Source organism: Shinella sp. (assembly GCF_049651085.1).
Taxonomy (GTDB): domain Bacteria; phylum Pseudomonadota; class Alphaproteobacteria; order Rhizobiales; family Rhizobiaceae; genus Shinella.
Window position 1 is genome coordinate 57,672 of sequence record NZ_JBASBL010000014.1, and the last position, 55,745, is coordinate 113,416.

General features: G+C 64.4%; 56 protein-coding genes and 1 tRNA gene (1 of these 57 only partly in view). 29 read left to right on the forward strand and 28 right to left on the reverse strand.

Annotated elements, in window-relative coordinates; translation table 11 throughout:
- Nucleotides 1–366 precede the first annotated feature (366 nt).
- The 9 genes from WA950_RS08230 to WA950_RS08270 all read right to left on the reverse strand — a co-directional run bounded on the left by WA950_RS08230 (nt 367) and on the right by WA950_RS08270 (nt 8,636).
- Nucleotides 367–1,074: an AAA family ATPase gene (locus WA950_RS08230; protein WP_424551219.1), complete on the reverse strand. Its 708-nt coding sequence runs from the start codon at nt 1,072–1,074 to the stop codon at nt 367–369.
- Between the two features lie 160 nt (nt 1,075–1,234).
- A complete protein-coding gene (locus WA950_RS08235) occupies nt 1,235–2,323 on the reverse strand; it encodes a protein-glutamate methylesterase/protein-glutamine glutaminase (protein ID WP_424551220.1) in 1,089 nt (362 codons plus the stop codon).
- Nucleotides 2,323–3,174 (reverse strand): CheR family methyltransferase, encoded by an 852-nt coding sequence (locus tag WA950_RS08240; RefSeq protein ID WP_424551221.1) that lies wholly within the window; start codon nt 3,172–3,174, stop codon nt 2,323–2,325. Before WA950_RS08240 ends, WA950_RS08235 begins: the two co-directional genes overlap by 1 nt.
- Nucleotides 3,175–3,189: 15 nt before the next feature.
- On the reverse strand, nt 3,190–3,684 hold the full coding sequence (locus WA950_RS08245) for a chemotaxis protein CheW (protein WP_424551222.1): 495 nt from the start codon (nt 3,682–3,684) through the stop codon (nt 3,190–3,192).
- A gap of 127 nt (nt 3,685–3,811) precedes the next feature.
- Entirely contained in the window at nt 3,812–5,503 is a 1,692-nt protein-coding gene (locus WA950_RS08250; protein ID WP_424551223.1) for a methyl-accepting chemotaxis protein, read from the reverse strand.
- 46 nt (nt 5,504–5,549) lie between these two features.
- Nucleotides 5,550–6,041, reverse strand: a complete 492-nt coding sequence (locus WA950_RS08255; protein WP_424551224.1) for a chemotaxis protein CheW — start codon at nt 6,039–6,041, stop codon at nt 5,550–5,552.
- Nucleotides 6,038–8,041, reverse strand: a complete 2,004-nt coding sequence (locus WA950_RS08260; RefSeq protein ID WP_424551225.1) for a chemotaxis protein CheA — start codon at nt 8,039–8,041, stop codon at nt 6,038–6,040. Before WA950_RS08260 ends, WA950_RS08255 begins: the two co-directional genes overlap by 4 nt.
- Nucleotides 8,038–8,406, reverse strand: coding sequence for a response regulator (locus tag WA950_RS08265; RefSeq protein ID WP_424551226.1), 369 nt, complete (start codon nt 8,404–8,406; stop codon nt 8,038–8,040). Before WA950_RS08265 ends, WA950_RS08260 begins: the two co-directional genes overlap by 4 nt.
- Complete coding sequence (locus WA950_RS08270; RefSeq protein WP_424551227.1) at nt 8,406–8,636, reverse strand: hypothetical protein; 231 nt, start codon at nt 8,634–8,636, stop codon at nt 8,406–8,408. Before WA950_RS08270 ends, WA950_RS08265 begins: the two co-directional genes overlap by 1 nt.
- 461 nt (nt 8,637–9,097) lie before the next feature.
- Here WA950_RS08270 and WA950_RS08275 point away from each other — a divergent pair, with 461 nt between their 5' ends.
- From WA950_RS08275 to modC, 4 genes are all read left to right on the forward strand, one after another.
- Nucleotides 9,098–10,825 carry a chemotaxis protein gene (locus tag WA950_RS08275; RefSeq protein ID WP_424551228.1) on the forward strand — a complete coding sequence of 576 codons (1,728 nt, stop codon included), beginning with the start codon at nt 9,098–9,100 and terminating at the stop codon, nt 10,823–10,825.
- A gap of 171 nt (nt 10,826–10,996) precedes the next feature.
- Nucleotides 10,997–11,770: a molybdate ABC transporter substrate-binding protein gene (gene modA / locus WA950_RS08280; protein WP_424551229.1), complete on the forward strand. Its 774-nt coding sequence runs from the start codon at nt 10,997–10,999 to the stop codon at nt 11,768–11,770.
- A gap of 164 nt (nt 11,771–11,934) precedes the next feature.
- Entirely contained in the window at nt 11,935–12,636 is a 702-nt protein-coding gene (gene modB, locus WA950_RS08285; protein WP_424551230.1) for a molybdate ABC transporter permease subunit, read from the forward strand.
- Entirely contained in the window at nt 12,633–13,706 is a 1,074-nt protein-coding gene (modC, locus tag WA950_RS08290) for a molybdenum ABC transporter ATP-binding protein (RefSeq protein WP_424551231.1), read from the forward strand. The genes modB and modC overlap by 4 nt, the downstream gene beginning before the upstream one ends.
- Nucleotides 13,707–13,749: 43 nt before the next feature.
- Here modC and WA950_RS08295 read toward each other — a convergent pair whose 3' ends face one another.
- Together WA950_RS08295 and WA950_RS08300 are read right to left on the reverse strand one after the other, a co-directional pair.
- Nucleotides 13,750–14,109 (reverse strand): winged helix-turn-helix domain-containing protein, encoded by a 360-nt coding sequence (locus WA950_RS08295; RefSeq protein WP_424551232.1) that lies wholly within the window; start codon nt 14,107–14,109, stop codon nt 13,750–13,752.
- Nucleotides 14,110–14,168: 59 nt separating this feature from the next.
- The gene (locus tag WA950_RS08300) at nt 14,169–15,506 is read right to left on the reverse strand and encodes an aspartate aminotransferase family protein (protein ID WP_424551233.1); all 1,338 of its coding nucleotides are present in this window, start codon (nt 15,504–15,506) and stop codon (nt 14,169–14,171) included.
- 243 nt (nt 15,507–15,749) lie between these two features.
- On the opposite strand from WA950_RS08300, the gene WA950_RS08305 reads away from it, so the two are divergent.
- Nucleotides 15,750–16,298: a cupin domain-containing protein gene (locus WA950_RS08305; RefSeq protein WP_424551234.1), complete on the forward strand. Its 549-nt coding sequence runs from the start codon at nt 15,750–15,752 to the stop codon at nt 16,296–16,298.
- A 52-nt stretch (nt 16,299–16,350) separates the two neighbouring features.
- On the opposite strand, the gene WA950_RS08310 is transcribed toward WA950_RS08305, so the two are convergent.
- On the reverse strand, nt 16,351–16,533 hold the full coding sequence (locus WA950_RS08310) for a YegP family protein (protein WP_424551235.1): 183 nt from the start codon (nt 16,531–16,533) through the stop codon (nt 16,351–16,353).
- 216 nt (nt 16,534–16,749) lie between these two features.
- Here WA950_RS08310 and WA950_RS08315 point away from each other — a divergent pair, with 216 nt between their 5' ends.
- Entirely contained in the window at nt 16,750–17,703 is a 954-nt protein-coding gene (locus WA950_RS08315) for a DUF1403 family protein (RefSeq protein ID WP_424551236.1), read from the forward strand.
- Nucleotides 17,704–17,705: 2 nt separating this feature from the next.
- Nucleotides 17,706–18,413: an SMC-Scp complex subunit ScpB gene (gene scpB, locus WA950_RS08320; protein ID WP_424551237.1), complete on the forward strand. Its 708-nt coding sequence runs from the start codon at nt 17,706–17,708 to the stop codon at nt 18,411–18,413.
- A 146-nt stretch (nt 18,414–18,559) separates the two neighbouring features.
- Here the strand turns inward: scpB and WA950_RS08325 are convergent.
- Nucleotides 18,560–18,633 (reverse strand) — tRNA-Gln (locus tag WA950_RS08325).
- A gap of 249 nt (nt 18,634–18,882) precedes the next feature.
- Here WA950_RS08325 and WA950_RS08330 point away from each other — a divergent pair.
- Genes WA950_RS08330 through WA950_RS08340 form a run of 3 tightly spaced genes read left to right on the forward strand, consistent with a single transcriptional unit; the run spans nt 18,883 to nt 21,538 of the window.
- Complete coding sequence (locus tag WA950_RS08330; RefSeq protein WP_424551238.1) at nt 18,883–20,430, forward strand: Ppx/GppA phosphatase family protein; 1,548 nt, start codon at nt 18,883–18,885, stop codon at nt 20,428–20,430.
- Nucleotides 20,427–21,155, forward strand: a complete 729-nt coding sequence (locus WA950_RS08335) for an RlmE family RNA methyltransferase (protein WP_424551239.1) — start codon at nt 20,427–20,429, stop codon at nt 21,153–21,155. Before WA950_RS08330 ends, WA950_RS08335 begins: the two co-directional genes overlap by 4 nt.
- The gene (locus WA950_RS08340) at nt 21,155–21,538 is read left to right on the forward strand and encodes a VOC family protein (RefSeq protein WP_424551240.1); all 384 of its coding nucleotides are present in this window, start codon (nt 21,155–21,157) and stop codon (nt 21,536–21,538) included. Before WA950_RS08335 ends, WA950_RS08340 begins: the two co-directional genes overlap by 1 nt.
- Before the next feature lie 5 nt (nt 21,539–21,543).
- On the opposite strand, the gene WA950_RS08345 is transcribed toward WA950_RS08340, so the two are convergent.
- Entirely contained in the window at nt 21,544–22,953 is a 1,410-nt protein-coding gene (locus tag WA950_RS08345) for a DHA2 family efflux MFS transporter permease subunit (protein WP_424551241.1), read from the reverse strand.
- Between the two features lie 207 nt (nt 22,954–23,160).
- Between WA950_RS08345 and WA950_RS08350 the strand changes: the two genes are divergently transcribed.
- The 6 genes from WA950_RS08350 to WA950_RS08375 all read left to right on the forward strand — a co-directional run bounded on the left by WA950_RS08350 (nt 23,161) and on the right by WA950_RS08375 (nt 28,357).
- Nucleotides 23,161–24,156, forward strand: coding sequence for an MBL fold metallo-hydrolase (locus WA950_RS08350; RefSeq protein ID WP_424551242.1), 996 nt, complete (start codon nt 23,161–23,163; stop codon nt 24,154–24,156).
- A gap of 182 nt (nt 24,157–24,338) precedes the next feature.
- Nucleotides 24,339–25,835: an IMP dehydrogenase gene (gene guaB / locus WA950_RS08355; protein ID WP_424551243.1), complete on the forward strand. Its 1,497-nt coding sequence runs from the start codon at nt 24,339–24,341 to the stop codon at nt 25,833–25,835.
- A gap of 136 nt (nt 25,836–25,971) precedes the next feature.
- The gene (locus tag WA950_RS08360; protein WP_424551244.1) at nt 25,972–26,331 is read left to right on the forward strand and encodes a hypothetical protein; all 360 of its coding nucleotides are present in this window, start codon (nt 25,972–25,974) and stop codon (nt 26,329–26,331) included.
- A gap of 115 nt (nt 26,332–26,446) precedes the next feature.
- Nucleotides 26,447–26,866, forward strand: coding sequence for an MAPEG family protein (locus WA950_RS08365; RefSeq protein WP_424551245.1), 420 nt, complete (start codon nt 26,447–26,449; stop codon nt 26,864–26,866).
- 80 nt (nt 26,867–26,946) lie between these two features.
- Nucleotides 26,947–27,822, forward strand: a complete 876-nt coding sequence (locus tag WA950_RS08370; RefSeq protein ID WP_424551246.1) for a dienelactone hydrolase family protein — start codon at nt 26,947–26,949, stop codon at nt 27,820–27,822.
- A 178-nt stretch (nt 27,823–28,000) separates the two neighbouring features.
- A complete protein-coding gene (locus WA950_RS08375; RefSeq protein WP_424551247.1) occupies nt 28,001–28,357 on the forward strand; it encodes a hypothetical protein in 357 nt (118 codons plus the stop codon).
- Between the two features lie 53 nt (nt 28,358–28,410).
- Here WA950_RS08375 and WA950_RS08380 read toward each other — a convergent pair whose 3' ends face one another.
- Together WA950_RS08380 and WA950_RS08385 are read right to left on the reverse strand one after the other, a co-directional pair.
- Nucleotides 28,411–28,968, reverse strand: a complete 558-nt coding sequence (locus WA950_RS08380; protein ID WP_424551248.1) for a GNAT family N-acetyltransferase — start codon at nt 28,966–28,968, stop codon at nt 28,411–28,413.
- A gap of 11 nt (nt 28,969–28,979) precedes the next feature.
- A complete protein-coding gene (locus tag WA950_RS08385) occupies nt 28,980–29,933 on the reverse strand; it encodes a LysR substrate-binding domain-containing protein (protein ID WP_424551249.1) in 954 nt (317 codons plus the stop codon).
- A gap of 275 nt (nt 29,934–30,208) precedes the next feature.
- Between WA950_RS08385 and WA950_RS08390 the strand changes: the two genes are divergently transcribed.
- Both WA950_RS08390 and WA950_RS08395 read left to right on the forward strand, forming a co-directional pair.
- On the forward strand, nt 30,209–30,505 hold the full coding sequence (locus tag WA950_RS08390) for a DUF1127 domain-containing protein (protein WP_424551250.1): 297 nt from the start codon (nt 30,209–30,211) through the stop codon (nt 30,503–30,505).
- Between the two features lie 267 nt (nt 30,506–30,772).
- Nucleotides 30,773–33,022 carry a methyl-accepting chemotaxis protein gene (locus WA950_RS08395; RefSeq protein WP_424551251.1) on the forward strand — a complete coding sequence of 750 codons (2,250 nt, stop codon included), beginning with the start codon at nt 30,773–30,775 and terminating at the stop codon, nt 33,020–33,022.
- Between the two features lie 3 nt (nt 33,023–33,025).
- On the opposite strand, the gene WA950_RS08400 is transcribed toward WA950_RS08395, so the two are convergent.
- The 6 genes from WA950_RS08400 to WA950_RS08425 form a co-directional block, all read right to left on the reverse strand.
- A complete protein-coding gene (locus WA950_RS08400) occupies nt 33,026–33,868 on the reverse strand; it encodes a DUF937 domain-containing protein (protein ID WP_424551252.1) in 843 nt (280 codons plus the stop codon).
- 96 nt (nt 33,869–33,964) lie between these two features.
- A complete protein-coding gene (locus tag WA950_RS08405) occupies nt 33,965–35,338 on the reverse strand; it encodes a glutamate--cysteine ligase (RefSeq protein WP_424551253.1) in 1,374 nt (457 codons plus the stop codon).
- A 139-nt stretch (nt 35,339–35,477) separates the two neighbouring features.
- Nucleotides 35,478–36,215 (reverse strand): 16S rRNA (uracil(1498)-N(3))-methyltransferase, encoded by a 738-nt coding sequence (locus WA950_RS08410; RefSeq protein ID WP_424551254.1) that lies wholly within the window; start codon nt 36,213–36,215, stop codon nt 35,478–35,480.
- Nucleotides 36,216–36,224: 9 nt separating this feature from the next.
- The gene (locus WA950_RS08415) at nt 36,225–37,727 is read right to left on the reverse strand and encodes an inorganic phosphate transporter (protein ID WP_424551255.1); all 1,503 of its coding nucleotides are present in this window, start codon (nt 37,725–37,727) and stop codon (nt 36,225–36,227) included.
- Nucleotides 37,728–37,798: 71 nt separating this feature from the next.
- Nucleotides 37,799–38,311 (reverse strand): NUDIX hydrolase, encoded by a 513-nt coding sequence (locus WA950_RS08420; RefSeq protein WP_424551311.1) that lies wholly within the window; start codon nt 38,309–38,311, stop codon nt 37,799–37,801.
- 81 nt (nt 38,312–38,392) lie between these two features.
- Nucleotides 38,393–39,187: a FadR/GntR family transcriptional regulator gene (locus tag WA950_RS08425; protein WP_424551256.1), complete on the reverse strand. Its 795-nt coding sequence runs from the start codon at nt 39,185–39,187 to the stop codon at nt 38,393–38,395.
- A gap of 141 nt (nt 39,188–39,328) precedes the next feature.
- Here WA950_RS08425 and WA950_RS08430 point away from each other — a divergent pair, with 141 nt between their 5' ends.
- Nucleotides 39,329–40,606 carry a DUF3422 family protein gene (locus tag WA950_RS08430; protein WP_424551257.1) on the forward strand — a complete coding sequence of 426 codons (1,278 nt, stop codon included), beginning with the start codon at nt 39,329–39,331 and terminating at the stop codon, nt 40,604–40,606.
- A 64-nt stretch (nt 40,607–40,670) separates the two neighbouring features.
- On the opposite strand, the gene WA950_RS08435 is transcribed toward WA950_RS08430, so the two are convergent.
- Both WA950_RS08435 and WA950_RS08440 read right to left on the reverse strand, forming a co-directional pair.
- Complete coding sequence (locus WA950_RS08435) at nt 40,671–41,180, reverse strand: hypothetical protein (RefSeq protein WP_424551258.1); 510 nt, start codon at nt 41,178–41,180, stop codon at nt 40,671–40,673.
- Nucleotides 41,181–41,242: 62 nt separating this feature from the next.
- Entirely contained in the window at nt 41,243–42,139 is an 897-nt protein-coding gene (locus WA950_RS08440) for a LysR family transcriptional regulator (RefSeq protein WP_424551259.1), read from the reverse strand.
- A gap of 104 nt (nt 42,140–42,243) precedes the next feature.
- Here WA950_RS08440 and WA950_RS08445 point away from each other — a divergent pair, with 104 nt between their 5' ends.
- The 3 genes from WA950_RS08445 (at nt 42,244) to glcF (ending at nt 46,359) form a co-directional block, all read left to right on the forward strand.
- The gene (locus WA950_RS08445; protein WP_424551312.1) at nt 42,244–43,680 is read left to right on the forward strand and encodes an FAD-linked oxidase C-terminal domain-containing protein; all 1,437 of its coding nucleotides are present in this window, start codon (nt 42,244–42,246) and stop codon (nt 43,678–43,680) included.
- Nucleotides 43,677–44,888: an FAD-binding protein gene (locus tag WA950_RS08450; protein ID WP_424551260.1), complete on the forward strand. Its 1,212-nt coding sequence runs from the start codon at nt 43,677–43,679 to the stop codon at nt 44,886–44,888. The genes WA950_RS08445 and WA950_RS08450 overlap by 4 nt, the downstream gene beginning before the upstream one ends.
- Nucleotides 44,889–45,057: 169 nt before the next feature.
- A complete protein-coding gene (gene glcF, locus WA950_RS08455) occupies nt 45,058–46,359 on the forward strand; it encodes a glycolate oxidase subunit GlcF (protein WP_424551261.1) in 1,302 nt (433 codons plus the stop codon).
- Nucleotides 46,360–46,510: 151 nt separating this feature from the next.
- Here glcF and WA950_RS08460 read toward each other — a convergent pair whose 3' ends face one another.
- Nucleotides 46,511–47,221, reverse strand: coding sequence for a L,D-transpeptidase (locus WA950_RS08460; RefSeq protein WP_424551262.1), 711 nt, complete (start codon nt 47,219–47,221; stop codon nt 46,511–46,513).
- 199 nt (nt 47,222–47,420) lie between these two features.
- The gene (locus WA950_RS08465; protein ID WP_424551263.1) at nt 47,421–48,161 is read right to left on the reverse strand and encodes a L,D-transpeptidase; all 741 of its coding nucleotides are present in this window, start codon (nt 48,159–48,161) and stop codon (nt 47,421–47,423) included.
- Nucleotides 48,162–48,381: 220 nt separating this feature from the next.
- On the opposite strand from WA950_RS08465, the gene WA950_RS08470 reads away from it, so the two are divergent.
- Nucleotides 48,382–49,011, forward strand: coding sequence for a DNA-3-methyladenine glycosylase I (locus tag WA950_RS08470; protein ID WP_424551264.1), 630 nt, complete (start codon nt 48,382–48,384; stop codon nt 49,009–49,011).
- A 148-nt stretch (nt 49,012–49,159) separates the two neighbouring features.
- Complete coding sequence (locus WA950_RS08475) at nt 49,160–49,375, forward strand: hypothetical protein (protein WP_424551265.1); 216 nt, start codon at nt 49,160–49,162, stop codon at nt 49,373–49,375.
- A 41-nt stretch (nt 49,376–49,416) separates the two neighbouring features.
- Here WA950_RS08475 and copM read toward each other — a convergent pair whose 3' ends face one another.
- Both copM and WA950_RS08485 read right to left on the reverse strand, forming a co-directional pair.
- Complete coding sequence (copM, locus tag WA950_RS08480) at nt 49,417–49,797, reverse strand: CopM family metallochaperone (protein ID WP_424551266.1); 381 nt, start codon at nt 49,795–49,797, stop codon at nt 49,417–49,419.
- A 67-nt stretch (nt 49,798–49,864) separates the two neighbouring features.
- Nucleotides 49,865–50,185: a hypothetical protein gene (locus WA950_RS08485; protein WP_424551267.1), complete on the reverse strand. Its 321-nt coding sequence runs from the start codon at nt 50,183–50,185 to the stop codon at nt 49,865–49,867.
- Between the two features lie 179 nt (nt 50,186–50,364).
- Here WA950_RS08485 and hisS point away from each other — a divergent pair, with 179 nt between their 5' ends.
- The 5 genes from hisS to WA950_RS08510 all read left to right on the forward strand — a co-directional run.
- Nucleotides 50,365–51,879, forward strand: coding sequence for a histidine--tRNA ligase (gene hisS, locus WA950_RS08490; RefSeq protein WP_424551268.1), 1,515 nt, complete (start codon nt 50,365–50,367; stop codon nt 51,877–51,879).
- Nucleotide 51,880: 1 nt separating this feature from the next.
- A complete protein-coding gene (locus WA950_RS08495; protein ID WP_424551269.1) occupies nt 51,881–53,014 on the forward strand; it encodes an ATP phosphoribosyltransferase regulatory subunit in 1,134 nt (377 codons plus the stop codon).
- Nucleotides 53,011–53,706 (forward strand): ATP phosphoribosyltransferase, encoded by a 696-nt coding sequence (gene hisG / locus WA950_RS08500; protein WP_424551270.1) that lies wholly within the window; start codon nt 53,011–53,013, stop codon nt 53,704–53,706. The genes WA950_RS08495 and hisG overlap by 4 nt, the downstream gene beginning before the upstream one ends.
- A gap of 93 nt (nt 53,707–53,799) precedes the next feature.
- Nucleotides 53,800–54,507: a glutathione binding-like protein gene (locus tag WA950_RS08505; RefSeq protein WP_424551271.1), complete on the forward strand. Its 708-nt coding sequence runs from the start codon at nt 53,800–53,802 to the stop codon at nt 54,505–54,507.
- 95 nt (nt 54,508–54,602) lie between these two features.
- Nucleotides 54,603–55,745, forward strand: partial view of an NAD(P)/FAD-dependent oxidoreductase gene (locus tag WA950_RS08510; protein WP_424551272.1) — the 5' portion only. It continues 75 nt past the right edge of the window; the window shows 1,143 of its 1,218 coding nt (coding positions 1–1,143); it begins with the start codon at nt 54,603–54,605; its stop codon lies off the right edge, out of view.

A 55,745-nucleotide genomic window follows, 5' to 3' on the forward strand; every position in this document is an offset into this window, starting at 1 on the left:
TAGAACATGCTTCCTGATGGAAACGGCAGGGTTGAGATATGTGACAAGCGCATAGCGCATAGCTGCATTGCAAAACGATGCCTATGAAATAACCAGGAATCGTATATAGTCATATTTATCGAAGCAACGTACCTCCTCCCACGAAGCTTCGATGTTTGCAGAAGGCCCACTCCTCCTCCCAGGGCCGACTGCTGGAATGACGACACTCCTCCTCCCAGTCGTCATTCGGTTCTATCGGAAAGCCTGCCGCACCTCCTCCCGCGGCAGGCTTTTCCATTTCTGGACCTCTCTTTTCCATTGAGAAGCCGAGCCTCGGCAGCCCTTCCTCCGCGTGACGGAAGAGAAGTGGGCGGCAACCTCAAGCCTTCAGGCGACGTTCCGGAGGCTCGGCGCGCCGGCGTAACGGGTGGCCGGAATTTGCTTCAGCACTTCGAGCGCCAGCGCGCGCGCATTTTCCTGCGCCTTGTCGAGATTGCTGACGCGCCTTGCATCCATCGAATAGAGCGTGCCGCCGCAGCCGAACATGTCGCGGAACGCGGCGCGTTCGGTGATCGGCGTTTCCAGCAGGTGCACGCGGCGGGCGGCAAGCAGGTCCTTCACCGCATGCATCGCACGCGTCGTTACCATGGAGTTGACGCGGGTGAGCACGACGGAATGGCGGATGCGGATATCCGCCTTGTCCTCGAGATATTGAAGCAGTTCGATGACATTTGCGCCGCCTTGCGCGTCCATGGCCGAGCCCTGGACGGGGATAAGCACGTAGTCGGCATAGCCGACGGCCTTTGCGAGCAGGGAACTGCGCGAGCCCGGCAGGTCGATCAGCACGAAATCGGCGCGCGCCCTCTCCTCGGTGACCTGCCGGTCGATCGTGCTCATGGTGACATAGGGCACGACGGTCAGGCGGTTGCCCATGACCCCTTGAGAATTTTCGTGCCAGCGGGTGATCCAGTGCTGGGGGTCGGCATCGAGCACCGAGACGCGGAAGCCGAGGCGGGCAAGTTCCGTCGCAAGCAGCAGCACGGCGGTGGTCTTGCCGGCCCCGCCCTTGGTGTTGGCGAAGGTGATGACGGGCATGGGGTTCCCCGAACGGTTCGTGAGCCGGTCATCGCTCGCCAGACACCTTGCATGGTGCTTCTCCATTCTCGCCAATCATGGTTAGCGATAGGTAAAAACGTGAGAAAATTCCGGCGAAATTTTTGCTTATAATTACATAAAAACAAAATGATAGGAGGTTTCAGCGGCGACGGTCGGCGGCGAGGATCTCGCGGGCGATCTGGTCGAGCGGCAGGATCCTGTCGACGCCGCCATGGGCGATCGCCTCTTTCGGCATGCCGAAGACGATGGAGGTCGCTTCGTCCTGCGCGACGGTATAGGCGCCAGCCTGATGCATCTCGTTCATTCCGCGCGCGCCATCGTCGCCCATGCCGGTCAGGATGACGCCCATTGCGTTTCCGCCCGCCGCACGGGCGGCGGAACGGAAGAGCACATCGACGGACGGCCGGTGCCGCGAGACGAGGGGGCCCTGGCGCACCGTGACATGATAGCGCGCACCCTGTCGCTCCAGCATCATATGCTTGTCGCCGGGCGCGATCAGCACATGACCGCGCAGCACCGGATCGCCCTGCACGGCCTCCTTGACTTCCATTTCGCAAAGGGTGTTCAGCCGCTGCGCGAAGGCGGCGGTGAATTTATCCGGCATATGCTGGACGATGACGATGCCGGGAGAATTGGCCGGCAACTGTTCGAGCAGCACGCGCAGCGCCTCGGTCCCGCCGGTCGAAGCCCCGATACACACGACCATTTCCGTGGTCTTGGCCATGGCGCGGCCGTCGGGCGGCGGCAGTACGGCGTCGGCGGTGAGCTTTGCCGTCGGCATGCCTGGTGCGATCTCGCGCCGGTTTCTGCCGAGCCGGGCGACGGCGGCGCCCTTCACCGCCTCGCGGATACGGGTGCCGGATTCGGCCAGATGGTCAGCCGCGCCGATCTTCGGCTTCAGGATGACATCGACCGCACCGGCCTCCAGCGCCTGCATCAGCGTTTGCGAGCCTTCCTCGGTCAGCGAAGAGCACATGACGACGGGGATAGGCCGCTGCGCCATTATCTTGCGCAGGAAGGTGATGCCGTCCATGCGCGGCATTTCCACATCCAGCGTGATGACATCCGGCAACTCCTCCTGGATTTTCTTCGCCGCCATGAAAGGGTCTGACGCGGCCCCCATCACCTCGATATCCGGGTCCTGCTCCAGCACATGGGTCAGCGCCTGACGTACGCTCGCCGAATCGTCGATGATGAGAACGCGGATTTTCCTGGTCGGTAGGGGCATCAGATCTTCTTGAAAATCGTGTTGGCGACCTGGTGCACCGGCAGGCTGACGCCGGCGACCGTTTCGGAATGGCCAATATAGAGAAAGCCTCCGGGCACGAGGCAATCGCACAGCTGCGACAGCACTTTCGCCTGCGTCTGCTTGTCGAAATAGATCAGCACGTTGCGGCAGAAGATCATGTGCATCGGCTCGCCCACCTTGTAGGGGCTGTCCATGAGGTTCATGCGGGCAAAGCCGACGGTCGAGCGCAGGTGCGGATGGATGCGCACGTCGCCGTGCGAGGGATCGCGCGCGGTCATGACGTAACGGCGCTGCATCTCCGCCGGCACGGGCTGGACCATCTCGCGCGGGTAGATACCGCGATGTGCGGCCTGCAGCACGGTGGTCGAAAGGTCGGTTGCGAGAATGCGATAGTCTATGCCGTGCGTGGTTTCGACAAAATCCTGCAATAGCATTGCCAGCGTGTAGGGCTCGGCACCTGTCGAACAGGCTGAACTCCACACGCGCAGGCGTCTATGTCCGGCGGCGACCATCTCCGGCAGCGCGGTACGCACCATATAGTCGAAATGCTTCGGCTCCCGGAAGAAGTCCGTCTTGTTCGTCGTCACGGCATCGATAAGGAAGATCGCTTCCTTGTCCATTCCGCCACGCTTGAAGAGATAGTCGCAATAGTCGTTCAGATTCGAGACGCCAGTCGCCCGAAGCCGCCGCCGCAGGCGGCCCTCCAGCATCGTCTGTTTCGAGATCGGCATCTTGATGCCGCTGTAATCGTAGATATAGCGCGACAGTGCATCGAAATTCCGGCTGCTCAAGCCTTCGTCTGCTGTCTGCGCCCTCAATGCTGCTCCCACGCCGCTCTCCTGAAATTATGCGGTGGCGGCGAGGCGATTGGCCGTGCCCATCATCGCCACTTCCGTGCTTGAGAAGAGGCGCGCAAGATCGACGATCACGACGAAGCCGCCGTTCCGCCGAACGACGCCGGCAATGTAGTCGGACGGCCAGCGCACGCCGATGTCCGGCGCTCCCTCGATCTCATCGTCGCGAAAGGGGATGACCTCGTAGACGCGGTCCGCGACAAGGCCAAGGGTGATGGCCTTTTCTCCGATCGGAACATCGAGAACCAGGGCGCGCGTGTGCGGCGTCCTTTCGGTCTTCGTCATGCCGAGACGAAGGCGCAGGTCGATGACCGGAACGCCCTGGCCGCGCACGTCGCGAAGCCCGAGCAGGTATTCCGGTCCGTGGGGGATCTTGAAAGCCTCCTCATGGTCAAGGATTTCCCGGACCACGGAGACGGGGACCGCGAAGACCTCGTTTTCAAGAGAGAAGGTGACATATTGGGATTCGGAAGAGGTGCCGGTCATGATCAAGCGCTTTCCCTGAAGTCTGCGTCGTCGGCGCCCGCGCCGCCCTTCAGCTTCTGGAGGGCAAGGCAGCGGATCGATTTTTCGGCGCACCCTGCTGCGGGTGCGCCATCCTCGTTGCCGCAAGTCAGGCCGTCTGGCGGAAGTTCGCGTCGTCGGCATCGGGCGCGCCCATCGACAGGTCGAGGGCAAAGCCGTTGCCTTGGGTGGCCTTGGCTGCAGGAGCCGGACGATAGGCCGGTGACGCGGGACGCTTGGCGGCGGGGGCGGCCATCTTCGCTGCGGTTGCGCGCAGCTTCTCGGCGTGGCCTGCGTCCTTGCGGGAGGCGTTGTCGACGCGGAAGAAGGCGATGGATGCCTGCAGCTCTTCGGCCTGCGTGGCCAGCTCTTCGGAGGTCGCCGACATTTCTTCCGAGGCGCCGGCATTCTGCTGGGTCACCTTGTCGAGCTGCTGGATCGCCTCGTTGATCTGCGAGGCGCCGATATCCTGCTCGCGGCAGGCGGCGGAGATTTCCGAGACGAGTTCCGCGGTCTTGCGGATGTCCGGCACCAGCCGGTTCAGCATGTCGCCGGCTTCGGTGGCGACGGAAACCGTCTGGCCGGAGAGCGTGCTGATTTCGGCAGCGGCCGCCTGGCTGCGCTCGGCGAGCTTGCGCACTTCCGAAGCAACGACCGCAAAGCCCTTGCCATGTTCGCCGGCGCGCGCCGCTTCCACGGCCGCATTGAGGGCGAGCAGGTCGGTCTGGCGGGCGATTTCCTGCACGATGGAGATCTTCTCCGCGATGGTGCGCATGGCGCCGACCGCGCGGCCCACCGCTTCGCCCGAAGCTTCAGCGTCCTTGGACGACTGGCGGGCGATCTTTTCCGTCTGCGCGGCGTTGTCGGCGTTCTGCTTGATGTTCGAGGCCATCTCTTCCATCGAGGCGGAGGCCTCTTCGGCAGACGATGCCTGTTCCGTCGCGCCCTGGGAGAGGGTCTCGGAGCTTGCGGAAAGCTCCTGGCTGCCGGAGGAAACGTTGTCGGAGGCCGAGAGTGCGTCGGCAACGACGCCGCGCAGGCGCTCGATCATCGTGTTGACATGGCCGAGCAGGTCGCCGATCTCGTCGCGATTGGTGATTTCGGCCATCTTGGTCAGATCGCCTTCCGCCACATCGCGGACAGCGCCGATGGCGCGATTGAGGCCGCGGCTGATGGTCAGCGATATCCAGATGGCCGCGATGACAGCCACGAAGAAGGCCGCGGCAGCGACGGCGATCATGATCATGCGGGTCGAGACATATTGTTCTTCGGAGGAGACGCCTGCCTCCGTCAACCGGCTGCGCTCCAGCGCGATGATCTCTGCGAGCAGCTTGTCGATGTCGGCAACGGTGGCGCGGTTTTCGGTGACCGAGATTTGCAGCGCCCCGGCGATGTTGCCCATCTTGGCCAATGCGCGGATGCGGTCTTCCTCCTTGTTGTACTCGGCGTCGAGCACGCGCACCTGGTTCCAGATCGCCTTGCCCTGTTCCGTCGCCTTGGCTTCGGCGGCGGAAAGGGCGTCGTTGAAGGCGATGCGATGGGCGTCACTCTTGTCGAGCGCGTCCTTGCTTTCTTCAGGGGTGGCGGCGAGCAGCAGGTTCTTCTGCTGGCGGATTTGCTGGAGTTGCTCGCTATAAATTGTCATCGCCAATTGCAGGCGTTCGGACGGGCCGGTGAGGATGGTGCTGAGCGTGTTGTTCAGCGTGCCCAGGCTCAGGATGCCGTAGGTGGCCGTGCCGCACAGCATGAGGATGAGGAAGCCATAGGCCAGAACCAGTTTCGATTTGATTGTCATGCGCATTTCGGTGTCCCCTCAGGAATTGGTGAGAAACGCTTCTGTGACTGTCTCAGTGCTCGTGCCGGAACGTGAAAATCGCGTGCATGTTGGGCACGATGATAAAGTCGCTGTCGCGCTTGACGAGGCAGTCGATATAGTCCGCACGCCAGCGCATTCCGACGCTGGGCGGCGGCTCGCTGGCTGCCTTGGCCAAGGTCGTCACTTCGTTGACCTTGTCGGTCCTCACGCCGATCAGTACGGGCTCGCCGTCCAGTTCGAGTTCAATGACGATAATGCGACTGTCATTGGTGACCGTGGTTGCTTCCATGCCGAATGCGATACGGATGTCGGCGAGCGGAATGACGCGTCCGCGGAAATTCAGGATGCTGGCGACGAAGGGACGAGCCCCCGGCACCGGCGTTTCAGGCAGAAGATCGAGGATTTCCCGGACCATCACCGCTTCGATGGCGAAGGTCTCTCCGGCGATGTCGAAGGTCAGGACCTCCAGTTCGTCGTTTTCGTTCCAGTTGCTGACGTCGATCTTTTTCAGGGTCTGGTTCATCCTGCAGCGCGCATTTGCGCCTCCTGCTGTTGTCCGGCGCTGACCAGATGGGCCACGTCGAGGATCAGCGCGACACTGCCATCGCCGAGGATGGTCGCACCCGAGAAGGTCGCAATATCATGGTGCAGCTTGGACATAGCCTTGATGACCGTCTGGTGATCGCCGATGATCTGGTCGACGACCAGGCCGACGCGCTCGGTGCCGGTCGAGATGACGACGATCTTCTGGTAGGGATCGGGCTGGGTGCCGGTGCGAAACTGGTCGCGCAGGCGCAGGAACGGTACGAGACTGTCGCGCACCGAGATGAAGCTGCGGCCGCGTGAGCGAAGGTCGTCTTCCAGCGACAGTTCGAGGCATTCCTCGACCGCCGAGAGCGGGATGACGTAGCAGCCCTGGCCGACGCGCACGAGCAGCCCCTCGATGATGGCAAGCGTCAGCGGGATGCGCAGCGATACCTGGGAGCCGTCGCCCGGCTTGCTGGCAATATCGATCGACCCGCGTAGCGTCTCCACCGTCTTCTTCACAACATCCATGCCGACGCCGCGGCCGGAGAGGTTCGTGACCGTCTGGGCCGTCGAGAAACCCGGCTGGAAGATAAGCTGGAGCAGGTCCTGGTCCGAAAGCGTCGCCCCCGGCTGGATGAGACCCGAGGTTTCGGCCTTGGCGCGCACCCGCTCGCGGTCGATGCCACGACCGTCGTCCTTGATGGTAATAATGACCTCGCCGCCGGTCTGGTGCGCCGAGAGGATGACCTTGCCCTTGGGCTGCTTGCCGGCGGCAACGCGCTCTTCGGGATTTTCCAGGCCATGATCGATGGAATTGCGCACGAGATGGACGAGCGGATCGGCGAGCCGGTCGATGACGGTCTTGTCGACCTCCGTGCTTTCGCCTTCGGTGATGAGTTCGATTTCCTTGCCGGTCTCGCGCGAAAGGTCGTGGACGAGGCGCCGGAAGCGGCTGAACAGGCTGGCGACCGGCATCATTCGCAGCACCATCATCGTGTCGCGCAGCTCACCGGAAAGCCGTTCTATTTCCTCCGAAACGGAGCGCAGGCCGAGATCTTCTCCCGCACCCGCAAGCTGCGTGAGGCGCGACTGGGCGATGACGAGTTCGCCGACGCGGTCCATCATCTCGTCGAGCCGTTCGGCGGGTACGCGGACGTTTTCAGCCGACTTCGCCTGCTTCGAATCGTTCGCGGCCTGTACGGCTGTGGCCTCCCGCTCGGTGACGACCACGGCCTTCGCCATCGCCATGTCGGCGGCGCCCTCCGGCACGGCCGGGCCTCCGGTCGCGATTTCGGTGATCTCCAGCTCCATTTCGTCCATGACGAAGATGAAGACATCCTCGATGTCGCTGCGCGGCTTTTCGGTCTTGAGGGTCACGTCCCAGGCAAGGTGGATGTCGCGCGGGTCGAGCGTCGCAAGGTCGGGAATTCTCGTGGTGTCTGCAATGATTCTGCACTCGCCGAGCCCGCGCATCTCATCGAGCAGGCCGAGCGGATTGGTGCCGTTCGCCATGGCATTGGCCGGCAGGCTGAAGTGGATGCGCCATTCGCGCATGCCGCCGGTCCCTTGCGTGGAAGATGCTGCCGGCGCGGCACTCTTTGCGGCCGGAGCCGGGGAGCCCGTGCCATTGACGGCGCGATGGAGGTTGTCGAGCAGGGCGGCGCTCATCGCATCGTGGTCGCCATTCGGCGTTTCGAGCAGGGCGCGCATATGGTCCTGCGCGGAAAGCACCGCGGAGACAAGCTCGTGGGTCGCCGGCACATCGCCCTTGCGCACCCGGTCGAAGGCGGTCTCGCAATGGTGAGTGAAGGCCGCCAGCGCGTCGAAGCCGAACATCGAGCCAGAGCCCTTCAACGTATGCAGCCCGCGGAAGACCGCGTCGATCTGGTTGCGATCGTCGAGGCTGCGCGTCAGGTCCAGAAGGCCGGACTCGATCTGTTCCAACACTTCGGCCGCTTCCGTCCGGAAGACTGTGATCGGGTCCGGGTTCGTCATTTGCCGAGGACCTTTCTGGCGATCTTGACGAGGCTTTCGGGATCGAACGGCTTGGTGAGCCAGCCGGTGGCGCCAGCGGCTTTCGCCTGGGCTTTCAGCTCGCCGTCGGATTCCGTGGTGAGGAAGATGACCGGCACGCCCGTATGTGCGGGCAGCTTGCGCAGTTCGCGGATCATGGCCAGGCCATCCATGTTCGGCATGTTGAGGTCGGTGATGACGAGGTCGTATTCGCCTGCCTGCAGCTTGCCGAGACCGTCGAGACCATCGACCGCCTCGGTCACCGCGTAGCCGGCATTGTTGAGGGTGACGCGCGTCGTCAGCCGGATGCTGGCTGAATCGTCGACGGTCAGGATTTTCGCGGTCATCAACTCTTCTCCTGATGTAGCCAGAATTGTGCGTCGTCGGGTGTCATCTCGTCGAGAAAGCCGCCGCGCTTCAGCACGTCGTAAAGGTCTCCCCCGGCAGGCCGGGCAAGAAGAACGCGGCCAGCCCTGGCCTCCGCCCGTATGCGAGCGGCGACGATGAGCTGGACAAAGCTGAGATCGACCTGTGCGTCTTCGGCGATATCGAGTATCGTATTCGAATTACTGTCCATGTGGTCAAGAATTGCTTCGAGAGATGCCAGTACATTCTTGATTGTTAGTGAATTCGGTAAGGTTAATTTTGTGTCATCAGGCAAAATAGCTGACATGGTTACCCCGATAGTCGTTCTTCCAGGGAGTATTTCCTGTCAGAGAATTCCAAGATAGCCTTAACAAAATGTAAACGGCGGTTGATATTTTCACCTAATGGTAGTTGCTCGCGCGTTGATACACGTCTTCACCTTACGGAAGGGAATTTGCTTAAAGTTTTGTTTTAAAACAGATAATATTAAAATTAGGAAAAAGTGATATTATTTATTGGTCCTTAATTCTAGGGAGGGCTGCACTCACGGGTGGTGCGGCGGAAAACGACCCCGAAATGGCAGGCTCAACCAAATGCACAGGCGGGAATTTACTGCATGTTACATAGTTTGCCCTAGCGTCGGCCCACGGTTTCTTGAGAGTGGGGTATGGCGTGTCAGGAACAGCGAGCGCAGTGCGCATAGAGCAGTGGCAGACGACGGAGACGGAGCTTGTCTCGCGTCTTGAGGGAGCCCGCTCGCGTATCGAGCAACGGTTCCTCGATGGCGGCGTGGTGCTGCTCTCGGTGCTGGACCTGCTCAATCGACTGGTTGAATCGCTGGAAAAGCTATCCGGTTCGCTCGATGATGAAGCTGCAGATGCGACGATCGGCCGGCTGCTCGCGACCGTCGATCAGCTCACGGCGCTACCTGGCATCGAGGAGGACCGACAGCAGGGCCTTGCCGATGTCGCGGTGACGGAGAAATCGCTCGGCAGCTATATTGCCGACATGCAGGAGACCCTGCGCTACCTCAGGACCTTCGCGACGACCGCCAAGATCACCGGTGCCGCCATTCCGGATTTTTCGGGCTTTGCGGAAGAAATCCTCGAACGCATCCAGTTCGGCTCGAGCGAGGTCAGTGCGCTCGGCGCCAAGATCGGCACACTCGGCAGCGTAATCGACGCCGCTTCGAGCGGGGGCGGGGAGGCGCTGGAGCGCTTCCGGCGCAGCGTTCCCGACATTGCCGGCAACCTTTCGCGCAATGCGGCGGACCTTGCCGCCCAGCGCCGGCACCTGTCGCAGCTTGCCGGCAAGGTCGGCGCTTCCGCCCGTCAGGTGCAGACCAAGGTGGCGACGACCCTGTCCTCCATGCAGATCGGCGACATCACGCGTCAGCGCATCGAGCATTGCCAGTCGGCTCTCCGGTTCCTTGACGAACACCTTGCTAGCGGATCGCTGGGCGGCGAGGCCGCCGATCGGTTGACGGCTATTGTCGGCCATCTGGTGCGCGACCAGCTCGTCGAGATCGCCAGCGATTTCGAGCGCGAATGCCGGACGGTGGTGGGCACGATCCGCAGCTTCGGCGCTGATATCAACGGGTTGATGGCGCTTTACGGCGACATGGATGCCGCCGACGGCCGTTCGGCCGACAGGGCCATGCGCACGCTGGAGGCCGATATCGTCGCGGCGCGGGCCGTGGTGCGCGACATCGAGCAGGCGGCCGGCAAGGCCAATGCGCTTGGGTCGAGCACCATCGAGACCGTGCAGGAATTGCTGAAGGGCGTGAAGACCATCCAGCTCGTGCGCACCGACATCCACTATATGGCGCTCAACACCAACCTGCGCTGCGGCAAGCTCGGCGAGGAAGGGCGGGCGATCAACGTGGTGACGGGGGAACTCCGAATTTTCTCCGCCCGGCTCGACGAGACGGCCGAGCACATCCTCGTCGCCCTCCAGTCGCTGGAAGGCGATGCCGGCAAGCTCGCGGCGGCCGGCGCCACGGCCGGCGGTTCGCTGGACGCGCATCTGCAGGAAGTTCTCGACCATATCCGCCGCGCGGGGGATGGCATGGAGGAGGACATGACGGCGTTGCGCGCCTGCGGCGCGGACATTTCCGCAAAGGCCGGCAAGACGATCGCCGACCTCGATTTCAACGCCGAGCTGGGTGACGTGCTTGCCGATTGTGCGGCCCGTGCCGGCGAGTTTCTCGGGCAGGACCTGCCGGACACGGCCGGCCTTGAAGAGGCGCTGGCCGATCTCGGCGGCCGGATCGCCCGGACCTATACGATGGTCTCGGAGCGCGAGGTGCACGCCCGCATCTTCGGCACGACGCTCGACACGCCGGCAGCGCCTGCCGCCGCCCGGAGCGACGAAGATCTCTTTGACGACGCGCTGTTCTGACCAGCCCGATCCTGCATTGACGGTTTCTTCAATCGGCCGGTCGCTCCGGCCGATTTTCTTTAAGCAGCTTCATTATGTTTTTGAAAATATAGCGCTGGCCAAGTCGCGAATGTGGATATATTCAGAGGAATATCACGCTGCCGCGCCAGGCAGGATCATGGGAGAACAGGAATGAACCGTCGTCTGCTTCTGAAACTGGCTGTCGCCACCTTCGCGGCACTACCGCTCGCCCTGCCGGCCGCCGCCGCGGAAAAGGTTACGGTCTTCGCCGCCGCCAGTCTCAAGAACGCGCTCGATGCGGCAAACGCCGCATGGCAGAAGGAAACCGGCAACGAGACGACGGTCTCCTATGCCGCAAGCTCGGCGCTCGCCAAGCAGATCGAGGCGGCAGCGCCCGCCGATCTCTTCATCTCGGCCGACCTTGCCTGGATGGACTACGTTGCGGAAAAGAAACTGGTCAAGGACGATACCCGCTCGAACCTGCTCGGCAACCGCATCGTGCTCGTCGCGCCGAAGGACAATGCCGCGACTGTCGAGATCAAGGACGGGTTTGACCTTTCCGGCCTCGTCGGCGACGGTAAGCTCGCCATGGGCGCGGTCGAGAGCGTGCCCGCCGGCAAATACGGCAAGGCGGCGCTCGAAAAGCTCGGCGCCTGGTCTGCCGTCGAAGGCAAGGTGGCGGGCGCGGAAAGCGTGCGCGCGGCGCTGGCGCTCGTCTCGCGCGGCGAAGCACCCTACGGCATTGTCTACGAGACGGACGCCGCTGCCGATCCGGGCGTCGCCATTGTCGGCACCTTCCCGGAAGACAGCCATCCGCCGATTATCTATCCTGTGGCCATCCTTGCCGAATCGCAGAGCACGGCCGCGAGCGCCTATCTCGACTTCCTGAAGTCCGACAAGGCCGCCCCCTTCTTCACCGAACAGGGTTTTACCATTCTGAAGTAAGGCGAGCCTCGCGACAGGTCGCGCCACTAGCCTGGCGTCCTGTTTGTTGACGAGCCCCCGCCAGTCACTCCGTCATCCTCGGGCCATAGCCGAGGATGACGAAAGAGAGCTCGGGGTCTTCATGCTCCCGTATATGGGCCTGTGTGCATTTCGAAAGGACACGCGTGGACTGGCTTGCCTTGAGCGATGAGGAATGGACGGCGATCCGGCTGAGCCTCAGGGTTTCGGCGGTGGCAGTTCTCGTCAGCCTGCCGCTCGGCATTCTTGTCGCGCTGGCGCTGGCGCGCGGCCGGTTCTGGGGCAAGTCGCTGCTCAACGGCATCGTGCACCTGCCGCTCATCCTGCCGCCGGTCGTTACCGGCTTCATCCTGCTCATCCTGTTCGGCCGGCGCGGCCCCATCGGTGCGCTGCTTTTCGACTGGTTCGGCATCGTGCTTTCCTTCCGCTGGACCGGCGCGGCACTCGCCTGCGGCGTCATGGGCTTTCCGCTGATGGTGCGCACGATCCGCCTGTCCATCGAGGCCGTCGATCGCAAGCTGGAAGAGGCGGCGGGCACGCTCGGCGCCAGCCCCGCCTGGGTCTTCCTCACGGTGACTTTGCCGCTCGTCTTTCCCGGCATCCTCGCCGGCATGATCCTCGCCTTCGCCAAGGCGATGGGAGAATTCGGCGCGACCATCACCTTCGTCTCCAACATTCCCGGCGAGACCCAGACCCTTTCGGCGGCGATCTACACCTTCACCCAGGTGCCCGGCGGCGATGCCGGCGCCATGCGGCTTACCCTCGTCGCCATCGCCATCTCCATGATCGCGCTGCTCGCGTCGGAAATCCTGGCTCAGCGCCTCGGCCGCAAGGTGAACCTCGAATGAGCCTCGTGGTCGAAGCAAAGCACCGTCTCGGCGATTTCTCGCTCGACGCCGCCTTCACCTCGAATGGCGGCGTCACCGCCCTGTTCGGACGCTCCGGTTCGGGAAAGACCTCGCTCATCCGCATCATCGCCGGCCTGACGCGCCCGGGCTCGGGCCGCGTGGCTCTGGGCGACGACGTGCTGGTCGATACCGCACGCGGCATCTTCGTGCCGCCGCATCGTCGCCGCTTCGGCTATGTCTTTCAGGAGGCGCGGCTCTTTCCGCACCTCACCGTCCGGCAGAACCTCCACTATGGCCGCTGGTTTTCGCCGAAGGCCACGCGCACGGAAAATCCGGACCGCGTCATCGATCTGCTCGGCATCGGCAACCTGCTCGATCGCCAGCCGGCCAATCTTTCCGGCGGAGAGAAGCAGCGCGTCGCCATCGGGCGTGCGCTGCTGGCGTCGCCCCGCCTGCTTTTGATGGACGAGCCGCTTGCTGCCCTCGACGAGGAGCGCAAGGCGGAAATCCTTCCCTATCTGGAACGCCTGCGCGACGAGATGGGCATTCCCATCGTCTATGTCAGCCATTCAATCGCCGAAGTCGCCCGGCTCGCCGACAGGGTCGTCCTGATGGCCGATGGCCGCATCGAGGCGATCGGTCCGGCTTCCGATGTGCTCGGCGGCCCGAAGCTTGCCTCCTCCCTCGATCGCCGCGAGGCCGGGAGCGTCCTTTCCGGCCATGTCGAGACGCGCGATGCCGCCCATGGGCTCGCCACCATCCGCCTCGATGGCGGCGCAGCGATCCTCGTGCCGGGAGCCGCGGTGGCGCCGGGCGAGACGGTACGGCTGCGCATTCCCGCCCGCGATGTCATGGTGGCGACCATCCGCCCGGAAGGTCTCAGCGCGCTCAACATTCTGGAAGGAACGGTGGAGGCGGTGGAGCCGGATGGCGAAGGCATGGCGAGCCTGCGCATCGCCTGCGGCGGCGATCATGTGCGCGCCCGCATCACGGCCTTGTCGGTCGAGCGCCTCGGCCTGACGCCGGGCCTGCCGGTTCATGCCGTCATCAAGACGGTGGCGCTGGAATAGCGGTTTAGCGCCCGCACTGGCGGAAGTCAGGCGGGCGCAGGCTTTAATCCGCCAGATGGTCGACGATCCAGTCGATATCCTCGGCCAGCGCCGCGCGGGCCTTCTCTTCCATGGCGTGGTAATGCGCGATGAGCGCCTCGCCGAAGGGCGTCAGCACCGCACCGCCGCCCTGCTTGCCGCCGCGCTGCGATTCCACCACCGGCTCGCGGAAAAGCCGGTTCATCTCGTCCACCAGCAGCCACGCCCGGCGATAGGACATGTCCATTGCCCGCCCGCCGGCCGAAATCGAGCCGGTCTGCCTGATGTGGTGTAGAAGCTGGATCTTCCCCCGGCCGATCCGGCCTTCCGGTTCGAACTGAAGCCGGAAGATGAGTTTCGGCGCGATCTTGCTGGATGCTGACATGAAAAGGGCCCGTATGGAGTACGGGCCCAGCTATAGCAGCGTTTCGTGCCGAAGAAAGCTCAGGCCGCGCGCTTCAAGGCATCGCCTAGGATCGAGACGATATCCTCGAAATGCTTCTTCTCGGCGATCAGCGGCGGCGAGAAGGCGATGATGTCGCCGGTGACGCGGATCAGGAGGCCCTTTTCGAAGCAATCGACGAAGACGTCATAGGCCCGTGCGCCCGGTGCGCCGTCGCGCGAGGCAAGCTCGATTCCGGCGATGAGGCCGATCGTGCGGATATCGATGACATGGGGCAGGCCCTTCAGCGAATGCATCGCCGCGTGCCAGTCGTCTTGCAACTCGGCGCCGCGGGTGAACAGGCCTTCGTCGCGGTAGATGTCGAGCGTCGCGATGCCCGCGGCGCAAGCCGCCGGGTGGCCCGAATAGGTATAGCCATGGAACAGCTCGATGGCGTTTTCCGGGCCGTGCATCAACGCGTCATGCACCTTGCGGTTGGAAAAGACCGCGCCCATCGGGATCGCGCCGTTGGTGAGGCCCTTGGCGGCGGTCACCAGGTCCGGCGTCACGCCGAAATAGTCGGTGGCGAAGGCCGTGCCCAGACGGCCGAAACCGGTGATGACCTCGTCGAAGATCAACAGGATGCCATGCTTGTCGCAGATCGCGCGCAGCTTTTCGAGATAGCCCTTCGGCGGGATCAGCACGCCGGTGGAGCCTGCGACGGGTTCCACGATGCAGGCCGCGATGGTTTCCGCGCCATGCAGCGCGACGAGCCGTTCGAGATCGTCCGCAAGGTCGGCGCCGTGCTCCGGCTGGCCCTTCACATAGGCGTTGCGGGCCGGATCATGCGTATGGCGCAGGTGATCGGAACCGGCAAGCTGCGGGAAGACGCGGCGGTTGTTGAGAATGCCGCCAACCGAAATGCCGCCGAAGCCGACGCCGTGATAGCCGCGCTCGCGGCCGATGAGGCGCGTGCGCGTGCCCTGGCCGATGGCGCGCTGGTAGGCAATCGCCATCTTCAGCGCGGTGTCGACCGATTCGGAGCCGGAGCCCGTGTAGAACACACGGTCGAGCTTTGCACCTTCCGGGCCGGGGGCGATTTCCGCCAGCCGCTCGGCAAAGTCGAAGGCGATCGGATGGCCCATCTGGAAGGAGGGCGCAAAATCCAGCTGCGTCAGCTGGCGCTCGACGGCGGCGGCGATCTGCCGGCGGCCGTGGCCGGCATTGACGCACCAGAGGCCTGCGGTGCCGTCAAGAACGGTGCGGCCGTCAGTGCTGGTGTAATACATGCCTTCGGCGCTTGCGAGCAGGCGCGGCGCTGCCTTGAACTGGCGATTGGCGGTAAAGGGCATCCAGTAGCTGTCGAGCACCGGTGCGTTGGGCTTGTTGTGAACGTTCATGGCAGGTCTCCTCCAGAGCAATTCCGGAAAAAGTGCGCAGCGGTTTTGCGTCCGGAATTGCGAAAAACAACGGACAGAGCTTTTCCGCGTTTCGGAGAAAGGCGGAAATGTTCTGGCTGGGCGATTGACGTCATGATTTCTCATGCCGAACAAGTCCTTTTCTGGTTGACGCCAAGCGATTGAAATTAAAGGATGTGGGAAGAGCGATTTTCGCTATTTCGAACATCTAGAACAGGAAATGCCATGTCGGTCGATATCGGGGGCAGGTTGCGCCACCTGCGCATGGCCCACAATCTCTCGCAGCGCGAACTCGCCAAACGCGCCGGCGTAACAAATTCGACGATCTCGCTGATCGAATCGAATGCCTCCAACCCGTCGGTCGGCGCGCTGAAACGCATCCTCGACGGTATCCCGATCGGTCTGGCTGAGTTCTTCGCCTTCGAGCCCGATCGCCCGAAAAAGGCATTCTACCGCTCGGACGAACTCGTCGAGATCGGCAAGGGGCCGATCTCCTTCCGCCAGATCGGCGACAATCTCTTCGGCCGCAGCCTGCAGATATTGAAGGAGTGCTACCAGCCCGGCGCCGACACCGGAAAGGTGCCGCTGGTGCATGACGGCGAAGAGGGCGGCATCGTGCTTTCCGGCCGGCTGGAAGTGACCGTCGACGACGAGCGCCGCATCCTCGGTCCGGGCGATGCCTACTATTTCGAGAGCCGCCGGCCGCATCGCTTCCGCTGCGTCGGCCCGGTGCCCTGCGAGGTCATCAGCGCCTGCACCCCGCCGACCTTCTGAGACGCAAAACGCCCGCCGGGAGAACCGGCGGGCGTTTGCGAAGGCGAAGGGATCAGGCCTGGCTGTTGTCTTCGACAGGCGCGCCGGGGCCGTTCTTCTTGATCGAATCGATGGCGTTCTGCGCGCTGGCCTTGCTCGCATAGCCCTCCGTCGAGAACATGATCTCGCTGTTGTACTTGAAGCGAACGCGATATTCGCCAGCCTTGTCCTTGTAGATCTCGAACTTGTGAGCCACGGGTTTCCCTCTCTTTGGGTGTGAATCAGGCACACGCAACCTGCCAGCCGGCGAAACCGCTGGCAAGGGAGCGGGGTGCCGGTTCCGGCTTTCCGATCGCCTGATTTCCGTCCGCCTCCCGCGCCATGCCCGTGGCGACAACGCGGATCTACGGATAAGCGGTGCGGTTCGGCCGAAAACCGTGGCATGAACCGCTCCGGCATGTAAGCTGACGATATGGATTCGCCCGCGCTCTCACAGATGCCGACCCTGCCATGGTCCGCCCAGCTTCCCGGCTGGGTGGTGTCGCCCAGCCGGGAGCCAGGCGATCTCAACGCCGCTTTCGCCGCCGGCGTCGCATTGAAGTCCCTTGATGATCTGGTGCGCTGCGCGCCGCGCTGGGCTGGCTGCTGGCGGTCCCGGCAGGCATTGGCCTGCGCCGTCGCCGCCGTCCGGCTGTTGGGGCGCAGCGAGGCTGAACCGGCGCTGCGTGACGCGGTGCTGCTCACCTCTGCCGGCGACGATCCGGGCCCCGCCGGAAAGGTGTTCCTCGCCTTCAAGAGGCTTTCGGCGCGAAAGCCCGGTTTTTCGACGAAGGCGGTGGCCGAACTGGCCGATCTGCTGGGCCTTGCCGCGCAAGACCGGTTTGCCAGCGTGGTCGATCACGCCGACGCGGCGCTGCAATCCGGCCGGCCGATACCCTTCGCTGCGGCAGACCTCGTTACGGCCATTCATGCCGAACGCCCGGACGCAGAACCGCTCGCCTTCGCGCTTGCCGACATGCTGATCGCGGAAAAACTCAAATGGCCCTTGCCGGTGCCGCTCTTGATGGCCGAGCGCTACGGCCCGGCTTTCCGCACGGTCGGGGGCAGGGGGCGCGTTCGCCCGGGGGAGCCGGCCTTTGCGCGCGCCGTGTGCCTTGCCCTGGTCGAGGGAACCGGGACGGCGCTGCGCTCGGCCGCCGACATTGCCCGGCGCGCGGACGGGCTTCTGGCGGCTGCGCCGAAGGTCCGCACCAAGGGGGCTGCGGCGGTCATTCAGCGATTGCTCGATGACGATGCGGTGCCGGCCGCTGCCCCCGGCAGCAATCTCTCTCGCTGGGCGGCAAGCCGCCTGTTTGAGCGACTGCACGGGTTTGGCGTGGTGCGCGAACTTTCCGGCCGCTCATCCTTCCGGATTTACGGGTTGTGACCATGCGTGGGCCGGACGGTGCCAAAACAGCACGCCGCAAGGAACGCACGCCGCAAGCGGACGGCGCCAGCGCCCGCCTGTATGATCGGGAACTGGAGGATTTGCCGGCGGAGCTGCGCTGGCGCGAATGGATGCTGCGCGTCGAGGCCGTGCTGTTTGCCGCGGCGGAGCCGGTGAGCCGTGAGATGCTCGCGCGCGTCGTCGGCCGGGATTGCAGTGTCGATCTTTTGATCGAGGATCTCCGGGCTGACCTTTGCGACCGGCCCTACGAGGTCGTCCCGGTCGCCGGTGGCTGGCAATACCGCACCCGTCCCCGCTATGCCGAAACCATCCGGGCGGCCGCCGCGCCGACAAGGGCCCCGACGGCCGCCCTGTCGAAATTCGAGGCGATGGCTTTGGCGGCGATCACCTATTTTCAGCCGATCACTCGCGGGGACCTGTCGAAAATCTTCGGCAAGGAGGTCAGCCGCGACACGATCGCCGCCCTCCGCAACGCCGGCTTCCTCGCCTCCGGCCCGCGCAGCCCGACGCCGGGCGCGCCCTATACCTATGTGACGACGAAGCAGTTCCTCACAGCCTTCGGCATGGAGACCCTGCGGGACCTGCCCGACATCGAAGCACTTGAAGATGCGGGATTGCTGAGCCGAAGAGAAATGGCCGCCGAGCCGGTTTCGGGCCTTTCCGACGAGGACGACCAGCAGGAAGACTGACGGGCTCTCAAGATCCGCGGCTGATGTGTTTGAGCGCGATTGGCCGAGTACAGGCAGCCAACTAAAAGCCAATGTGGAATATCCACAAGGCTGCAACGCTGAGGCCTTGCAAAGTAAACTATTTTATTCGTTGAGAAAAAAGGCGCTGGCTGGGGAACCTGGATTCGAACCAAGATTAACGGAGTCAGAGTCCGTCGTTCTACCGTTGAACTATTCCCCAGCATGGCATGTGCCGGTTTGGCCGGCGCCTGTGAGGCGGGCTTATAAACAAATGACGGCGAGATGCAAATGGTTTTTTCGGGAAAATCGCGTCGATCCTGCCAGCGGCCTGTCAGGGGTGTGGGTGTCGCGGTTGCGTCACAAAAAGAATTTGGCGAACGGGCCAGGCACTGGTAATGTCGCCTCAACGAAGATCGAGAGAGCGCCTGCTTGCAGCTTTTCAGCTTTGCGCGGCGCCATAGGCAATGATGTGAACGACCCCGACAGCGGCGAAAAGCCGTCCGTTTCCGGGGCGCGCGATGCGGGCGATACGGCACGACCCAAGCGGTCGCGCCGGCGCAAGGGAAAGCAGAAGGGCGCGATCAGTCCCTCTGGCGTTTCCCTGTCCGCAGGCCAGGCGGCCGGCATGTCCGGACCGGCTGAGCGCCCCAAGGCCATTGAAAATGGCGACACCGCGCGCAGGAACAAGCGCCGCCGGCGCAGCAAGGGCGTCGGCAGCGAGAACGTGCGCCCGCTTGCGCCCGTCGGCCAGCGCGAATCCCCCCAGCGGGAGCAGCGCCAGGACGAGGGCCGGAAAAATCGCCGGAAACACCGCGGCAAGAAGGCGGCATCGCGCGTTGCGGCGCCCGTCGGGGATACGGTTGCCGCCCACCCGGCGATGGAGCCCGCCGCCGAATCGCGCATTGCCCAGCCGTCGCCCGAAATGCGCCGCGAGGCCGCGCCGGCCTATCGCCCTGCCGATCGTGACGGCTATGACGCACCGCTCTATGCCGCGCTCGATCTCGGCACCAACAATTGCCGCCTGCTTATCGCCCAGCCGACCCGGCCCGGCCAGTTCCGCGTCGTCGACGCCTTCTCGCGGATCGTACGCCTCGGCGAAGGTCTTGCGGCAAGCGGCCGGCTTTCCGACGAGGCGATGGACCGGTCCGTCGAGGCGTTGAAGATCTGCGCCGCCAAGCTCAAGCACCGCAACATCCGCCGCGCCCGGCTGATCGCCACCGAGGCCTGCCGAGCGGCGGAAAACGGCGAGGCCTTCCTTGAACGGGTGATGGAAGAAACCGGGCTCGATCTCGAGGTCATCAACCGGGAGACCGAGGCGCGGCTTGCGGTTTCCGGCTGCTCCTCGCTTGTCGGGCGCGAGGCGAAATCCGTCGTGCTCTTCGATATCGGCGGCGGCTCGTCGGAAATCGCGGTCATCCGCATCGGCGACAACCGGTCCAGCCGCCTTGCCAATCACATCACGCACTGGACCTCGCTGCCGGTCGGCGTCGTCACGCTTTCCGAACGCCATGGCGGGCGCGACGTGACGCCGGAAAGCTTTGCGGGCATGGTCTCGGAAGTCGAGGGCATGCTGGCAGGCTTCGATTGCCCCGTCGAACTCGTCCATGCGCCGGAGGATTTCCACCTCATCGGCACGTCGGGCACGGTGACGACGCTTGCGGGCGTGCATCTTGACCTGCCGCGCTACGATCGCCGCCGCGTTGATGGCGTCTGGCTTTCGGACGACGAGGTCACGGCCATGCAGGCGCGGCTTCTGTCCTGGGATTTCACCGCCCGCGCGGCCAATCCCTGCATCGGGCCGGACCGGGCAGACCTCGTGCTCGCCGGTTGCGCCATCCTGGAGGCAATCCGCAAGCGCTGGCCGTCGCGCCGCATGCGCGTGGCCGACCGGGGCCTGCGCGAAGGCCTGCTCACCGATATGATGGCGGATGACGGCGTATGGCGTCGTGGCCGCCACCGCCGCAATCATCGCGGCGGACAACGCAATCCGGCAAAGCCCGAAGGACAGGCATCATGACCAAGCCCCCCGTCGGCGGCAACCGTACCGGCCGCAAGCTCGGCCAGAAGGTCAAGAAGGGCAAGCTCAAGGCGTCCTCGCGCCGCTGGCTCGAACGCCATATCAACGATCCCTATGTGCAGCGCGCCAAGCTCGAGGGCTATCGCGCCCGCGCGGCGTTCAAGCTGCTGGAGATCGACGAGAAGCACAACATTCTTTCCGGCGCCAAGCGCATCATCGACCTTGGCGCAGCGCCGGGAAGCTGGTCGCAGATCGCCGCCAAGGTGACGGATTCGACCGATGGAGACCCGCGCGTCGCCGCCATCGATTTCCTCGAAATGGATCCGCTGCCGGGCGTGAACATCCTCCAGATGGACTTCCTGGAGCCGGAGGCGCCGCAGAAACTCATCGAGGCGGTCGGCGGGGCGCCGAACCTCGTCTTCTCCGACATGGCGGCGCCGACGACCGGCCACCGCCAGACGGACCATCTTCGCACCATGCATCTGTGCGAGGTCGCCGCGCAGTTCGCGGTGGAGGTGCTGGCCGAGGGCGGGCATTTCCTAGCAAAGACCTTCCAGGGTGGCACCGAGCGCGAACTGCTCGCCATGCTCAAGAAGAATTTCAAGCAGGTCATCCACATCAAGCCGGGCGCCTCGCGCGCCGAATCGGTGGAAATGTTCCTGCTGGCGAAGGGCTTCAAGGGCCGCCAGCCGCAAGAAGAGGCGGAGACGGAAGCGGAGGCCTGATGCTGCTCTATGCCACCGTCGGCACCAACGACCTGACGCGTGCCGGCCGCTTCTACGACGCCGTCCTGCCACTCATCGGCTACCGGCGGCAGAAGGACGCGCCGGGCGAGATCGGCTACGGTTCGGACGGCGACGTGCGTTGCCGCTTCTGGGTGGTGGAGCCCTTCAACCGGGAACCGGCGACCTATGGCAATGGCGTGACCATCGCCCTCGTTGCCCCTGATCGTGCCGCCGTCGACGCTTTCCATGCGGCAGCGCTTGCCGCGGGCGGCACGGACGAGGGCGCGCCGGGACTTCGCCCGTTCCATGCCAGCTTCTACGCGGCCTTCGTGCGCGATCACGACGGCAACAAGCTAGTTGCCGTCTGCGAAAAGCCGGAATAGCTCTCCTACTTCACCGCCGCCGTTTCTTCTTCCCCCGTGGCCGTGCGGTGGCCGGAAACGGCCGCGCCGGCGTTCCTGGCCATGGCGATGAACGGAATGACGGAAAGCAGCGTCAGGGCCGAAATCACCATGAAGGCGATCTGGAAATCGCGCAGCTCCAGCGGCGAGCCGGTCAGGGTGGTCTCGATTTCGAGAATGGTGCCCGCCACCGCGACGCCGAGCGCAAGGCTGATCTGCTGAAGCACGGCGCTCATCGATGTCGCCTTGCTGGCGTCCTCGTTCGAGATATCGGCGAAGGAAAGCGCGTTCACGCTGGTGAAGAAGAAGGAGCGGGCAAAGCCGGTGATCAGCAACACGCCCGCCATGAGCCAGAAGGGTGTCGCCGTCGTGAAGAGGCCGTTCACGAAGGTCAGCGCCGCGCCGCAGATCGCGGCGACGATGAGGGTCGTGCGGAAGCCCGCGAAGGTCAGCACGCGCTTGGCGATGAACTTGGTGGTGATCGCTCCGATGGCGCCGGTGAAGGTGACGAGGCCGGACTGGAACGGTGACAGGCCGAAACCGACCTGCAGCATCAGCGGCATCAGGAAGGGCACGGCGCCAACGGAAATGCGGAACAGCGTGCCGCCGATCGCGGCGGCGCGAAACGCGCTGTCGCGGAACAGCTTGAGGTCGAGCAGCGGCGTCGGATGGCGTCTTGCGTGGCGGACATAGAGGACGCCGCAGGCAAGGCCGATGACGGTGGTGACGATCCCGATGACAGGCGGCAGGGCGGGGAGGCTCACCACCGACAGGCCGAACATCGTGCCGGAGGCGGCAATGGCGCTGAGGAAGAAGCCTTTCCAGTCGAGCGGCGGCGGCGCGGCGGCGCGGATATCCGGCAGGTAGAGGCCGGAAAGAACATAGCCGACAATGCCGACCGGCACATTGATGAGAAAGATCCAGTGCCAGGAAAAATAGGTGGTGATGAAGCCGCCGAGCGGCGGGCCGGCGAGGGGGCCGACCAGCGCGGGGATGGTCAGCAGCGCCATGGCGGAGACCAGTTCGGAACGCGACGTGCTGCGCACCAGAACGAGGCGCGCCACCGGCGTCATCATCGCGCCGCCCATGCCCTGCAGGAAGCGCGAGACGATGAAGGCGACGAGGCTGTCGGCGACCGCGCACAGGATGGAGCCGGCAACGAAGACGAGGATCGCAAGGCGGAAGATGCGTTTTGCCCCGAACCGGTCCGCCATCCAGCCGCTCAGCGGAATGAAGGTCGCGAGCGACACCATGTAGGAGGTCAGCGCGAGCTTCAGCGTGATCGGCCCGACGCCGAGATCGGCGGCGATGGCCGGCAGCGACGTGGAGATGACGGTGGAGTCCATCTGCTCCATGAAGAGCGCGACGGCGAGAATGAGGGGAACGATACGGTTCATCTGCACATCGCGTTTCGAAGAAAGCGGAGGCGCGCGAGCGCGGATCCGTCCGTTTTCTGCGCCCCTCTCCGCCGTCTGTCAAATCGGGAAAGGGGAAGTCGCCGCATCACAAGCCCGTGATGCGGCGGGATAGGATCGTGACAGCGCCCTAGATGGACGCGTGTCATCCTGCTGTCGATGCAGCCATTCACCAAAGAAGGTAGATCCATGGGACATCAATCGACAATCTCGCGCCGATCCTTGTTTCTGGCCGTCGGCGTCGGCACATTGGCCGCGCCGCTGGTGCTAAGCCGCGCGGCCGCCTTTGCCCAAACCGGAAGCGACGCCACCGACATGAGAGTAAGCCCCCTAGAGATACGCAGCCTGAAGCTTGGCAGCTTTCGTGTCCTGACCGTGCGTGACGGCATTCGCCAGTCGGGCGCGCCGAACGAGACCTTCGGCACCAACCAGTCCGCCGACGCGGTGGGCGCGCTTCTTGCGGAAAATTTCCTGCCGGCCGACTCCTTCGTCAACAGTTTCACGCCGACGCTCGTCGATACGGGCGCCGAAGTGGTGCTCTTCGACACGGGCATGGGCGAGGGCGGGCGTGACGCGGGGATGGGACGCCTGCTCGAAGGGCTGAACCAAGCCGGCTACACGCCGGATCAGATCTCCGTCGTAGTCCTGACCCATATGCATGGCGACCATATCGGCGGGCTTATGGAGGGCGGCAAGCCGGCTTTCCCCAATGCGCGCTACGTCACCGGCCGCACGGAATACGATTTCTGGGTCAATCCGGAGCGCATGGGAACGCCCGCCGAACAGGGCCATCAGGGCGTGCTCGCCAAGGTGCAGCCGCTCGCCGAGAAGCTGACCTTCATCGAGAACGAAGGCGAGGTCGTGCCCGGCATCACCGGCCTCGACGCCTTCGGCCATTCGCCGGGCCACATGATCTTCCGCGTCGAGTCGGAGGGCAAGGCGCTGATCCTGACGGCGGACACGGCAAACCACTACGTGCTGTCGCTGCAACGGCCGGACTGGGAAGTGCGTTTCGACATGGACAAGGCCGCAGCCGCCGCGACCCGCAAACGGGTCTTCGACATGATCGCCGCGGACAGGCTGGCCTTCATCGGCTACCACATGCCGTTTCCGGCGGCCGGTTTTGTCGAGAAGGGCGGCGAGGGATATCGCTTCGTGCCGGTGAGCTACCAGTTCGACATTTGAGCCCAGCGCCTGTGTGCAGACGAGCGCCCGGGAGCGATTCCGGGCGTTTTGCTATTTCCAATCCGTCATGAACGTGTTACCAGCCCTCGCCAACTTCCAAGAATTTCTTGCAAGCAACCGAGGTGGACACTCCCAATGTTCCCCCTTGGTGCGTAAGCTTTACCCTAAAAGGAACTTGGCCTATGGCGCGCATCATTGAAACGGCAACCGGTCTCGAAGCACTGACCTTCGACGACGTCCTCCTGCAGCCCGGTCACTCCGAGGTCATGCCGGGTCAGACCAACATTGCGACCCGCATCGCGCATGATTTCGAGCTGAACCTGCCGATCCTTTCCTCCGCGATGGACACGGTGACGGAAAGCCGTCTGGCCATCGCCATGGCGCAGGCCGGCGGCCTCGGCGTCATCCACCGCAACCTGACGCCCTCCGAGCAGGCCGAAGAAGTCCGCCAGGTCAAGAAGTTCGAAAGCGGCATGGTCATCAACCCCGTGACGATCGGCCCGGATGCCACGCTCGCCGACGCGCTGGCGCTGATGAAGGATCACGGCATTTCGGGGATTCCCGTCGTCGAGAACGGCGGTATCGGCAAGGCCGGACGTCTCGTCGGCATCCTGACGAACCGCGACGTGCGCTTCGCCTCGGATCCGGCGCAGAAGATTTACGAACTGATGACCCGCGAGAACCTCATCACGGTCAAGGAGAACGTCGATCAGCAGGAAGCCAAGCGCCTGCTGCACCGCCACCGCATCGAAAAGCTGCTGGTTGTCGATGGTGATGGCCGCTGCGTCGGTCTCATCACCGTCAAGGACATGGAAAAGTCCCAGCTCAACCCCAATGCCTCGAAGGACGCACAGGGCCGGCTTCGCGCCGCCGCGGCAATCTCCGTCGGCGATGACGGCTTCGAGCGCGCCGAGCGCCTCATCGATGCCGGCATCGACCTGATCGTCGTGGATACCGCGCACGGCCATTCGCAGCGCGTGCTCGATGCCGTCGCCCGCGTGAAGAAGCTTTCGAGCACGGTGCGCATCATGGCCGGCAACGTCGCCACGGCGGACGGCACCAGGGCGCTGATCGACGTCGGTGCGGATGCGGTCAAGGTCGGCATCGGTCCGGGCTCGATCTGCACCACGCGCATCGTCGCCGGCGTCGGCGTGCCGCAGCTCGCTGCCATCATGGCGTCCGTCGAGGCAGCGCAGGCTCTCGACATTCCAGTCATCGCCGATGGCGGCATCAAGTTCTCCGGCGACCTCGCCAAGGCGATCGCCGCCGGCGCTTCGGCCGTCATGGTCGGTTCGCTGCTGGCCGGCACGGATGAAAGCCCGGGCGAGGTCTTCCTCTACCAGGGCCGCTCCTTCAAGGCCTATCGCGGCATGGGCTCCGTCGGCGCCATGGCGCGCGGCTCGGCAGACCGCTACTTCCAGGCGGAAGTGCGCGACACGCTGAAGCTCGTGCCGGAAGGCGTCGAGGGCCAGGTTCCCTACAAGGGGCCGGTTTCGGGCGTGCTGCATCAGCTCGCCGGTGGCCTCAAGGCCTCCATGGGCTATGTCGGCGGCCACGACCTCAAGGACTTCCAGCAAAAGGCGACCTTCGTGCGTATCTCCGGCGCGGGCCTTCGCGAAAGCCACGCCCACGACGTGACGATCACCCGCGAAAGCCCGAACTATCCCGGCGCTGCCTGATCGTCCGGCTGCCCTGATGAACCGTGAAATGCCCGGCTTTGCCGGGCATTTTCGTCTTCTGTTGCTGTTCCGTTTTATCCTGCATGTGCATAGGATGGAATGCTGGCAATCGCGCCGGTTTCATCTGGGGGACATCATGAAGAAGATACTGGCTGGCGCCCTTCTGGGCCTGGGATTGGTCGTGCCTGCGCAGGCACAGACGGTCAATGCCGGCACCTATAACGTCAAGGGCACGAATTTCGACGGTTCGGCCTATAGCGGCACGGCGACGATCGAACTGACGAGCGAGACGACCTGCTCGATCGAATGGCATACCGGTACGGCGACCTCGAACGGCATCTGCATGCTCTACGACAACGCCTTCGCCGCCGGCTACGTGCTGGGCGACGCCATCGGGCTCATCGTCTATCAGGTGCAGAGCGACGGATCGCTGGAAGGCGCCTGGACGATCAGCGGCAAGGACGGTTCGGGCACCGAAATCCTGACACCGCAATAAGCGCGCCGTTCCTTCGGCTTGTCGCCATGGCCCTTTCCGGTTGAGGCTTGCGGCCGAAACACTTATTCATCCGCAAGCGCTTGCAACAGGCTCAACGACAAGTCGAAGGAATCCCATGTCTCCCACGGAAGCCACGATCTGGCCGATGATCGCGCATGTCGCGCTCGTCTTCTGCCTTTATTTGCTGCTCTCCACCCGCCGCGTCGGCGCGGTCAAGGACGGGCGCGCCCGGCCCGACCAGTTCCGCGAAAATCGCGAGGAGCCGGCTGAAAGCCTTGTCGTCAAGAACGCCATCGCCAACCAGTTCGAACTGCCGGTGCTCTTTTATGCCGTGAGCATCCTTCTCTATCTCGTCGATGCCGACAATCCGGTCACCGTTGCCGGCGGCTGGCTGTTCGTGGCGCTGCGCTACGCCCATGCCTATGTGCATGTCACCAGCAACCGCCTGCGCTATCGCCGCCCGCTGTTCATCGCGGGGCTGCTGGTCGTCATGCTCCTGTGGATCTGGCTCGGCGTCTGGCTCGCCATGACCTGATTGCGGTAACGCAGTTGTGTGCGGCGGCTTTCAGGCGGCGGCCTATCTTATGCTTCGGCTGGAAAACCGGAGGATCCGCCATGGACAAGCCGCAGATTACGCAGGCGATGATCGACGCCTATGACGAATATACCCATCTGACCCTCGACCGACGCAGTTTCATGGAGCGCCTGACGGCGCTTGCCGGGTCCGGCGTTGCGGCGGCCGCCATCGCGCCGCTGCTTGCGGCCAATTCCGCAAGCGCCGAGATGATCGCCGCAAGTGACGAGCGCCTTTCCGCCAAGGATGTCGTCTATGGCGGCAGTTCCGGCGAGATGAAGGGCTATCTCGTGCGCCCCAAGGCAGTGACAGGCCCGCTCGGCAGCGTCATCGTCATCCACGAGAACCGCGGGCTCAACCCGCATATCCGCGACGTCGCCCGCCGCATGGCCCTGGAGGGTTTCATCGCGCTCGCCCCCGACTTTCTCTCGCCTTCCGGTGGCACGCCGGACAACGAGGACCAGGCGCGTGACATGATCGGCAAGCTCGATCCGGCGGCGACGGTGGCCAATGCGCAGGAGAGCCTGCAATTCCTCGCCAAGCTCGACGGCGCGAACGGCAAGGTCGGCGCCATCGGCTTCTGCTGGGGCGGCGGTCTCGTCAACCGCCTCGCCACGAAATCGCGGGAGCTGAAGGCAGGCGTCGCCTACTACGGCGCGCAGCCGCCCGCCGAAGACGTGCCGAACATCCAGGCGGCGCTGATGCTGCACTATGCCGGCCTCGACGAGCGCATCAATGCCGGCATCGAGGCCTATCGCAAGGCACTTGAAGCCAACGGAAAGGCTGTCGAGATCCACATCTATGACGGTGTCAACCATGCCTTCAACAACGATACCTCGGCCGCGCGCTACGACAAGGCCGCAGCCGACCTTGCCTGGCAGCGCACGGTTGCGTTCCTGAAGAAGAATCTTGCCTAGGTGGATTGCCGGGCAGAATAAAGCAAATGACTGATCCGTTTGACAAAACGGAGCCAGGTTCCAGGCGGACCCGGCCCCGTTTGTTTAGGGGCAACAGCAACACCGCGCGCTTGCGGCCAAGCAAAATATTGCAGCATCGGGCGAGCGGTATCATCATCAGTCAGACAGGAAAATTTCCGTGAAATCCATCGTCACCAAATCGATTGCCGCCTTTGCCGCGGCGACGCTGCTCATCTGTGCGCCGGCCGCTCTCGCCGCCGGCATGAAGTTCGACATCAAGAACAGCTCTGACTACATCATCGACGGGTTCTACACCGGCGAGAACGGCGAATGGAGCGCCAACTGGATGGACTTCAAGCTCAATGGCGGGGAAACCGCCAACATGGAGTTCAACTACGACGGCCCGTGCGACATCGAATTCTATGTCAGCTGGGAAGGCGAGGACGGTTCCAGCATCAAGGGTGATGAGACGACGATCAACATCTGCGATGCGAGCACGATCTATTTCGACGGCAAGGAAGCCACCTACGATTGATCGCAACGCATCCTGATGCGTCTACTACCCCGGCGTGGCGACATGCCGGGGTTTTATGTGCCGGGTTGCGTCAGCTGCATGGCGCAGCGCGTATCGCGCGAAAGCCCGTGCCCGGCTTCCTCGTCCAGCACATCCGCAAGGCGCGGTGAAAGCGCATCATCATCCAGTGTGCGAAAGCCGAGCCGTTCATAGAACGGGCAGTTCCAGGGAATGGTGCGGAAGGTCGTGAGCGTCACGGCATCGAGGTTGCGGCGTGCGGCTTCGTCTGTCGCATGCCCGATCAGCTTGCGGCCGATCCCGAAGCCCTGATGCAGGTGGTCGACGGAAATCTCCCAGATGTGCAGGTCGCGCCCGATGATCTCGGCGCTGAGAAAACCGACCGGCTCGTCGTCGCCGGCAGCTGCCACCCAGTTCGTGCCCTTGCCGATGAGATCGCGGTGCCGTTCGGCCGACTGCACGTCGCCCACGGCCAGCCACGAGAAGGCCTCGATCAGCCGGAAGGACTGCGCAGCCGAGCGCTCGATCTGCCGCAGCGTCTCGATTTCGTCTTCGCGGGCAAGGCGGATCGTCACCCTGGACGGCCCGACCTTGCCGGTGGGAGCGCCGTCCATGGGAATGAGTGTCACCATCCGGGCAGGATATGCCCCGGCCGGAGCCGCTGCACGCGCGGAAAGATCTTCACCTCGGCTTCGGTCAGGTCGTCGGCGGCCGTCAGCGGGGTGATGTTGTCGAGGCAGGCGGTGATATGGCTTGTGATCGCGTTTGAGAGCGAGGGCGAAAGGCCGGGCCGCCGCATGATGCCGATCTGCACCGGCGCGAGCGGCGGAAAGCCGTCGGCCTGCGTCAGCACCTTCATGCCGGGGCGCAGCGCCGATTCCGGCAGGACCGAGACCGCCATGCCCGCCATGACGGCGGCGGCGACGACGGTGGAGGACCAGCTCGTGAACAAGACCTGATAGTCGCGCCCGACCGAATCGAGCGCCCCGCAGGCGATCTGCCGCCACTGGCAGTCGCGCCGGCCGACGGCGAGCGGCACCGGCGCATTCTCCGGCAGGGGATGGTTTGCCGACATGACCCAGCAGAGCGGTTCCGTGCGCACGACATCGGACTGGCGCTGGCGCGGATTGTGCGTCACGAGCGCGATATCGAGTTCGCCCTTGGCCATCTTTTCCGCAAGGTCCACCGATGGCTCGCAGACGATGTAAAGCTCGACATTGGGATGCGTCTTGGCAAACCGCATGATGATTTCCGGCATGTAGCGGTCGGCATAGTCGTCCGGCGTGCCGATGCGAAGCATGCCTTCGAGGCGGTTGTCGTCGAAGGCGGCGATGGCTTCGTTGTTGAGGCGCATCATCCGGCGGGCATAGTTGAGCAGGCGCTCGCCCTCGGCGGTCAGCCGGTTGCCGCGACCGTCCTTCATGAAGAGCTGCTTGCCGATACGCTCCTCAAGCCGCCGCATCTGCATCGAGACGGCCGACTGGGTCTTGAAGACCCGCTCCGCCGCCCGCGTGAAACTCCCGGTATCTGCAATCGCCACGAAGGTCTGGAGCTGATCGATGTCTAGCGGAGCGGACATAATGTTACTCATAAGATTGTTTGATTGATACTATTAGAAACATTCGTTGGACTGATCAATGGGATTCTGCGAAAAACGGGGTGTCGAACGATTGATCCCGGCCCGCCGGTCGCCGTTCGAAGAATACGCCGCCTCGCCACGACCTCCGGCAGACGGCTCTTCTTGAGACATGACCTTTGAACCGCCGCCCATCCCTGTGGGCGGTGAATGATCACGGGCGTCTGCGAAACCCCATCGAAGGACGATGGAGCGCTGCGCCGGAAAGGAGAAATGCCATGCGCATGATCGACCGCAGAATGGAAGTGGATACCCTCGCGAAGCGCCGCCAGGCGCCGACCCTTCTCGCGCGTGTCCGCAACGCCGCCTCCATGCTTGTTCGCGCCTGGCAGAATCGCCGCGTGATCAACCGGTTGAGCGAACTCGACGACCACCAGCTCTTCGACATGGGGCTGTGCCGTTACGACGTTCACGAGGTTCGGTCCGCCTCGTTCTTCTCCGATGCCGGCCTGTATCTGACGATCGTGGCGCGTGAGCGCGCGCGCCGTCACCTGCGCAGCGGCCGCCTGGATTGATGTCTGCCGTCGCCGCCCTGTCTTGCAAGGCGGCGCCATTCTTCCCCGCAGGGTGAGAGCCAATAACCCTGCCGCTTGCCCGACGCGTGACTCCCAAGGTCCGCGTCGGGCTTTTTCCCGAGTTTTCCCGCCAGATTCGCTTTACTTTAGGTAAACCACCCTCGGCTACCGTGCATTCCGGCAGCCGCGGAACCGTTCCGCGGGCATGACGCTGTCTGCCTTCCGGATGAGCCGGACCCTTGTCTCGTTGCCATCGGACGGATCGCCATGCGGATTTCCCGGAAACTGCCCCTTGCTGCTGCAATGCTCACGCTTCTTTCCATCGGTGCCGCCAGCGCCGTGTCGTTGTTCGTCAGCGCCGATACGGTCACCGAACAGGTGATGCAGAAGCTGGAGGCGACCGCGGACGGGCGGCGCAACGAGGCGCGCACCTATCTGGAAGGCATGAAGCTCGATCTCCTGAGCCATTCCACCGCAATGCCGACGACGCAGGCCTTCTACGGCTTTGCCGGCGCCTGGGGCGCGCTCGGCAAGGACCCGGCCAAGGAGTTGCACGAGCGCTATATCGAGAACAATCCCAATCCGCCGGCCGCGCGCTATCTGTTCGACACCGCGAAGAAGGACAATTTCGACCGATCGCACAAGCAATATCATGTGACGTTCCGCAAGCACCTGGAATCCCAGGGCTATGACGATCTCTACATGATCGACCCCAAGGGCAACGTGCTCTATTCCGTCGCCAAGGCGGAGGATTTCGGCACGAACGTGCTCGACGGCCCCTACAAGGACAGCGGTCTGACCGCGGCGTTCAACGATGCCATGGCCCTGAAGGAACCGGGCGCCATCGTCTTCTCCGATTTTTCCGAATATGCCGCGCTCGGCGGCGCGCCGGCGGCCTTCGTCGCCGCGCCCATCGTCATGAACGGCCGCACGCTCGGCATCATGGCGATCCGCGTGCCGAACGCCAAGATCGACGCCATCTTCGGCAACAGCAAGGGGCTCGGCGAGACCGGCGAGACGGTGCTGGTGCGCGCCGACGGCCTGGTGCTGACCGATTCCGCCCGCACGCCCGAGCCGGACGCACTGAAGGTCCGCCTCGATATCACGAACCTGCCGGTCGGCAGTGAAACCCACGGCGCGATCACCGATGCCGCGGGCACGGATCTGTATGCCGCCGCTTCGCCGTTGTCCTTCGGCGGCGCGGATTGGTCGGTGGTCGCCAAGATCACCCGCGCGGAAGCGAGCGCCGGCCTGATGCGCGGCACGCTGATCGTGCTCGGCCTCACCGCCGTGATCATCGGTCTTGCGATCTTCGCGGCCACGGTGTTCTCCCGCGCGCTGACGCGGCCGATCCACCAGCTCGTCCGGGCAATGACCGACCTTGCCGCCGGCAATACCGAAATCCAGCTTCCGAGGGAAAACCGGGCCGACGAGATCGGCGACATGGTGCGTTCCGTCGCCGTCTTCCGCACCGCGGCGCTGGAGAAGGAGGCGCTGGAGCGTTCGAGCACGGAGACGCGTGACCATGCCGCCCGCGAGCAGCGAGCGCAGGAGGCCGCCAAGGCCGAGCAGCAGCGTCAGGTGCAGGAGGCGGTCGAAACGCTGGGTGCGGCCTTGGAGCGCCTGTCTGCGGGTGACCTGTCGACGGTCATTGACCATGCATTTGCCGAGGGGCTCGATGAGCTGCGGGTGGACTTCAACACCTCCGTCCGCCGCCTTGCCGAAACCATCGCCGCCGTTTCCTCCAATGCCCGCTCGATCGATGGCAAGGTGGCCCATGTCGATGCCGCCGCCCGCGACATTGCCGAGCGCACCGAAAGCCAGGTCGAGGCGCTGGAGCGCACGAGCGAGGCTGTCGGCCAGATGATGGAGGCGATCCGCAGCTCCACCGCGCGCGCGGGCGAGGCCACGCGCATGGCGACGGAAGCCAAGAGCAGCACCGATCGGTCGAGCGGCGTCGTCTCGGATGCGGTTTCGGCCATGGAGCGCATCGAGGGGGCCTCGCGCGAAATCTCGAGCATCATCAACGTCATCGACGAGATCGCCTTCCAGACGAACCTGCTGGCGCTGAATGCCGGCGTCGAGGCGGCGCGGGCAGGGGAGGCCGGCAAGGGCTTTGCTGTCGTCGCGCAGGAAGTGCGCGAACTCGCCCAGCGCTCGGCCACTGCGGCCAAGGACATCAAGGCGCTGATCACCAAGTCGGGCATGGAAGTGGCGAAGGGCGTGGATCTCGTGCAGCAGACGGGCGCGGCGCTTTCCGGCATTGCCGAGCAGGTGAGCCGCATCAACGACCACATCCATTCGATCGCCGCTGCGGCCAACCAGCAATCGTCGAGCCTCGGCGATATCAGCCGCTCGATGGGCGCGATGGAGCAGGTGACGGCCCAGAACCGTCAGGCCGTGTCCCAGACGGCGGCCGGCATGTCGGGTCTTGCCGGCGATACGCGCTCGCTTGCCGCCATCGTCGAACGGTTCAACGTGCCGGCAGAGGCGGAACTGGGCAGGCAGGCGGCCTGATCGTCAGGTCTTCCTGCCGTCCGTGTCCATGCCGCCGCGCATGGTCTCGAAGATCGTCTCGACGTTGCGCTGGTAGTCCTTCTGCATTTCAAGGCCGGTGTCGAACATCGTGTTGACGAGGCTTTTCAACGAATCCGCCGGCGAGGCTTCCGGCTCGCCCGGCTTTTCGCTCGCCGCCGGCTGGCCGGCCATGCTCGCCATCATGTCCTGGAAGGCTTTGGCGAAAGGATTGTCGGTGAAGGGATTGGCCGGTGCATCCTTCTTCTGGCCCGCGCCGAAGAATTCCTGGGCAGCCTGCGTGAAGGGATTGTCGATAAAGGGGTTGGCCGGTTCCTGCTTTTTCGCCAGACCCGCCGCCTCGGCCCATTGCTGCATCATGTCGGCAAACGGATTGGCCTGCGTCGCGCCTGCGCCGGGAAGGAACGGCGCGAGCGACTGCTTGAAGATGCCGCCCATCAGCGTGCTCGCCATGACCGGCAGCATCTGCTTGTAGATTTCCTGGCCGATACCGGTCATCTGCGCCGCCTGCGCGGCGATCGCGCGGGAAACCTCCTTGTTGCCGAAGAGATGACCGAGAATGCCGTTGCCCTCCGCCATGCCCTGCGGCGTGAAGGCCCGGCTGATGTCCTCGAAATATTTGGCGTGCTCGCCGGATGTCAGCGCCTTCATGAACGCCGCCATGTCATAGGGATTGGCGGTGTTGCGCTTGAAACCCTCGGAAAAGGCCGGCATCAGCGCGGCGACGGCTTTCGTCGCCTGCTCCTGCGCAAGGCCGAACTGGCGCGCCATGGTTTCCACGGCGTTGCCGTTCTGCGCCTGCATCATCATGTCGTAGAGCGAAAGCATGGCGAACCTCTTCCCGTTGGCAGGCCCAATGGCAGGCATCTGCCTGCACTATAACGGGAATTCTGGCCGCGCAAACCGCTTTTTCAGCGGCCTCGCTCAGTACTGGTATTCGGTAAAGACCGGCTCGACCGAACCGTTCCAGCGGCCGTTGTAGAGCGCCAGCATGTCTTCGGCGAGCGTCGCCTTCTTCGCCAGCACTTCGTCGAGCGGGGCAAGGAAGATGGTTTCGTCGACGCCGTCGCCATTGACGCGGGCGCGGGCGGCAAGACCCTGGCGGGAGATCGAAACGACTTCGCGGGCGATATCCAGCAGCGGCTTGCCGCGGAATTCGGCCTTGAGGCCCTGCGCGGGCACGGCGTTGCGAAGCGCGGTGACTTCCTCGACCGACCAGTCGCGCGTCAAGGCTTCGGCGGCATCGAGCGCGCCGTCGTCATAGAGCAGGCCCACCCAGAAGGCGGGCAGCGCACAGATGCGCCGCCACGGGCCGCCATCGGCGCCACGCATTTCAAGGAAACGCTTCAGGCGCACGTCGGGGAAGAGCGTGGAAAGGTGGTTCGTCCAGTCGCCGAGGTTCGGCTCCCAGTCGGCAATCTCGCCCTTGAGCGCGCCGGCCATGAACTGGCGGAAGGTGATGTGCGTGCAGTCGTGGTACTTGCCGTCGCGCACGACGAAATACATCGGCACGTCGAGCGCCCATTCGACATAGTCGATGAAGCCGAAGTCCGGCTTGAACGCGAAGGGGATGAGGCCGGCGCGGTTGTTGTCCGTGTCGCGCCAGATGTCGCCGCGCCAGGAGAGAAGGCCGTTCGGCTTGCCTTCGGTGAAGGGAGAGGAGGCGAAGAGCGCGGTCGCCATCGACTGCAGCTTCAGCGACACCTGCATCTTGCGGCGCATGTCGGCTTCGGAGGAGAAGTCGAGGTTCACCTGGATCGTGCAGGTGCGGTACATCATGTCGAGGCCCTTGGTGCCGACCTTCGGCATGTAGCGGGTCATGATGTCGTAGCGGCTCTTCGGCATGCGCGGCGTCTGGTCGAACGACCATGTCGGGCTGCCGCCGATGCCGAGGAAGCGGATGCCGAGCGGTTCGGCGATCTCGCGCAGCGTGGCCAGGTGCTGGTTGGATTCCTTGCAGGTCTGGTGCAGGTTTTCCAGCGGCGCGCCGGAAAGCTCGAACTGGCCGCCCGGCTCCAGCGAGATCGCGCCCATGCCGGAAGGTTCGGCAAGGCCGATGATGTTGCCGGCATCCATGATCGGCTCCCAGCCGGTCTTGGCCTGCATGCCGTTGAGAAGCGCCGAAATGCTCGCCTCGCCGAAATAGGGGACGGGGCTGTTGTCGGCCGTAAAGAAGACGAATTTTTCGTGCTCGGTGCCGATGCGGAACTTTTCCTTCGGCTTGTTGCCGTCGGCGAGGTACTCGGCCATGTCTGCAACGGAGCGGATGGGGGTCTGGTCGGTGGTATCACGGGCCATGGTCGGTCTTCTTCTGAACGGATGGCGCCCGGCGGAGCCGCTGGGCCTTGGGAGGGTGCTTGGACCGGAATTAGATGCGGTGCAAGCGAATTCCTTTCAAGGCAGGTTCAAAAAAACCCATTCGATTTTTCAAGGAATCCTAGGTCCAGTCACCGATCGCCGCCTGGATGACGGCGAGGGCGGCAACGGCGGCCGTATCGGCGCGCAGGATACGCGGGCCGAGCGGAATGGGGGTCACGAAATCGAGGCCGCGCAGGAGCGTGCGCTCGTTCTCCGAAAAGCCGCCCTCGGGGCCGACGAGAAGCGCCAGCTTGCGCTCCTTTATGCCTTGCAGCACCGGCAGCGGATTCTGGCTGCCGTGTCCCTCGTCGCAAAAGACGATGCGCCGTTCGCGCGGCCAGTCGGCTAGCAGCTCTTCCAGCTTTTTCGGCGCCGTGACCTGCGGGATAGCAAGGATGCCGCACTGTTCCGCGGCCTCGACGGCGTTGGCCTGCAAGCGCTCGAGGCTGGTGATCTTGCCCTGTACGTGCTGGGTCATGACGGGCTGGAGCACGCCGGCGCCCATCTCCACGGCCTTCTGCACGAGATAGTCGAGCCGGCCGACCTTCAGCGGGGCGAAGAGATAGTGGAGGTCGCAGGGTTCGGGCTGTGGCCGGGTCTGTTCCCTCGGGGTCAGCAGCAGGCGCTTGCGGGTCGGCAGGGAAAGCTCCGCATGCCATTCGCCGTCGCGTCCGTTGAAGAGCAGCACGGCATCGCCCTCGGCCATGCGCAGGACGTTGGAGAGATAGTGGAAATGGTCCTTGGAGGCTTCGATCGCCTCTCCCGCCGCAAGGGCGTCGGCGACGAAGAGGCGCTGCATCCGGTAGTTGGCACGCATGGCTGGTTCTCAGGTGAAGAGCGCGTTGAGGGCGAGGAAGATGAGGGCGGAGAGGACCGCCGAGATGGGCAGCGTCACGATCCAGGCCGAGACGATGGTCATAAAATGCGAGCGGCGCACCAGATAGCGCCGGCTGGTTTCCTCCGGGTTCGCCGTCTCCGTCTCCGGCGCGATGCGATTGCCGCGGCCGCGGATATAATCGATGCGGCGCTGGGAATTGCGGGTGTACCACTCGCGAAACAGGCCGACGCCGAAGACCGCACCGACGGCGATATGCGTCGAGGAAACGGGAATGGCGAGCGCGGACGCCGTCAGCACGGCGACGGCGGAGGAAAGCGCCACGCAGAAAGCGCGCATCGGGTTGAGCTTGGTGATCTCGCTGCCGACGATGCGGATGAGACGCGGCCCGAAGAGCAGAAGGCCGAGCGAGATGCCGAAGGCGCCGATGACCATCACCCAGAGCGGGATGATTGCCTTCTCGCCGGCCATGCCGGGTCCGAGCGCCGAGACTACGCCATAGAGCGGCCCGACGGCGTTCGACACGTCATTGGCGCCATGCGCGAAGGAGAGCAGCGCTGCCGAACAGATCAGCGGAATGCGGAAGAGCGTGCGCAGCGACTGGTTGCGATTGTCGAGGCCCTGGGCATGGCGGCGCACGATCGGCCGCGTGACGAAATAGGTGACGATGCCGAGGGCGAGCCCGACGAGCAGCGCCTTGCCGATGGGAAGATCGTAGGCGCCGTTGGTGCCGCCATTGGCGAGGAAGGCGGCGAAGGAGCCGGCCATCACCGCGACCAGCACCGGAACCCAGGTCTTTGCCGCTTCGACCTTGTCGTCGCGGTAGATGATGAATTCCTTGATGAAGTAGAGGAAGGCGGCGGCGATCACGCCGCCGAGGATCGGCGAGACGGTCCAGCTCACGACGATGACGGCGATCGCGTCCCATTGCACGCTGTGAAAGCCGCTGGCCGCGGCCCCCGCGCCGATGACGCCGCCGATAATGGCGTGGGTGGTGGAGATCGGCGCATTGGCGAGCGTCGCGATATTGATCCAGAGCGCGGCGGAAACGAGGGCCGCCATCATGGCCCAGGCATAGGTCTCGGCATTGGGGAAGATCGCCCTGTCGACGATGCCGAAGGCAACCGTGTGCGCCACGCCCTGCCCGGCGAGCAAGGCCCCTGCAATCTCGAAGATCGCGGCGATGACGAGCGCCACGCCCATGCTCATGGCACGTGCGCCGACGGCCGCGCCCACATTGTTGGTGACGTCGTTGGCGCCGATGTTCATGGCCATGTAGGCCGCCAGCGCCGCCGTGACGGCGACGACGAGCACGCCGGGCGTGCCGGTGGCGAAACCGCTGGCGACGGCCATGGCGATCGCCAGGAAGACCAGGGAAATGCCCACGCCCGTCCACGACCGCAGCACGAAATGCGTGGCCTGTTCGGTGAAGGTGAGTTTTTCGAGATCCTTGTCCAGCGTCGGCTTGCGAAGCTGGACCTGAGAATTCGCCATTCATGCTGCTCCGTCTTTGTCGACAGGCACTACCGTTTCAGGGCACCGGCGGCAATATGACAACGGCGCCATCAGGCGCCGGTCGCGCCGTTTTTCGCAGCGAGATCGATTCCGGCGAGGATTTTCTGCTCGAAGGCGAGAATGAGTGTCTTCAGGCCCGGCTCCTGCACGCGGCGCGCCGCCTCCGTGCAGTCGACCCATTCGGCGCGCCGCTGGTCCTTTTCCGGGAAATTCTTGCAGATGTCGTCGACGACCATCGGGAACACGCGCACCAGGCACTCGACCTTCAAGCCCTCCGGCAGGCCCTTCATGTAGTGATAGTTGCCGATCGGCTCCTCGCTGATGACGCCCTTCACGCCGGCCTCTTCCCAGGCCTCGCGGGCGGCGGCGGCCGAAGCGCTCTTGCCGTCCATGGGCCAGCCCTTGGGAATGACCCAGCGGCCGGTGTCGCGGCTGGTGATGAGGAGGATTTCGACCGCAGGACGCTTCTTCTTCAACCGGTAGCACAGCGCGCCATACTGTTCGCGCACGGGGCGGCGAAACATGAGATGGACGTCGCTGACGATGCGGTTGAGAATGTTCAAGGTCTTTTTCATTCCTCTTGTCGGGATGCGCTCTCTGAGTCGTTGTAGGATATCTTGCTTGCGTGAGATTTGCGGCGCAAGTCAGGCTTGTTGGGGAAGTCCACGCTTTTGCATGCGCAACTGTGAAATACGCTGCCATTCGCCGCTGCGCTCGGCATCGCGGATCGCGACGGCGATATAGTCCATATGGGCGTGCGCGGCCTGTCGCGCGGCGTTTCCATCCCCCGTCATGATCGCGGCATAGATCGCCTCGTGCTGGGCCAGCAGGTGGCCGCGTGCTTCCTGCGAGGAAAAGACGAGATGGCGGTGGAAGAAAATCCCCTGCGCCAGCAGCCGGTAGCAGGCGCGCAGCGTGTGCAGCAGCACGACATTGTGCGCAGCCTCGCCGACGGCATTGTGCAGCTCGACATCGGTTTCCAGCTCGGCGTCGAAAGAGCCCTGCGCATGGGCGGCGCGCATCGCCTCCATGATGCGCGTCAGCATCTGCCGGTCGTAGTCCGTCGCGCGGCGGGCGGCAAGCTCGGCGGTGATGCCCTCCAGTTCACGGCGATACTCGATATAGTCCTCCGTCGCCCGCTGGTGACGGGCGATGAGGTCGATGACGGGCGGGGAGAAGACCTGGCCGATAATGTCGGCGACATAGGTGCCGCCGCCGTGCTGGCTGATGAGCAGCCCCCGGTTTTCCAGTTCCTTCAATGCCTCGCGCAGGATCGGGCGCGAGACGTCGAGGCGTTTGGCAAGTTCGCGCTCGCCGGGCAGCCGGTCGCCATCGCGCAGCACGCCTTCGAGCAGCAAAAGCTCGATCTGCCGTACGACCTCATCGGAGGTCCGGCTGTGGCTGATGCGGGCGAAAAGGTCGAAGGCGGTGTCGGTCACGACGCTACACTACCAATGCGGGCGGAAACTGGTCAAGAATCTTGTCCACTTCTGCTTCGCCCCCTGCGTCAATGCGCCCTATCTGCGCATCCCTGACATTTGTTAAGACTATGCTGTTGCACATGAGGGGAAGGTGCAGAGATGGCAAAAGGCAGCTTCGCCTTTCCGCAGGCGACCGCCCGCGCGCAGGCGCTCGGGGAAATTCATGCAAGACCGTATGCGCTGGTGTCGTCGCCCCGCGTCATCTTCCAGCTCGCCTTCCTGACGGAGGGCGGCTCGGCGGTCGATCAGGCCGTGATGGCGGAACTGTCGCGCTCGCGCGGCATCTCGCCGCCCGGCCGCGATTCCAGCCACCACGCGCTGAGCTGGGGGCAGGGCACGCTGCGCTGGGAGCGGCATACCGAGTTCTCGACCTATTTCTGGGATGCGCCGGCGCCGGAGAAATTCGGCGGCGAGGTCCCGGTCCATCCGTTCGGCGACAGCTTTTCGCCGCCCGGCACGCTGATCTCCGGTATCCGCCTGGAAATCCGGCCGGATACGCCGGAGGCGCGCCAGGCGATCTCCGCCTTCGATCCCACCAGTCTCTGTTACAGCGAAATCAAGAACGGCCAGGGCTTCATCCTCACCGACTTCCGCCAGAACGGCGACGGGCTGACGCAGATGCTGATCATCGACGCCGGCATGACCGAGGCCGGGCGCGGCGCGCTCGTCCAGCGCCTGCTCGACATCGAGACCTACCGGACACTCGCCATGATGGGCCTGCCGCTCGCCCAGTCGCTCTCGCCGGATATCCGGCGCATCGAGGACGGGCTGACGGGCATCACCAATTCGATGAAGCAGCATGCCCGCGACAAGGCCGACGAGCTTTTGACCGAGATCACCCGGCTTGCCGCCGAACTGGAGGCGAATGCCGCGCTCTCGCTCTACCGTTTCGGCGCCAGCCGCGCCTATTATGGCATCGTGCAGGAACGCATCCGCACGCTGGCGGAAACGGCGGTGCCGGGCTACGAGACGCTCGGCTCCTTCCTCGAGCGGCGCCTCGCGCCCGCCATGCGCACCTGCCAGTCCGTCGAGGAGCGGCAGGCGAACCTGTCGCGAAAGCTCGCCCGCGCCACGGCGCTGCTGCGAAGCTGGATCGACGTGGAGCTTGAGCAGCTCAATTCGACGCTGCTCAATTCGATGGACCGCCGCGCGAAGCTGCAGCTGCGCCTGCAACAGACCGTCGAGGGCCTCTCTGTGGCGGCGATCTCCTATTATGTCGTGGGGCTGTTCGGCTATGTGGCCAAGGCGGCGCACGGGCTCGGCCTGCCGGTCAAGCCGGAAACGCTGACCGGCGTCGCGGTGCCCTTCGTCATCCTCGGCATGTGGCTGCTCGTCCGCGCCATCCGCAACCGCCATGCGGAAGAGGACAAGCACTAAGGGCTTTGTTCTTGCCGCATTATTCGGCGCCGAAGCGATGCCGCTTCGACTGGAAATGCTTTGGTCAGGTCGAAAGATCGCACTCGTAGCGCGGCACGCCGTCGGTGACGATAAAGCCCGTCTGCCAGCCGAAGTCGTTTTCATCCGTGGCGGTCAGTTCCTTCTGGGCAGCGATGCCGCGGTCCTTGAAGGCGGCCTGCGCATCCTTCAGCGCTTCCGTCGGGAAGACGATGGCATGGGAGCTGAAGCCGCTTTCGAGTGGGGTGATGAAAGCCTCGATCTCCTTGATCGGCACGCCCCGCCAGGTGCCCTCCAGTATGGGAAGGGTGATCTGCAGATAGTCTTCCACCGGTTTGACGCTGGGCGTTCCGAAGGATGCCTCGTAGCCGGCGGGAATCTCGACCTTGCCTTCCTTGCGGGCGAAGGCGTAGCTCGATTGCAGCAGCGCGCCCAGCGCGTCGGTATAGGCGCAGGCCTCGTCAAAACCTTCCAGCAGCGGATCGAGCGGCTTGGACAGGACAGGGGTGGCCGCCAGCCCGAACAGGGCTGCGAATGCTGTTGCTCTGCCGATCATGGACTATCCCTCCCACGGATAGCCGCATCCTAGCGCAAGGCCGTCCTCGCGCCAATCCGTCCTCAGCGCTCCCAATAGGGCAGGGGGCCGTAGAGATCGGCGAGGTAATCGATGAACAGCCGCACCTTGACCGGCAGGAACTGCCGGCTCGGATAGACGGCGGAGAGCACGACGTTGCGCGAGCCCTCGTAGTCCGGCAGCACCTGCCTGAGCTCGCCGTTCTTCAGCGCCGGACCGATATCCCAGGTGGAGCGCAGCGCGATGCCCATGCCCGCCAGGACCGCCTCGGTCACCACCTCGCTCGAATTGGTGTAGAGCGCGCCCTGCGGACGATAGGTCTCGTTGCCTTTCGGCCCCTCCAGCCGCCAGACGTCCTGCGTGTGCGGCGGCAGGCAGACATGCTGGGCAAGCTCCTCGAGCGAGGCCGGCATGCCGTGGCGCGCGATATAGTCGGGCGAGGCGCAGAGGATGCGCCGTACCGAGGCAAGCCGCCGGGCGACCAGCGAGGAATCCGACAATTCGCCGATGCGGATCGCCAGATCGAAGCCGCCCCCGACGATATCGGAAAAATCGTCCGCCAGGACAAGGTTGATGACCAGCTCGGGATGGCTGTCCATGAAGCCCTTCAGATGGGGCGCGATGTGCAGGCGGCCGAAGGAGGTGGGCGCGGAAATGCGCAGCGTACCGCGCACCGCGCCGGACCTGCCGGAAACGAAGGCTTCCGCCTCCTCGATACCGGCAAGAATGCCGACGATGCGCTCGTAGAAACCCTGGCCCGCTTCTGTCAGGGAGATCTGCCGCGTCGTGCGCTGGAAGAGGCGGGTGCCGAGGCGTTCTTCCAGTCTTTTCACGCGTTTGGAGACGACGGCGGGGGATAGGCCGAGGGCCCGGCCGGCGGCTGACATGCTGCCCACGGCGATGACACGAGAGAAAATTTCGAGATCGCCGAGGTTCGTCATGCAGTCATATCCAATGTTGCCGAAGCGGAAAAAATGCTTAGCATTTGCACCTCATAATAGGAAGTGGTAAAGAAAACAGACCACTTGGAGAGAGGCGTATGGGCATGGATCAAATCGGCTTTCTGGAGCCGCGCAAAGCGGTGCTGTCGCGCCGCCGGGAGATCGTCGCCGACCTGCTCGACCTCCTGCCGGAAGGCTGCCTCATGCACGAGCCGCGCGAGCTGGTGCCCTTCGAGACCGACGCCTTCGTTTCCTATCGCCGCGTACCGCTCGCCGTCGCGCTTCCGCAAACCACCGCGCAGGTCGCCGCCGTCCTCAAATATTGCCATCGCTACGGGGTGCCGGTCGTGCCGCGCGGTGCCGGCACCTCGCTTTCGGGCGGCGCGATCCCGCAGGAGGACGCGGTCGTCATCGGCCTGTCCAAGATGGCGCGCATCCTGGAGGTGGATTACGCCAACCGCACGGCAACCGTGCAGGCCGGCGTCACCAATCTCAACATTTCCGAGGCCGTTTCCGCCGACGGCTATTTCTACGCGCCCGATCCCAGTTCGCAGCTCGCCTGCACCATCGGCGGCAATATCGGCATGAATTCCGGCGGGGCGCATTGCCTGAAATACGGCGTGACGACCAACAACCTGCTCGGCGTCAAGCTGGTGCTGATCGACGGCACGATCATCGATCTCGGCGGCAAGGCGCTCGACGCCGGAGGGCTCGATCTTCTCGGCGTCGTCTGCGGCGGCGAGGGCCAGCTCGGCATCGTTACCGAGGCGACGGTGCGGCTTCTCGCCAAGCCGGAAGGCGCGCGGCCGGTTCTCTTCGGCTTCGACAGCTCGGAGGCGGCGGGTGCCTGCGTCGCCGATGTCATCGGCGCGGGCATCATCCCCGTCGCCATCGAATTCATGGACAAGCCCGCCATCGAGATCTGCGAGGCCTTCGCCCAGGCCGGCTATCCGATGGATGTCGAGGCGCTCCTGATCGTCGAGGTCGAGGGATCCGAGGCGGAGATGGAGGCCATGCTGGCCAGCATCATCGAGATCGCCGGGCGTCATGGCGTGAAGGTCGTCAAGGAAAGCCAGTCGGCGACCGAGGCCGCGCTGATCTGGAAGGGACGCAAGTCCGCCTTCGGCGCGACCGGCCGCATCGCCGACTATATCTGCATGGACGGCACGGTGCCGCTCGGGCAACTGCCGCATGTGCTGCGCGGCACGGCGGAGATCGTGGCGAAATACGGCCTGCGCGTCGCCAATGTCTTCCATGCCGGCGACGGCAACATGCATCCGCTCATCCTGTTCAACGCCAACGATCCGGAGGATGCGGCGCGCGCCGAGGCGGCCGGCAACGACATCCTGAAGCTCTGCGTCGATGCCGGCGGATGCCTCACGGGCGAACATGGCGTCGGCATCGAGAAACGCGATCTGATGCGCCATCAATATTCGGATGCCGACCTCGCGCAGCAGATGGCGGTGCGCGCCGCCTTCGATCAGCAATGGCTGCTCAATCCCTCGAAAGTCTTCCCGCTCGAAGGGCGCCCCGACGCATGACACCGATCCACGAACCGCTTTCCGAAGAGGGCGCCGCGCGCCTCATCCAGGTCGCCGCCCTGTCGCGGACGCCCTTCGTCATCCGTGGCGGCGGCACGCGCAGCCTCGCCGCCGTGCCTGATGGCGCGGATGTGCTTTCGGCGCGCGGCCTTTCCGGCATCGTCGCCTACAATCCCGCCGAAATGACCATGACGGTGCGCGCCGGCACGCCGCTCGAGGTGGTGGAGGCGGCGCTTGCCGAAAGGCGCCAGATGCTCTCCTTCGAGCCGAATGACCTGCGCGGCGTGCTCGGCACCTCCGGCATTCCCACCATCGGCGGCGTCTTCGCCACCAATGCCGCCGGCCCGCGCCGCTTCGTGGCGGGCGCGGCGCGCGACAGCCTGCTCGGCGTGCGCTTCGTCAATGGAAAAGGCGAGGTGGTGAAGGCCGGCGGGCGGGTGATGAAGAATGTCACCGGCCTCGATCTCGTGAAACTGCTCGCCGGCTCGCACGGTTCGCTGGCGCTGCTGACGGAGGTGACCTTTCGCCTGCTGCCCGTGCCGGAAACCGCCGTCACCATCGTCGTCTCCGATCTCAACGATGCGGAAGCGGCCGCCGCCATGGCGACGGCCATGTCCATGACGGTGGAGGTCTCCGGCGCCGCCCACCTGCCGGAAAGCGTGCGTGGCCGGTTCGCCGGCGGCGCGTTGCCGGACGGCGCGGCTACGGTGTTGCGTCTCGAAGGCCTTGCCGCCTCCGTGGCGGTGCGCCGCGAAAAGCTTGCCGCCGCCATGGCGACCTTCGGCGTCGTCTCTACGCTCGATGCGGAACCCACGCGCCGGCTCTGGCGCGAGATCCGCGACGGTGCGCCCTATGCCGACGGCACGCCGCGTCCGCTCTGGCGGGTGTCGGCCGCGCCCGTTGCCGGCCAGCAGCTCGTGGCGGCACTGCGCCTTGAAACCGGCGTCGACGCCTTCTACGACTGGCAGGGCGGCCTCGTCTGGCTGCGCATGGAGGCGGACCCCGAGGCGGTGCTGCTGCGCCGCTATCTCAAGGCCGTCGGCGGCGGGCATGCCACGCTGTTGCGCGCCCGGCCGGAAGTGCTGGCGGCAACCGAAACATTCCAGCCGCAGGCCGAAGCCGTCGCGGCGCTCCAGTCCCGCGTCAAGGCCAGTTTCGATCCGGCGGGCCTGTTCGTGTCGCGAATGATGGCGGAAGGACGAGGATGATGCATACTGTTCAGGTCCACCCGCCTCTGCCCTGCACGGGCATCTCTTCGATCGCCACGGCAGCTACGGGCGAGACCTATACGCGCTTCGACCTCTCCCCTTGTGGGGGAGATGCCCGGCAGGGCAGAGGAGGGTATGACGTCCTCCTCGCCACAGGGGATGCCCGCTGATGCAGACGAATTTCACCGCCGAGCAGCTTGCCGACCCGCATGTGGCGGCATCGGAAAAAATCCTGCGCAAATGCGTGCATTGCGGCTTCTGCACCGCCACCTGTCCCACCTATGTGACGCTCGGCAACGAGCTGGACAGCCCGCGCGGCCGCATCTACCTCATCAAGGACATGCTGGAGAACGGCCGGCCGGCGGATGCGACGGTCGTCACCCATATCGATCGCTGCCTCTCCTGCCTCGCCTGCACGACCACCTGTCCTTCCGGCGTCGACTACATGCATCTGGTCGACCATGCGCGCATGCATATCGAGGAAACCTACAAGCGCCCGTTCTGGGATCGGCTGACGCGCAATGTGCTGGCCGCCGTGCTGCCCTATCCGGGACGTTTTCGTCTGGCGCTGAGGGCCGCCGCCCTCGGCAGGCCCTTTGCCGGCCTGCTCAAGCGTTTCAAGCCGCTCAAACCCTTCGGCGTCATGCTGGATCTTGCGCCGCGCCCGCTACCGAGGGCTTCGCAGAGCGCAGGGCCCGGCACGCATCCGGCCACCGGTCCACGCCGCGCGCGGGTGGCGATCCTTTCCGGTTGCGCCCAGCCGGTGCTGAAGCCGGAGATCAACGAGGCGACAATCCGCCTGCTCACCCGCTTCGGCGTCGAGGTGGTTGCGCCGGCCGGCGAGGTCTGCTGCGGCTCGCTCGTCCACCATATGGGGCGCGAGGAGCAGGCACTGGAGGCGGCGCGGCGCAATGTCGACGTCTGGCTCGAAGAGGTCGAGAAGGGCGGGCTGGACGCCATCATCGTCACGGCATCCGGCTGCGGCACGACGATCAAGGACTACGGCTTCATGCTGCGCCTCGACGCCGCCTATGCGGGGAAGGCGGCGCGTGTTTCGGCACTTGCCAAGGACGTGACGGAATATCTGGCGACGCTCGACCTGCCGCAGCAGGAGGCAAGAGGGATGACCGTCGCCTATCACTCGGCCTGCTCCATGCAGCACGGCCAGAAGATCACCATGGTCCCGAAGACCCTGTTGAAGAAGGCGGGCTTTACGGTGCGCGATCCGGCCGAAGGGCACCTTTGCTGCGGCTCGGCCGGCACCTACAATATTCTCCAGCCGGAAATTTCCAGCCAGCTGAAGGCGCGCAAGGTGAAGAACATCGAGGCGACGAAGCCCGATCTCATCGCCACGGGCAATATCGGCTGCATCACGCAGATCACGACGGGCACCGCAATCCCGATCCTGCACACGGTGGAACTGCTCGACTGGGCCTATGGCGGAATGAAGCCGGCCGCGCTTTCAAAATGAAAATGCCGGCCCGGGGCCGGCACTCGTTGTTGACGAATCGCGCCCCACCCGATGCCGTCATCCGCGGGCTCGACCCGAGGATCCATGCGGTATCCGGGGCGTGGATGGTCGGGTCAGGCCCGACCATGACGCGGAATGGTGCTTGGCCGCGTCAGCCGCCGAAGCCGAAGAGCGTGCCGAGGAAATCGACGCCCCGGTCGTTGTAGCTGATCGCGCCCTGCTTGCCGCCGGGACCGACCACGATGACCTTGGTGCCGACGCCGGCGCGGGCATAGAGGTGCTCCACGTCCTTGTTCATCATGCGGATACAGCCCGAGGACATGTTCTGGCCGATCGTCCAGGGCTGGTTCGTGCCGTGGATACGGAAGATCGTGTCGCGGCCGCCCTTGTAGAGGTAGAGCGCGCGCGCGCCGAGCGGGTTGTCCTCACCGCCGGGCTGCACGACGGGCAGGATGCGGCCCTTCTTGGCCTCGCGGCGGCGCATTTCGGCCGGCGGCGTCCAGGTCGGCCATTCCGCCTTGCGGCCGACCTTCACCACGCCCGACCAGCCGAAACCGTCACGGCCGACGCCGATGCCGTAGCGCGTCGCCCGGTTGTTGCCTTCGACATGATAGAGAAACTTGTTGTGCGTATCGACGATGATGGTGCCCGGCGCCTGGTCGGTCACGAGACGTACCTTGGTGCGCCTGTATTTCTGCGCGACCTGCTTCTTGCTCTGCGGCTGGGCGACGAGCATGACGTTCGACGTGGTTTCAACCTGGCCGCCCTGCGAGGCGCCGGGAAAGGCAGTCGCCGACGTGGCCGGCATGATCGCCGTGACGGCAACGGCCGCCGCCAGCAAGATCGATGCGTATTTCCGCATGGTATAGTCCCTCTCAATCCTCAATTTTGCGAGGCTAGCCGAGTTCTGACCGATTTCAAGCTGGCTCTCGGACAATAAGACGATTGTGGGGACGGATTTGTTCGCCTCGTTACCTTCGGCAGGGCCGGAAAACAGACATCTCCGGCCACGCAAGCGGCCGGAGATGCTTTGTCCGAACCTGTCGTCCGGCGTTCGACTGTCAGATCACGATGACTTTCGTGCCGACCTTCACGCGCTCGTAGAGATCGACGACATCCTCGTTGCGCATGCGGATGCAGCCGGAGGAGACGGCATAGCCGATCGTCCAGGGCGCGTTCGTGCCGTGGATGCGGTAGAGCGTCGAGCCGAGATACATGGCGCGCGAGCCCATCGGGTTTTCCGGTCCGCCCTTCATGAAGCTCGGCAGATAGTGGCCCTTGGCCGCCTCGCGTGCGACCATCTCCTTCGGCGGGGTCCAGCTCGGCCACTCGGCCTTGCGGGTTACCTTGTGCGCACCGGCCCATTCGAAGCCCGGCTTGCCGACGCCGACGCCGTAGCGCCGTGCCTTGCCGTCGCCCAGCACGAGATAGAGGAAGCGGTTGTTGGTGTCGATGACGATCGTGCCGGCCTTGTGCTTGCTGTCGTAGGAAACGATCTGCGGCAGGTACATCGGATCGAATTTCGAGCGGATCGGGTTCTGCGCGCGGCTCGTCACGGCCACCTGCTCGACGCGGGCGGCGCCGTCGCGGCGGATGACGCGGCGCTGCTGCACCTGCTGGCGCTGGATGATGCGGCGCGTGCTGACGGCCGGCTTCGCACCCTCGCCGGTGAGCTGCATCAGCCACGGCGCGGTCAGGTCAGGGCTCACGATGACGGGCGGCCGGCTCATGTACCGGTCGTTCGCATAGGCGGAGGTCGTGGTGGCCAGAATGGCCGCTGCAAGAAGGGATCGTATCAACATCGGACATACTCGCTACTGATCGTCGCCGGGATGCGCCGCCAAGGCTTGGGAGATGCGGCGCCGGTTCGGAAAAATGCTTGCACCCTCCGATGAAGCGAATCGTAAACAGCCGTTCATTCAACATGCACGATGCCGATAAAGCGTTGAGTAGGGTTATTGCCCGCTTTCCAAATGTGGTTGATGAGTGGTAAATCGGAACAAATAGGAAACGGAGACGGCAATGACGGAACGCGGACTGATTGTGGGCGAAGATGGCCGGACGCGCTGCGCGTGGCATGGCGGGCTGGACGACTACCGCCGCTATCACGACGAGGAATGGGGGCATCCCGTCACCAGCGATCAGCGCCTTTTCGAGAAGATCTGCCTTGAAGGGTTCCAGTCCGGCCTTTCCTGGCTCACCATCCTGCGCAAGCGCGAGGGATTCCGCGCCGCCTTTGCCGGCTTCGATTTCGACAAGATCGCAACCTTTGGTGACGAGGACATTGCCCGGTGCGTTGCCGATGCCGGCATCGTGCGCCACCGCGGCAAGATCGTCTCGACGATCAACAATGCCCGCCGGGCGCAGGAATTGCGGGCGGAATTCGGCTCGCTCGCCCGCTATTTCTGGGGCTTCGAGCCCGGGCCGGAGGAACGGCCGGTGCGGGTGGAATGGGACATCATCGTCGCCAATCCGACGACGCCGACCTCCGTGCGGCTGTCGAAGGACCTCAAGAAGCGTGGCTGGAGCTTCGTCGGCCCGACCACTGTCTATGCCTTCATGCAGGCTATGGGCCTCGTCAACGACCATGTGGAAGGATGTTTCTGCCGCGCGGAAGTCGAGACCAAGAGAAATCTGCTTGAACGGCCATAATTGCGGGGTTGCCTTGGTAAACCGCTATTTGATTTTGCGCCGAATCATGTAGCTTAAGGTTGAGCGACAAATCATACACCGCAAGTCCTGGGGTCGACATGCGCATGCGCAGTCACGATGTGCTGAATGATTTGGCATGAGGGGAAACATGGCGCCAAACCTGTCTGCAATCGACGAAACCCGACTTGAATCCTGGGCCTGCGACAAGGCTCAGGAGATCATGTTGCGCGAAGGTTTCCGTCTGATCCGGTCTGCCCGCAACGGCAGCAACATCGAAATCCGCGAAACCAGCCTGATGATGGCCCGGGCCATCGCCGCCTCGCTTGTCGAGGCCTCCTCGGCCGGCCGTCCGGCGGGCGAGTGACCGGTTGAGAAAAGGCCCGCCTCGCGGCGGGCCTTCCGTCGTTACTTGGCGTTCTTCGCCAGCCATTCTTCCATCATCTTGATCTCGCCCTCCTGGGCGGCGATGACTTCTTCGGCCAGCTTGCGCATGTCCGGGTCCTTGCCATGCTCGAGTTCCACCTTCGCCATGTCGATGGCGCCCTGGTGATGGGCGATCATGCCGCGCACGAAGTCGACGTCGGCATTGCCGGTAAAGGCGATGTCCATTCCCTTGTGCATCTTCGCATTGGACTCGATGAAGGCCTTCGTGGAGGCGCTCTGGTCTGCGGCCGGCGCGTCCATCGTCATGCCCTGATGCGCGGAATGATCGGCTTCCTGAGCGGCCGCGGGCAGGGTGAAGGCGAGCGCGAGCGCCGCGCCGAGAAACAGGGTCTTTGCGTTCATTGATTTTTCCAGTTCTGAATACGTTGATTGTCGGGGCGACAGGCCCCGGATTTGCATCAAGCGTGGTTCAGGATCGGGGAGGCGGATCGAGCGGGGGAAGCGCAAGGCCGGAAAACTGCGGTGTGGCGGCAGAAACCCGGCTTGAAATGTCGGGTATTCGGCTCGGCGGTTCCAGCCTGTGGGCCTCGATTGCGAAACACGCCGAACAGACGGTGGGGTGCGCGGCAGGCTTCGATTTGCCGTGCTCGCCGCCGGTATCGTCCATTGCCGTCTGGTGCATTGCGTGCATGCCGGCCGGCTGGGCGGCATGCAGCGTTGCCGCGATTGCCGGCACCCAGCCGGAAACGACGGCGCCCAGAATGGCGAGGACGAAAAGGATCTGTCTCATCGGGGAAGAGATAGGTAATCGCAGCGCAGAAGAAAAGGGCCGGTTTCACTGCCGCATTCTGCCGGGGCTGGGACAGCCTGTCGCGCCGTGCATACTGGCAAGCGCCTCTGCCCTTGCCGCTGCCCGCCCAATCCGCTAGGGAAACCGGCAACAGAAATACAGGAATTTCGGGTATCCCGATGAGCGAAAAGCAGAAAAAACCGCAGAAGCTGAGGGCCCGCCTGCCGCGCGGCTTCGTCGATCGCGATGCCGCGGATATCCGCGCCGTCAACGAGATGACCGCGAAGATCCGCGCGGTCTATGAGCATTACGGCTTCGACCCGGTCGAAACGCCGCTCTTTGAATATACCGATGCGCTCGGAAAGTTCCTGCCGGACAGTGACCGCCCGAACGAGGGCGTCTTCTCGCTGCAGGACGACGACGAGCAGTGGATGAGCCTGCGCTACGACCTGACGGCGCCGCTCGCCCGCCATGTCGCGGAGAATTTCAACGACATCCAGCTGCCCTACCGCACCTATCGCGCCGGCTACGTCTTCCGCAACGAGAAGCCGGGCCCGGGCCGTTTTCGCCAGTTCATGCAGTTCGATGCCGATACGGTCGGCGCGGCGGGCGTGCAGGCGGATGCCGAAATGTGCATGATGATGGCCGATACGATGGAAGCCCTCGGCATTGCCCGCGGCGACTATGTCATCCGCGTCAACAACCGCAAGGTGCTCGACGGCGTGCTGGAGGCCATCGGCCTTGGCGGCGATGACAAGGCGGGCCAGCGTCTCAACGTCCTGCGCGCCATCGACAAGCTCGACAAGTTCGGCCCCGAGGGCGTGACGCTCCTGCTCGGCGAAGGCCGCAAGGACGAGTCCGGTGATTTTACCAAGGGCGCGGGCCTTAATGCCGATCAGATCGGCAAGGTCCTCTTCTTCGTCGGCATCAAGGATTATGCGGAAAGCGCCGCCGATCTCGCCATACTGGTCGAGGGCAGCGCCCGCGGCGGCGAAGGTGTCGAGGAACTGAACCAGATCGGCCACCTCATCACGTCGGCCGGCTACGGGCCGGACCGCATCAAGATCGACCCGTCGGTCGTGCGCGGCCTCGAATATTACACCGGTCCCGTCTTCGAGGCCGAGCTGCAATTCGCCGTCACGAACGAGAAGGGCGAGAAGGTCGTCTTCGGTTCGGTCGGCGGCGGCGGCCGTTATGACGGTCTCGTCTCGCGCTTCATGGGCCAGCCGGTTCCGGCAACGGGCTTCTCCATCGGCGTCTCGCGCCTGATGACGGCGCTGAAGAACCTCGGCAAGCTCGGGCAGGACGAAGTTCTTGCGCCGGTGCTCGTCACGGTCATGGACGGCGATGTCGAGAGCATGGGCCGCTACCAGCGCTTCACGCAGCAATTGCGCGCTGCCGGCATTCGCGCCGAGATGTACCAGGGCAACTGGAAGAAATTCGGCAACCAGCTGAAATATGCGGACCGCCGCAACGCACCAGTCGCCATCATCCAGGGCGGCGACGAGCGCGCGGAAGGTCTCGTGCAGATCAAGGACCTGATCGAGGGCAAGCGCCTTTCCGGCGAGATCGAGGACAACACGTCCTGGCGCGAGGCGCGCGTTGCGCAGGTCTCCGTGCCGGAGGCCGACCTCGTCGCCAAGGTTCGCGAGATCCTCGAGGCACAGGCCGAAGACCGGGCACGGGCGGGCTGACATGCCTCTCGTCAATCTCCCCGCCTTTGCGCCCGAACTGATCGCCGACCTGGAAGGGCTCGGCACGGAGCGCGTCGATACGCCGGTCATCCAGCCGGCCGAACCGTTTCTCGACATGGCGGGCGAGGACCTGCGCCGGCGCATCTTCATGACGGAGAGTGAGACGGGCAAGAGCCTGTGCCTCAGGCCGGAATTCACCATTCCCGTCTGCCTTCGCCATATCGAGACCGCGACCGGCACGCCCAAGCGCTACGCCTATCTCGGCGAGGTCTTCCGGCAGCGTCGCGAGGGGGCGAACGAATTCTACCAGGCAGGGATAGAAGATCTCGGCGAACCCGACGTCGCGCGGGCCGATGCGCGCGCCGTTTGCGATGCGCTCAAGGTTATCGCCAGCCGATTGCCCGGCGTCACGCTTGCGACCGTGCTCGGCGACCAGTCGGTTTTCGAGGCGGTGGTCGCCGCCTGCGGCCTGCCGGCCGGCTGGCAGAAGCGGCTCGTCCATGCCTTCGGCAACCAGACGCGGCTGCAGAAGCTGATGGCCGACCTTTCCGACCCCGCGCCCGCCGGCGTGTTCGGCCCTGAAATCGAGCGCCTTGCCGCGCTCGGCACGCTCGACGACGAGGCGAAGCTGATCGCCCATATCGACGAGACGATGGAAGCGACCGGCTATTCCACCAATGCCAGCCGCAGCCCGGCCGATATTGCCCGCCGTCTGCGTGAGAAGATGGAACTTGCCAATACGAGGCTCGACAGCCGCGCGCTGGCGCTGCTCAAGGAATTCCTGGCGCTGGAAGTGAACCTTGCCGAGGCCCCGCAGGCGCTTGCCGCCTTCGCGCAGAAGGCCGGGCTTGGTCTTGGCGAGGCGCTGGTCCGTTTCGAAAGCCGCGTGGCGGCCCTGCGCGAAGCGGGCGTCGATCCGGCCGATATCACCTACCGCGCCGCCTTCGGCCGTCCGCTCGATTATTATACCGGCCTCGTCTTCGAGATCGCGCCGGCCGGCAATGCGCTGGTGCTTGCCGGTGGCGGCCGGTTCGACCGGCTGCTGACGCTGCTTGGCGCGAAGGAACGCATCCCGGCCGTCGGCTTTTCGCTCTGGCTTGACCGTATTGCAAGCGTAGAGGGAGCCGCCGCATGACCATTACCATCGGTCTTCCCTCCAAGGGCCGCATGAAGGAGGACAGCTCCGCCGTGCTTGCGCGCGCCGGCTTCCCGGTCACGGCTGTCGGCAATGAGCGCTCCTATCGCGGCCGCGTCGAGGGGCGCGACGATATCGAGATCGCCTTCCTCTCCGCCTCCGAAATCTCCCGCGAGATCGCGGCCGGAACTGTCGATTTCGGCGTGACCGGCGAAGACCTCGTGCGCGAGGGGCTGGCGGAAGCGGATGCCCGCGTCGAATTCTGCGCCCGCCTCGGCTTCGGCCATGCCGATGTCGTCGTTGCCGTGCCGGAAATCTGGCTCGACGTCGATACGATGGCCGATCTCGGCGATGTCGCTGCCGATTTCCGCGCCCGCCACGGACGCCGGCTCACCATCGCCACCAAATACTGGCGGCTGACCCAGCAGTTCTTCTCCGGCAATCACGGTATCCAGCTCTATCGCATCGTCGAAAGCCTCGGCGCCACGGAAGGCGCGCCGGCCTCCGGTTCTGCCGATATTATCGTGGACATCACGTCGACGGGCTCGACGCTCGTCGCCAACCACCTGAAGATCCTGACTGACGGCGTCATCCTGAAGTCGGAAGCCTGCCTCGTGCGGGCCCGCAAGCCCGAGCACGCGGACGATCCGCTGGTGGCGGAGATTGTCGAGCGGGTGCGCGGGGTTCTCTGAGAGGGCTGGGCTTCTTTCGGGAAAATTCCCGCGCCACCCTGACAACGGCCAGCAAGCTGTCCTATCTATGGGCTCCCGTCGCAAGGAGTTCCCATGGCAGATCTGTCGTCCTTCCCCATCACCAAGAAGTGGCCCGCAAAGAACCCGGATATCATCCAGCTCTATTCGCTGTCGACGCCCAATGGCGTGAAGATATCGATCGCGCTTGAAGAGCTGGGCCTTGCCTATGAGCCGCACCGCGTCGATTTCGGCGACAACGAGCAGAAGTCGCCGGAATTCGTGTCGCTCAACCCCAACGGCCGCATTCCCGCGATCATTGATCCGAACGGCCCGGACGGCAAGCCGATCGGCCTCTTCGAATCGGGCGCGATCCTGATCTACCTTGCGGAAAAGACCGGTAAGTTGCTGCCGGCCGATCCGGCGGCGCGCTACGAGACGCTTTGCTGGGTGATGTTCCAGATGGGCGGTATCGGACCGATGTTCGGCCAGTTCGGTCATTTCCACAAATATGCCGCCGACAAGGTCGCGAACAATTCCTATCCGGTCGAGCGCTACCGGGACGAATCGAAACGCCTGCTGTCCGTGCTGGAAGACCGCCTGAAGGGCCGCCAGTGGCTCATGGGCGACGAGCACACGATTGCCGATATCGCCACCTATCCTTGGGTGCGCGGCGCGGATGTCTTCTACGGCGGCCGCGAGGTGCTGGATTATGCGAGCTTCCCCGCGGTCATGGCGTGGCTGGAGCGCTGCCTGGCCCGTCCGGCGGCCGAGAAGGGCCTCGATATCCCGGTAAAAGTTTGACGCAAAATCAGAATCCAGCGACGCGGCGGTGCGTTGACGCCGCCCGCTGGCACGCGCTACCTCTTGGGTAGAACCGAAAACAGAAGGCGGGCATCGTGACGGGAAGACTGGTTGTTGTGGGCGGCGGTCAGGCCGCATTTTCCCTCGTTGCGAAGCTGCGCGCGTTGAAGGACGAGCGGCCGATCACCATCCTCGCCGCCGAGGCGAGCCATCCCTACCAGCGCCCGCCGCTTTCCAAGAAATACCTGCTCGGCGAGGCGGATCTCGATCGCCTCAAGTTCCGTCCGGAAAACTGGTATCCGGACAACAATGTCGACATCCGCCTGTCGAGCGAAGTCACCGCCATCGACCGCGCGGCAAAGACCGTTACCCTCAGTGACGGTTCGGCGCTGCACTATGGCGTCCTGGCCTTTGCCACCGGCGCGACGCCACGCCGCCTGCCGGCCGAGAACGGCGGCGACCTCGACGGCGTTTTCACCGTGCGCGATTATCGTGACGCCGACCGCCTCGGCCTCGAAATGCAGGAAGGCCGGCGGGCGCTCGTCATCGGCGGCGGCTATATCGGCCTTGAAGCTGCGGCAGTCGCGCGGGGCAGGGGGCTGCATGTGACGGTTATCGAAATGGCCGACCGCATCCTCGCCCGCGTCGCCTCGCCGGCAACCGCGACCATCCTCAAGGCGATCCACAATGCCCGCGGCGTCGACGTGCGGGAAAAGACCGGCCTCGTGCGCCTCATCGGCGAGAATGGCCGGGTGACCGGCGCGGAACTGACGGATGGTTTCGTGCTGCCCGTCGACGTGGTGATCGCCGGCATCGGCGTTACCGCCAATGACCGGCTCGCCCGCGATGCCGGCCTTGAGGTTGCGAACGGCATCATCGTCGATGCCCATGCCCGTACATCCGATCCGTCGATCTTCGCCATGGGCGACTGCGCGGTGCTTCCCTTCGAGGGCAGCAATGTACGGCTCGAATCCGTTCAGAACGCCGTCGATCAGGCGGAGGCGGCCGCCGCCGTCATTGCGGGCGGCGATGCGCCCTATGAGCCGAAGCCGTGGTTCTGGTCCGACCAGTACGACGTAAAACTCCAGATCGCCGGCTTCTGCGCGGGCTTCGACGATACGTTCGTGCGCCCCGGCCAGCGCGAGGGCGCCGTCTCCGTCTGGTACTTCCGGCAGGGCCGGCTGATCGCGGTCGATGCGGTCAATGATGCCAAGGCCTACGTCGTCGGCAAGAAGCTG

Bases quoted from the DNA above. Each gene is read 5' to 3' on its own strand.
- WA950_RS08365 (WP_424551245.1), top strand. From the start codon at position 26,447: ATGTCTCCCACGGAAGCCACGATCTGGCCGATGATCGCGCATGTCGCG.
- hisS (WP_424551268.1), top strand. From the start codon at position 50,365: ATGAGCGAAAAGCAGAAAAAACCGCAGAAGCTGAGGGCCCGCCTGCCG.
- WA950_RS08495 (WP_424551269.1), top strand. From the start codon at position 51,881: ATGCCTCTCGTCAATCTCCCCGCCTTTGCGCCCGAACTGATCGCCGAC.
- WA950_RS08460 (WP_424551262.1), bottom strand. From the start codon at position 47,221: ATGCGGAAATACGCATCGATCTTGCTGGCGGCGGCCGTTGCCGTCACG.
- hisG (WP_424551270.1), top strand. From the start codon at position 53,011: ATGACCATTACCATCGGTCTTCCCTCCAAGGGCCGCATGAAGGAGGAC.
- WA950_RS08395 (WP_424551251.1), top strand. From the start codon at position 30,773: ATGCGGATTTCCCGGAAACTGCCCCTTGCTGCTGCAATGCTCACGCTT.
- WA950_RS08430 (WP_424551257.1), top strand. From the start codon at position 39,329: ATGGCAAAAGGCAGCTTCGCCTTTCCGCAGGCGACCGCCCGCGCGCAG.
- WA950_RS08335 (WP_424551239.1), top strand. From the start codon at position 20,427: ATGACCAAGCCCCCCGTCGGCGGCAACCGTACCGGCCGCAAGCTCGGC.
- WA950_RS08295 (WP_424551232.1), bottom strand. From the start codon at position 14,109: ATGTCAGCATCCAGCAAGATCGCGCCGAAACTCATCTTCCGGCTTCAG.
- WA950_RS08385 (WP_424551249.1), bottom strand. From the start codon at position 29,933: ATGTCCGCTCCGCTAGACATCGATCAGCTCCAGACCTTCGTGGCGATT.
- WA950_RS08360 (WP_424551244.1), top strand. From the start codon at position 25,972: ATGAAGAAGATACTGGCTGGCGCCCTTCTGGGCCTGGGATTGGTCGTG.
- WA950_RS08405 (WP_424551253.1), bottom strand. From the start codon at position 35,338: ATGGCCCGTGATACCACCGACCAGACCCCCATCCGCTCCGTTGCAGAC.
- WA950_RS08315 (WP_424551236.1), top strand. From the start codon at position 16,750: ATGGATTCGCCCGCGCTCTCACAGATGCCGACCCTGCCATGGTCCGCC.
- WA950_RS08470 (WP_424551264.1), top strand. From the start codon at position 48,382: ATGACGGAACGCGGACTGATTGTGGGCGAAGATGGCCGGACGCGCTGC.
- WA950_RS08410 (WP_424551254.1), bottom strand. From the start codon at position 36,215: ATGCGTGCCAACTACCGGATGCAGCGCCTCTTCGTCGCCGACGCCCTT.
- WA950_RS08255 (WP_424551224.1), bottom strand. From the start codon at position 6,041: ATGAACCAGACCCTGAAAAAGATCGACGTCAGCAACTGGAACGAAAAC.
- WA950_RS08390 (WP_424551250.1), top strand. From the start codon at position 30,209: ATGCGCATGATCGACCGCAGAATGGAAGTGGATACCCTCGCGAAGCGC.
- WA950_RS08440 (WP_424551259.1), bottom strand. From the start codon at position 42,139: ATGACGAACCTCGGCGATCTCGAAATTTTCTCTCGTGTCATCGCCGTG.
- WA950_RS08340 (WP_424551240.1), top strand. From the start codon at position 21,155: ATGCTGCTCTATGCCACCGTCGGCACCAACGACCTGACGCGTGCCGGC.
- WA950_RS08235 (WP_424551220.1), bottom strand. From the start codon at position 2,323: ATGCCCCTACCGACCAGGAAAATCCGCGTTCTCATCATCGACGATTCG.
- WA950_RS08445 (WP_424551312.1), top strand. From the start codon at position 42,244: ATGGATCAAATCGGCTTTCTGGAGCCGCGCAAAGCGGTGCTGTCGCGC.
- glcF (WP_424551261.1), top strand. From the start codon at position 45,058: ATGCAGACGAATTTCACCGCCGAGCAGCTTGCCGACCCGCATGTGGCG.
- modA (WP_424551229.1), top strand. From the start codon at position 10,997: ATGAACCGTCGTCTGCTTCTGAAACTGGCTGTCGCCACCTTCGCGGCA.
- WA950_RS08300 (WP_424551233.1), bottom strand. From the start codon at position 15,506: ATGAACGTTCACAACAAGCCCAACGCACCGGTGCTCGACAGCTACTGG.
- scpB (WP_424551237.1), top strand. From the start codon at position 17,706: ATGCGTGGGCCGGACGGTGCCAAAACAGCACGCCGCAAGGAACGCACG.
- WA950_RS08415 (WP_424551255.1), bottom strand. From the start codon at position 37,727: ATGGCGAATTCTCAGGTCCAGCTTCGCAAGCCGACGCTGGACAAGGAT.
- WA950_RS08260 (WP_424551225.1), bottom strand. From the start codon at position 8,041: ATGACGAACCCGGACCCGATCACAGTCTTCCGGACGGAAGCGGCCGAA.
- WA950_RS08305 (WP_424551234.1), top strand. From the start codon at position 15,750: ATGTCGGTCGATATCGGGGGCAGGTTGCGCCACCTGCGCATGGCCCAC.
- modC (WP_424551231.1), top strand. From the start codon at position 12,633: ATGAGCCTCGTGGTCGAAGCAAAGCACCGTCTCGGCGATTTCTCGCTC.
- WA950_RS08370 (WP_424551246.1), top strand. From the start codon at position 26,947: ATGGACAAGCCGCAGATTACGCAGGCGATGATCGACGCCTATGACGAA.
- WA950_RS08465 (WP_424551263.1), bottom strand. From the start codon at position 48,161: ATGTTGATACGATCCCTTCTTGCAGCGGCCATTCTGGCCACCACGACC.
- WA950_RS08400 (WP_424551252.1), bottom strand. From the start codon at position 33,868: ATGCTTTCGCTCTACGACATGATGATGCAGGCGCAGAACGGCAACGCC.
- WA950_RS08435 (WP_424551258.1), bottom strand. From the start codon at position 41,180: ATGATCGGCAGAGCAACAGCATTCGCAGCCCTGTTCGGGCTGGCGGCC.
- WA950_RS08270 (WP_424551227.1), bottom strand. From the start codon at position 8,636: ATGGACAGTAATTCGAATACGATACTCGATATCGCCGAAGACGCACAG.
- WA950_RS08250 (WP_424551223.1), bottom strand. From the start codon at position 5,503: ATGCGCATGACAATCAAATCGAAACTGGTTCTGGCCTATGGCTTCCTC.
- guaB (WP_424551243.1), top strand. From the start codon at position 24,339: ATGGCGCGCATCATTGAAACGGCAACCGGTCTCGAAGCACTGACCTTC.
- copM (WP_424551266.1), bottom strand. From the start codon at position 49,797: ATGAACGCAAAGACCCTGTTTCTCGGCGCGGCGCTCGCGCTCGCCTTC.
- WA950_RS08475 (WP_424551265.1), top strand. From the start codon at position 49,160: ATGGCGCCAAACCTGTCTGCAATCGACGAAACCCGACTTGAATCCTGG.
- WA950_RS08245 (WP_424551222.1), bottom strand. From the start codon at position 3,684: ATGACCGGCACCTCTTCCGAATCCCAATATGTCACCTTCTCTCTTGAA.
- WA950_RS08265 (WP_424551226.1), bottom strand. From the start codon at position 8,406: ATGACCGCGAAAATCCTGACCGTCGACGATTCAGCCAGCATCCGGCTG.
- WA950_RS08505 (WP_424551271.1), top strand. From the start codon at position 53,800: ATGGCAGATCTGTCGTCCTTCCCCATCACCAAGAAGTGGCCCGCAAAG.
- WA950_RS08485 (WP_424551267.1), bottom strand. From the start codon at position 50,185: ATGAGACAGATCCTTTTCGTCCTCGCCATTCTGGGCGCCGTCGTTTCC.
- WA950_RS08345 (WP_424551241.1), bottom strand. From the start codon at position 22,953: ATGAACCGTATCGTTCCCCTCATTCTCGCCGTCGCGCTCTTCATGGAG.
- WA950_RS08350 (WP_424551242.1), top strand. From the start codon at position 23,161: ATGGGACATCAATCGACAATCTCGCGCCGATCCTTGTTTCTGGCCGTC.
- WA950_RS08230 (WP_424551219.1), bottom strand. From the start codon at position 1,074: ATGCCCGTCATCACCTTCGCCAACACCAAGGGCGGGGCCGGCAAGACC.
- WA950_RS08380 (WP_424551248.1), bottom strand. From the start codon at position 28,968: ATGGACGGCGCTCCCACCGGCAAGGTCGGGCCGTCCAGGGTGACGATC.
- WA950_RS08450 (WP_424551260.1), top strand. From the start codon at position 43,677: ATGACACCGATCCACGAACCGCTTTCCGAAGAGGGCGCCGCGCGCCTC.